Here is a 42896-nt window from a genome sequence, read left to right as displayed (position 1 = left end):
GTGCCAAACCGCGCCCCCTCCCCCACACTTTGACCGCACGCCCCCGCCCCGGCCCGCCCGGGCACTTAATGCCCCCGCCCCCCCCGGCCGGGGGGGGGGGGGGGGGGGGGGGGCCCGGCCCCCCCCCCCGCCGCTCGATCAGGAAACGCGCAGCCAGGCGGAGGTGTCGGCCGGCAGCAGGCCGCCGTCGAGGGGGCCGCTGGCGAGCAGCACCACACCGGCGGGCAGGTCCACCGGGCCACCGGACAGGTTGACGACACATGCGAAGCCACCCTCGCGGGTGAACGCCAGGACGTCGGCCGGCGCGTCGAGCCATGCCATCGGGCCGTCGCCGAGGCCGGGTTCGGTGCGGCGCAGCGCCAGAGCCCGCCGGTACAGGCTGAGCATCGACGACGGGTCGCCCGCCTCCGCCTCGACCGTCCACTGTGCCCAGCCGTCCGGCTGCGGGAGCCAGCCGGGGGCGGCGGCGCCGTAGGGTGGCGCCGTCCCGGACCAGGGCAGCGGCACGCGGCAGCCGTCGCGGCCGGGGTCGGCACCGCCGGTCCGGGCGAAGATCGGGTCCTGTCGCGCCGCCGCCGGCAGGTCCTCGACCTCGGGCAGGCCGAGCTCTTCGCCCTGGTACAGGTAGACGGCGCCGGGCAGTGCCATGGTGAGCAGGGCGGCGGCGCGGGCCCGGCGGGTGCCGAGCGCCAGGTCCGTCGGGGCGAGGTGGCGGGTCTGGCGCAGGTGGTGGTCGAAGCCGGTCTCCGTGCGGCCGTAGCGGGTGACGTGCCGGGTCACGTCGTGGTTGGACAGCACCCAGGTGGCGGGTGCGCCGACGGTGGCGTGCGCGTCGAGGGTCTCGTCGACGCACCGGCGCAGCGCCTTGGCGTCCCACGGGCAGCCGAGGAAGTCGAAGTTGAACGCCGCGTGCAGCTCGTCGGGGCGCAGGTACATGGCGAAGCGGTGCGGGTCGGCGAGCCAGACCTCGCCGATGAGGGCGCGGCCCGGCTGGTAGCCGTCGGCGACCCGGCGCCAGCCGCGGTACACGTCGTGCAGCTCGTCGCGGTCGTTCCACGGGTGCGGGTCCGGCGGCGACGCGGGGTCGAAGTCGGGCAGTGCCGGGTCCTTGACCACCATGGCCGCCGAGTCGATCCGGATGCCGTCGACGCCCCGGTCGAACCAGAACCGCAGGACGTCCTCGAACTCCTCGCGGACGACGGGGTTGTCCCAGTTGAAGTCGGGCTGGCCGGCGTCGAACAGGTGCAGGTACCACTGCCCGTCGGCGACCCGGGTCCAGGCGGGCCCGCCGAAGATGGACCCCCAGTCGTTCGGGGGGAGGTCGCCCCTGCCGTCCCGGAACCAGAACCGGTCCCGATAGGAGGGATCCACCAGGGCCCGCTGGAACCAGGCGTGCGCGGTCGAGGTGTGGTTCGGCACGATGTCGATGATGATCCGGATGCCGAGGTCGTGTGCCTCGGCGATCAGCGCCGCGGCCTCGTCGAGGGTGCCGAAGGACGGGTCGATGTCGCGGTAGTCGGCGACGTCGTAGCCGGCGTCGGCCATCGGCGACGGGAACCACGGGCTGAACCAGATCGCGTCGACCCCCAGGTCCCGCAGATACCCGAGGCGGGCCCGGACCCCGGCCAGGTCGCCCACGCCGTCGCCGTTGTCGTCGGCGAAGCTGCGCGGATAGATCTGGTAGATGGCCGCGTCGCGCCACCATCGGGTGTCTGCTGTGGACACTGGAGGTCCCCGCTTTCTCGTTGTTGGTAAGGGTTTAGAAGCCGCTGTTGCCGGGGCCACGCACGAGCGTGTAGCCGGTGTTGTTCAACAGGCCGCCCGACGACGCGCCGCTGACGGTGACGTAGTTGAAGGTGGACGAACCCGCGGCCGAGATCTCGATGCCATACGTGCCGGCGCCGGCGATCCGCACGTGATCGAAGGTGACCCCGGAGATGGTGCGCTGCCACGTCATCAGCAGCCCCTGGTAGGTGCTGTCGAGGATGTCGACGTCCTTCACCAGGACCGGCGCGGTGATGTCGCGGGCCTCGGCGTACAGCCACAGCCCACCCATCGAGCTGCCCCAGTTGCGTTCGTAGCCGCCGGTGCGGGTCAGCGTGTTGCGCTGCACGCTGGTCGTGCCGGCGAACGGCTGCGCACCGTGCCAGGTACTGATGGCGATGCCGGCGGAGGCGTACACCGTGTCGGAGAACAGGTTGTCCTCGATCCGGTTGCCGTTGCCGCCGTAGATGGCCGCCGTGTTGGCGAGCATCGGCAGAGCGGCGGTGTTGAACGTGAACGCGGTGTTGGTCACCGGAGCCGAGTTCGACCACATGGCGAGGGCGTCGTCGCCGGTGTTGCGCAGGACGCTCTGCTCGACGCGGGTGTTGCGCAGGTCGCCGTTGAGGTTGACGCCGTCGGCGAACGTGTCCCGGATGCGGACCCCGGCGACGTACAGGCCGTCGGTGCCGCTGGACGCCCACAGCCCGACCTTGGTGTGCTCGATCCACAGGTTGTGCAGCAGCGAACCCGTGCCGAAGTTGCCTTCCAGGGCCGCGTCGAAGTTCGTGTCGTCGCGGTACCGGACGTCGCCGGCGATCGTGAAGTCGGCGAGCTGCACGCCCGCGCCGGTGGCGAAGAAGCCGCCCTTGCCGTTCGCGCCGCGGATCGTGGTGTGCCACTGCCCGGCGCCGCGGACGGTGACGTGGTCGACGTTGATGCGGGACGTGATGTCCCAGGTGCCGGCCGGCAGCCACAGGGTGCGGCCCTGCGACCTCGCGGCCGCGACCGCGGTGTTGAAGGCGCCGGTGTCGTCGCCGCCGCCAGAGACCGCGCCGTAGTCGGTGATGGACAGCGCGTTCGCGGGTGCGGTCAGCGCCGGCGCGACGACCTCGGTGTCGACGAGGTCGACGGTGATCGGGGTGCCGCCGTCGTTCTGCAGCTTCAGCACCGTGCCGGCCGGGTAGCTGGGCAGCGTGGTGCGGAACTCGTCGAAGAACCGGTGCGGCTCCCCACCGGCGGGGTTGTTGTTGTACGGGTAGGCGCCGTACACCCAGCTGTAGGTGGAGCTGACCGGCAGGTCCTTGACCTTGGCGCCACCGGCGTAGACGGCGAGGTTCGCGCTGGTGCCGGTGCCGGCCGCGTTGTCGGGCACGGACGCCCGCACGACCAGGGAGCTGGCCGGTTTGGTGAGGGTGAACTGCACGTACTTGCCGGCGTTGTCGAGGCGGACCGCCCGGCGCCCGGACGCCTCCGCGGCCACGGTCAGGTAGGCCCGGTCCGGGCCGATCGTGACCCCGTTGGTGCTGCCGCTCTCCGCCTCGTACTCGGTGTAGGGGACGGTCGCGCCGCGCGCGGCGAGGGCGGTGGACCCGGCGACGGCGACGTTGTCGAGGGCGACGTTGCCGGTGTCGCCGCTGTCGTACTGGTAGCCGATCAGGTTGAGCCCGGCCCGCAACGGCAGGGTCTGCGTGGCGGTGAGCCAGCCGCCGCCGGCGGCCAGGGTCAGCTGCCCGGCCTTCACGCCGTTGGCGTATACCGAAAGGGTCTTCGCGCTGCCGGTGCTGTTGGTGTACCGCAGGCTGGTGGCCGCGGTGCCGGCGGCGCTGACGTTGACGGTCCGGATGACCCGGGCGCCGGCGGCGGTGAAACCGGTGGCGTAGCCGGTGCCGGTGTAGCCGCCGATCGCGGTGGCGACGGTGGCGCCGCCGGACAGGAACGCGGTCTCCAGCTCCGCCCCGCCGGACGGCGGCGGCGTGGACGGTGACGTCGACGGGGTCGGCGACGTGGTCACGGCGGCGACGACGAGGTTGTCGAGGTTCACGTTGCCGGAGTCGGCGGTGTCGAAGCGGTACGCGACGCTGTTGCCGCCGTTGTTCAACGACACGGTGTCGACGCGGGTGGCCCAGCTGTCCCAGTTGGCGGTCGCCGGCAGCGACACCTGGGTGAGCCGGGAACCGTTGACGTACAACGAGAGCGTCATCGCCGACCCTGTGCCGTTGGCGTAGCGCAGGGTCAGCGACGACGAGCCCGCACCGGAGCGGCTGACGGTGAACGTCGTGGCCGCGTTGCCCCGGTTGCCGTCGGTGTAGCCGCCGACGAAACCGGACCCGGAGTATCCACTGTGGTCGGTGGCGACGACCGTGCCGCCGGACAGCGCGGCGGACTCGGCCTCGTACGTGCCGGCCGGCGGCGCCGGGACGTCGGCGACGACGAGACTGTCGAGGTTCACGTTGCCGGAGTCGGCGGCGTCGAAGCGGTACGCGACGCTGTTGCCGCCGTTGTTCAACGGCACGGTGTCGACGCGGGTGGCCCAGCTGTCCCAGTTGGCGGTCGCGTTCAGGGTGACCTGGGTGATGCGGGAACCGTTGACGTACAACGACAGGGTCTTGGCGGAGCCCGTGCCGTTGGCGTAGCGCAGCGTCAGCGTGCGTTGCGCGGTACCGACGACGCTGACGCTGAACGTGGTGGCGGCGTTGCCCTTGTTGCCGTCGACGTAGCCGCCGACGAAACCGGAGCCGGTGTATCCACTGTGGTCGGTGGCCGTGGCGGCGCCACCGCTCAGTGCGGCCGACTCGGCCTGGTAGGTGGTGGTGGCCGCTTCCGCGTTCAGGGTCGCGACCAGGATGGTGGAGGCCGCCGCGACCAGGGTGGCGGCCCCGATCGCGAGCAGGCGGGATCGTCGGAGCATCGAACCGATCTCCTTCAGGGGTGAAAATGGGGTGTTATCAGCCTTTGAGCGCGCCCGCGGACAGGCCGCTCAAGATGCTGCGTTGGAAGACGGCGAACACGACCACCATCGGGATGCTGGCGATGGCGAGCCCCGCGAACATCTCGTTGGGAGTCACGTAGCCGTTGAACGCCAGGCGGCTCAGCGCGACGCTGATCGTCTGGGCGCCCGGGTCGGGCAGCACGAGCAGCGGCCACAGGAAGTCCTTCCAGGCGCCGATGATCGCGAAGATCGAGACCACGGCGAGGACCGGGCGGGACAGTGGCAGCACCACGTGCCAGAGCATGCGCAGCCGGCCGGCGCCGTCGATGCCGGCGGAGTCGAGCAGCTCGTCGGGGATCTGGTCGAAGAAGCGTTTCAGGACGTAGATGTTGAAGGCGTTGGCGGCGCCCGGCAGCCACAGCGCCCATGGGGTGTTGAGCAGGTTCAGGTGCAGCAGCGGCACGTCGGCGACGGTGAGGTAGCTGGGCACCAGTAGCGCCGCGGCGGGCAGCATCAGGCTGGCGAGCATGCCGCCGAGGATCAGCTTGCCGAGGCGCGGCCGCAGCTTCGACAGGGCATAGGCGGCGGCGACGTCAACGGTGAGCTGGAACAGCCAGCCGCCGACCGCGTAGAACGCGGTGTTGAGCAGGTAGCGGCCGATCTCGAGCTTCCGCCACGCGTCGAGGTACGTCTCCGGGTGCCAGCTGTGCGGCACCAGCGTCGGCGTCGGCTGGGCGAGCTCGACGGGTGTCTTCACCGCGCCGGTGACCATCCAGTAGAGCGGGAACACGAACAGCGCGACGAAGAGCACCGCGAGCGACCACAGCACGATCCGGTACAGCACCGGGTGGCGGCGCAGTTCGCTGCCGGAGATCAGGGAACGCTCGCTCACGACGCCCTCCGGGTGAGTCGCAGGTACACGGCGGAGAACGCGCCCAGCACGACGAACAGCAGCACGCTCATCGCGGCGGCCATCCCGAAGTCGTTGTTGACGGTGAACGCGTAGCGGTAGATGAGCACCATGACGGTGATCGAGTCCGGGTTGGTGGTGCCGGTCAGCTGGTAGGGCTCGATGAAGACCTGCATCGTGGCGACGATCTGCAGCAGGAGCAGCACCAGGAGCAGGAACCGCATCTGCGGCAGCGTCACGTGCCGGATGCGGCGCCACACGCTCGCGCCGTCCAGCTCCGCGGCCTCGTACAGCTCGCCGGGGATGCTGGCCAGGCCCGCCAGGTACATGATGGTGGCGCCGCCCATGTTGGCCCAGGTGCTGACCAGGACGAGGGACACCATCACCATCCGCGGTGACTGGGTCCAACCGGACTCCGGCAGGTGCAGCGTTGACAGGATCGCGTTGAACAGGCCGTTGCCGGGGTCGTAGAAGTACTGCCACAGGATGACGGTGACGATCGGCGGGAGCATCACCGGCAGGTAGACGGCGAACCGGAAGAACCCCTTCAGGTGCCGCAGCTCGTGGATGACGATCGCGACCCCGAACGGCACCAGGTAACCGAAGACGAGGGCGAGGGCGGTGAACATCGCCGTGTTCTTCCACGCCGTCCAGAACAGCGGGTCGTCCAGCACGGCCCGGAAGTTGTCCAGGCCGACCCATTCCGGCTCGGTGACGAAGTTGTCCTGCTGGAACGCCAGGATGATGCCCTTGATGAGCGGCCACCAGCTGAACAGCCCGAAGCAGAGCAGGCCCGCCGCCAGGAACGCATAGGCGGTGGCGTTGTCGGCGATCCGGCGCTTCGTCCTTCCGCTCCGCGCGGCCCCCTGGTGCAGGGGCCGCGCGGGACGGGTGGGGGTGATCGTCACCATCGTTACTTGACTGTCGACAGGATCTGGTTGACCTGGGTCTCGGCGTCCTTGAGCAGCTGGTCGATGTTCGCGTTCGGGTCGGTGAGGACCTTCAGCATCGCGGTGTCCAGCGCGGCGTAGCACTGCTGCGCGGCCGGCGGCTCGACCTTCAGCGGGATGCCGGCGCCGGCCTTGTTGAACGGCGCGTAGTTGGCGGCGGGCACGTTGGCGTACTTGGTGTTGGCCGCGATGAGCTTCTGCTCCGACGCGCCGGTCCAGATGTTGGGCTCCGGGATGCCGACCGGCTGGTTCTTCTGCTTGTCGAGGGCCTTGTCGGCATCGACGCGGTCCGGGTCGAGCTTGCGGAACGCGAGCCACTGCAGGCCCGCCTTGATCTTCGCCGGGGACAGGCCGGCCTTGAACATGTACCCGTCGCCGCCGCCGAGGGTGGCCTTGCCGTCGGGGATGACGCCGAGGCCGTAGTCCTCGTACTTGCCCTTGTACTGGTTGACGATGTTGGGCAGGTCGCCGGTGCCGCCGATGAACATGCCGAGCTTGCCGGCGGCCATCTGGGTCAGCAGGTCGGCGTATTCGAGGGCCTGCTTCTCCGCCATCGACCGGTCGGTGAAGCGCATGTCCTTGAGCTGCTGCAGGACCTGCCTGCCCTGCGCGTTGTTGAAGGCGGCCTTGTACGTGTCGCCGTCCTTGACCGCGACCTCGCCACCGATGGAGTAGAGCTCGGCGGTGAAGTGCCAGCCGCCGGTGTTGTTCTTGCTGTAGTCGCCGTAACCGGTGATGCCGTTGCCGAGCGCGGTGATCTTCTTCGCGGCCTCGCGGACGTCGGCCCACGTCGTCGGCGGCTTGTCGGGGTCCAGACCCGCCTGCTGGAACAGGTTGCGGTTGTAGATCAGGCCGAGGGAGTAGTTGGCCGACGGCAGGCCGTAGACCTTGCCCTTGCTGTCGCTGAAGACCTGCATGAGGACGGGGCGGACGTCCTTGATCGCCGGCACCTCACCGAGATACGGCGTGATGTCGGAGACCTGCTTCTTCGCGATCAGGTTCTGCGGGTCGGTGAAGTAGACGTAGAAGACGTCCTCGAGCTGGCCGCCGGCCAGTTTCGCGCTGAACGTCTTCGGGTCCATCTGACCCTCTTTGGCGTCGATCTTGACGTTCGGGTGCTTCGCCTCGAAGTCCTTGATGTCCTTCTCGAAGTTGGCGCGGTTGTACTCGTCGGTGGCGGCGGGCATGCCGTTGACGGTGATCGTGACGGGACCGCCGGCCGCGTCCGAAGGTTCGTTCGCATCGCCACATGCGGCCAAGAGCAGTGACGCGCACAGCGTCACGCTCAGGGCGCCGCGCAGGTGCTTCATGGTGCCTCTCTCTCCACGAGCCAAAAGATCGGGTAGCGGACCCGAGGGGTGTGGCTTCTTGCTCACGACGTGTGAGGGCCGCGCCGCTGTGAACGGCGCGTGGAGACGAGAGTAGGACCATCGACATCAGAAAGTCCATAGCTTCTTGCAATCCAGTGCAAGAAGTAGCTGCTTCGCTTGCGTAGCCTTGCAAATGCAGTTGTATGCGCAGGTCAGAGGCTCTTTTTCACCGGTCCCGTGGAGTCGCGGACGATGAGCTCCGGGTCGTAGAGCTGCTCGTCGAGGGCAACCTTGCGCCCGTCGATCTGGGCGACGAGGGACGCGACCGCGGCCGCGCCGATGGTCTCGATCGGCTGCCGCAGCGTGGTCAGCGGCGGGTCGGTGTAGGCCATGTAGGTCGAGTCGTCGAACCCGATGACGGACAGGTCGCGGGGCACGTCCAGGCCCTGCTTGCGGGCTGCCCGGATGGCGCCGAGCGCCAGGGCGTCGCTGGCGCACACGACCGCCGTCGCACCCTGCGCGAGCAGCCCGTTCGTGGCCGCCTGGCCGCCCTCCATCGAGAACAGGGTGTGCGCGACGAGCTTGCGTGCCGGGCCCTTCACGCGGGCCAGGAACTCGGCGACCTTGCGGTCCGAGGGCACGTGCCCGGCGGGCCCGACGACGACGCCTATGCGCTGGTGGCCGAGGCTCTGCAGGTGCGCCAGGGCCAGGTCGACGGCCATCGCGTCGTCGACGCCGACCCGGGGCACGTCCCGGTTCTCGTCCGCCGGGTTGATCAGGATGATCGGCAGCTTGCGCTGCCGCAGCGCGGCGGCCTGCTCCGGGCCGGCGTCGGCGTAGCTGGCCGCGACGAACACGATGCCCGCGACCTGCCGGGCCAGGAGCATCTCGATGTAGTGCGCCTCGGAGACGCCGTCGGACGTGCGCGTGCACAGCACCGGCACGAGACCCTGCCGAAACAGCGCGCCCGCCATCGCCTCCGCGTACGCGGGGAAGATCGGGTTGTGCAAGTCGGGCAGCACCATGCCGACCAGCCGGGCCATCTCGCTGCGGTGCCGGAACGGCCGCTGATAGCCCATCACGTCCAGCGCGGTGAGCACGGAATCCCTGGTCGCGGCGGCGATGCCGGGCCTGTCGTGCAGCACCCGGCTGACCGTCGCCTCGCTCACGCCGGCGTATTTCGCGACCTTCGACAGTCTCGTGACCACGCCCGCAGTCTAACCAGTGGTCGTGCAAAAACGCCATCCGTCCGTGCAACGACTTGCATAACTCACGGTAGTCACGAAAGTTGTTACATTGGCCTGTGACCCGCATCGAGTTCCCCGGTCCCGTCCTCGCGGCGCCGATGGCCGGCGGCGCCGGCACGCCCGCGCTCCTCGCCGCGTGCGGCGGCGGCTTCCTCGCCGCCGGCTACCTGGCGCCCGACGACCTCGCCGCCCGCGTCGCCGAGGTCCGCGCCGGCGGCGGCTGGTTCGGCGTCAACCTCTTCGCCCCGTCACCCACCCCGGCCGACGCCGGCGCGCTGCACCGGTACCTGGAGGAGCTGCGGCCCGAGTTCGCCGTGTACGGCCTGTCCCCCGCCCTCCCGCCGGCCCCCGACGACGACCACTGGGCGGCGAAACTGGACCTGCTGCTCGCCGACCCGGTCCCGGCGGTCAGCTTCACGTTCGGCGTCCCGCCCGCCGCGACCGTCGCCGCGCTGCGCCGGGCGGGGACGCTCGTCCTGCAGACCGTCACCAACCCCGCCGAGGCCCTCGCGGCAGCCGAGGCCGGCGTCGACGCCCTCGTCGTACAGGCGTCCGCCGCCGGCGGGCACTCCGCGACGCTGACCCCCTCGCAGCCGCTCGGTGCGGCGTCGCTGCCGGAGCTCGTCGCGGCGGTCCTGGCCGTGACGCCGCTGCCGGTCGTCGCCGCCGGCGGCCTCGCGAGCTGCGCGGACGTGGCCGCCGCGTTGCACGCCGGGGCGGCCGCCACGATGGTCGGCACCGCGCTGCTGCGCACCGACGAGGCCGGCACCTCCGCCCCGCACCGCGCCGCCCTGACCGCCGCACTGTCCGCCGCGCTGTCGGCCGCCGCCTCCGGCGGGGGTCCCGCCGGCGGGCACGACACGGTGGTGACGCGGGCGTTCACCGGGCGGCCGGCGCGGGCGTTGCGCAACGGGTTCATCGACCGGCACGACGCGACCGCGCCGCTGGGCTACCCGCAGATCCACCACCTCACCGGCCCGCTGCGCCGGGCCGCGGCCGCCGCCGGCGACACCGACCGCGTCCACCTGTGGGCCGGCACCGGCCACCGGCACGCGGCGACCGGGCCCGCCGCCGCCGTGATCGCCACCCTGACCGCAGCCCTGTGACCCCTGGCTAGGCGGCGCGGACGAGCGTCGCGGGCAGCTCGGACGCGGCGACCGTGGCGCGCAGCACCTCGGGGTCGCCGCCGTCGACGCCGAGGGCGGCGGCTCGTGGGTACGGCCGGACCCGTGCCCCCACGTCCTCCAGCGCGAGGATCAGGCCCAGCACCCGGCCCTCCACGTCGCCGGCGAGCAGCACGCGGTGCTCGTGGGACCGGGAGCCGCCGCCCTCGAAGGCCTCCTGCAGCACGGCCGCGGTCGACCGGGTCATCGAGCGGGTCGTGTTGATGCCGGGCGGGGTCGGGGAGTACACGGGCCAGTAGGCGTGCCGTTCGCCGCGGCGCGGGCGCCGGGGGTGCCCGGCGCAGTGCCGCAGGAACCCGGCCAGGTCGGTGACGTAGTGCGCGCGGGCCTCCGCGACCAGGACCGCCCAGCTGAACCCGCCGACGAGCCCCCAGGCGGCGCCGTCGAGCTGCCGGTCCCGGGACCAGGCCCGGACCTCGCCGAGCAGCGCCCGGAACCCGGCGTCGGCGGCCGGCAACGCGTCGGCGTCCCGGACGGCGAGGACGGCCCGCAGGTCGGCGTCGTCGAGGGCGCCGAGGTCCAGGGCTGGGTCGCCGGGGTCGGCGCGCACGCGCTGCACGTCGACGCCGACCCCGCCGACGGTGGCCCGCACGACGGGGACGACGCTGCCGGCGAGGCGCGCGCCGTCGAGCAGCCCGGCGAGCCCGGCGAGGGCGTCCGGGGCGGCGGTGGCCCACACCAGGTCCAGGTCCGTCGCCGGGCCGGCGATCCCGAGCCGCACCGAGCCGACGACGTGCAGCCGCGTGCCGGGGTCGACGGCCGCGCAGGCGTCCGCGACGGCGTGCAGCGCGGCCCCGTGCGCCGGCGACGGCAGCCTGCTCCACGCCGGCAGCGCCACCACCGCCGGATGCGCGTCGGCCACGCCGCCGAGGGCGACGCTGTCCCGGACGGCGAACGGCTCGCCGTCACGGCGGCTGATGAGCTCCACGGACGAGACGGTGAACTCCAGGGGCACCCATTCGGCCTGCCATTGGCGTACCCGCGCGGCGACGTCGGACCCGGTGAGCTTCGCGACCGTCAGGTGCGGGGTGAACCCGCCGCGGCTGTCCTGCTCCACGCAGCCGGGAAACCGTTGCGCCAGCAGGGCCTGCAGCTCCCGCAGCGGGCCGGTGGGGGCCGGCTCCAGCCACACGGTGGTGCTGCCGCGGTGCTCGAAGGTGCGGAACGTCTCGAGCCGGATCCGCAGCGGCCCGAGCCCGGCGACGGCCTCGCGGACCGCCGCCGCCGCGGCCGGGAAGCCGGCTTCGGGGACGAACCCGTACACCAGGTTCACGTGCGGCATCCAGCGCTGGAAGGACGGGTCGTGCGCGGCGCGGATCGCCTGCAACGGCGCCCACACGGCCGGCGGCGGCCGGAGCACCAGCGCGGACGTGTGCACCGGCGCGGTGGTGACCACTGTGGACGGTGCCGCGTCCTGCAGCAGCGCGGTGACCCCGAAATGGTCGGACACGAAGCGGTCGCCGTCGAACGGGTGCTCCGCGAAGCGTTCGACGGCGAGCGGGACGAGCCCGCCGGGGGTGCCGGCGCGGACCAGGATCCGGTCCAGCCGCCGGGGGCGGCCGGTCACCGAGGCGAGGGCCGCGAGCGGGTTCACCGCCGGGTCGAATGTGAACCCGGCGTCGTGCGGGCGCAGCACCCGCCACGGGTCGGTGTACCCGTCCACGTCGGGCCGGGCGTCGTCGCCGAAGTTGAGGTCGGCCAGGACGACGGCGCCGTCGAGGTCGCCACGGCCGAGCCGCTCGTCGATGATGCGCAGCTGGTGTTCCCGGCGCTGCTCGGCGCCGGCGGTGTGGTCGCTGGTGAGGTGCGCGGCGACGAACCCGACCCGCCGCCCGTTCAGGTCCAGCAGGCCGAGGACCGTCCGCTTGTATGCGCTGAGCCGGTGCACCTCGATGGCCAGGGGCCAGCGGGCGAGCAGGACGGTGCCGTAGCCCGCCGCCGGGTCCGGCCCCACGGACACGTGGTATCCGGCCCGCACCCACGCCGCCGCCAGCAGCGTGTCCCACAGCGCCGGCGTCACCTCGTGCAGCGCGACGACGTCGGCGCCGAGCCCTTGCAGGACCTCGACGCAGGCGGGGACCCGCTGGTCCGGGTAGGTGAGGTCGCGGTCATACGCGTCGGACAGCACGTTGAACGTCGCCACCTGCACCGCGTCGACCCGCACGTCCCCGGGCGGGCCGGCCGGCACCCACGCGCCGGCCGCGGGGTCGAACCGCAGGCACGCCGCCGGGTCGAAGGCGATCTGCCGTCCCGTGCGTTGCGCGGCCTTCGCCGCGGGCCGCGGCCCGGGGTCCGCGGCCCCGATCGCGGTCAGGTCGGCGGCCGGTGTGTCGCCGGTGCCGAAGACCAGGTCGACCCGAGCATGGCGGTCCCAGACGGTGAGGTCGCCGGCCTTGACGTATCGGACCCGGTGCCACGGCACGTCCCCGCCGGCGACGAACAGCGGCAGCGGTGACTCCCGGATCCCGGCGCCCCGCTCCTCGTAGCCGACGACGAACCGGGTGGCGTCCAGCGCGGCGTCGAACCGGATCCTGGACACGACGTCCTGGACGGGACGCAGACTGCCGGTGCCGCGCCCCTTCGCCATGCCCGGGATCGTAGGCGCCCGGCGCAGGCGCGATCCACTCGTTATCGGCCCCGGTCATCGGCCCGGAGAAACACGACCGCGCCCGGTCCCCGCCGGAGAAACCGGCGGGGCGGGCGCGGGGTGCGCGGGATCAGAGGTGGGTGTTGACGGCCGGCAGCAGGTCGCGGAACGTGCGTCCGGAGGCCTGGGTGCCGATCGCGGTCATCGTCCAGCCCTGCTGGTCGCGGGTCAGCTTGCACATGACCTGCGCCGTGTGCGGGCCGGAGCCGCTGAGGTCGAAGCGGGCCAGCTCGGCGCCGTTCGTCTCGTCGATGAGGCGGCAATACGCGTTCTCGATCTGGGCGAAGCTCTGGCCGGTGAACGAGTTGACCACGAACACCAGCGTGCTGACGTTCAGCGACAGCGCGACCAGGTCGACGATGATGCTCTCGTCGTCGCCCTCGCCCGCGCCGGTGGTGTTGTCGCCGGTGTGCTGGACGGCACCGTCGGTGCTGCGCAGCTGCCGGAACCACACCTGGTCGACGAGCGCCTTGGCGCTGTCGAACAGCAGGCAGGACGCGTCCAGGTCGATCGACTGGGTCTTCAGCCCGCCGAACAGGCCCTTCTTCTTCATCGCGTCCCAGCCGAGGCCCATGCGGACCTTGGTGAGCGTGCCGCCGCCGCCCTTGACGAGCGAGACGGACTGGCCCTTGCTCAGACTCACACCCATACGTGCGCCTTCCAGAAAGTCGACAACGCTGTCATTTTCGGCCGGCCGCCCAGTTCATGCCCCAGCCGTAGGTCTCGTCGAGCAGACGCTGGCCACCGCGGACGTAGCGGACCTCGCGGCGGACGGACACGTCGGCGCCGTTGCCCTCGATCATCGCGATCGCGCACATCATGGCCGACGGGTCCGGCTCGTCGAGGTGGATCTCCAGCTGGGGGCCGGCGACCGGGAAGAGGGTCACCACGGCCTGGGCCGCGGCCCAGTTCGGGGTGCCCTCGTAGATGAACGCGAACACCAGGATCCGGCGGATGTTCGCCGCGTACCGCAGGTCGACGAACAGGTTCTCGCCGCCGGTGTTGGTGCCGCTGCGGTCGTCGCCGTCCAGGCGGCAGATCGGGTCACGGCCCAGGGTGTGCACGTCGCGCAGCGAGTTGCCGAGCGCCTGCACGACCCCCTTGGAGCCGTCGCTGTACTCGTAGAGGCAGCCGAGGTCCAGGTCGATGCCCTGCGGCTTGCGCTTGAACAGTCCACCCTTGGCGGCGGGCTGTGCCCAGTTGAGGTTGACCCGGAGGATGCCCGCGGTCCCGCCCTGCTTGGCGAGCGAGACCGCCGGTGCTGCCTTGGTCAGCGTGACCTTGGACAGCGAGACCGGGTTGTTCGGATTCGTCACGGCGTTGCCTGCCTTCCCGGACGGGGGACGCGGGTTGGGTTACGGGCGGCCGGCGAGGCTCTCGGCGCGTTCCTCCGCGGCCTCAGCGGCGCTGTTGCGCCGGTTGAGGATCACCGAGGACAGGAACGCGGCGAGGATGAAGCCGACACCGATCAGGCCGGTGACGACCTCGGGCACCTCGTACTTGATGCCGACCAGAAGGATTGCGGCGAGGGCGCCGATCGCCCAGTGCGCACCGTGCTCGAGGAACACGTATTCGCTCAGGGTGCCCTTGCGGACCAGATACACCGTCAGCGACCGGATGTACATCGCACCGACGCCGAGGCCGGCGGCGATGACGAAGATGTTCTGGCTGATGGCGAACGCGCCGATGACGCCGTCGAAGGAGAACGACGCGTCGAGGACCTCGAGGTAGAGGAACAGGAAGAACGCGGCCTTGCCGGCCACCTGGATGACGGCGTTCGGCCCGCCGGTGCGGCTGACGGAAGCCTCGACGTCGCCCGCGTCGCCGTGTATCCCGGCGGCCTTCTCGTCCTCGTCCTCGTCGTCTTCATCGCCGAGGCCACCAGCATTCTCGAAGAGTTCACCGAGGCTGTTGACCAGGATGTAGACGGCGATGCCGAGCACGCCGGACACCATGACCGTGCCGACGTCCTTGGCCAGGGTCTCCGCCGCGACGACGAGGATCGCCAGGGAGATCACGACCGACAGCTGGTCGAGCTTGCCGATCTTGGCAAGGGGCTTCTCCAGCCAGGTCAGCCAGGTGTGCTCGCGGGTCTCGAAGATGAAGTCGAGGAAGAGCACGAGCAGGAACATGCCACCGAACGCGGCGATACTCGGGTGCGCCTCGTGCAGCAGCGCGGCATAGGTGCCGGGCTCGTCGACCGACCCGCCCTCGAGGGCGAGCCGGACGACGTCGACCGGGTTGAGCTGGGCGGTGACGCCGACCAGCAGCAGCGGGAAGATCAGACGCATGCCGAATACGGCGATCAGGACGCCCACGGTGAGGAACAACCGCTGCCACCAGGGATTCATCCGTCCCAGCACGGTCGCGTTGACCACGGCGTTGTCGAACGACACCGAGATCTCCAGGACGCACAGAATGGCGACGATCAGGAACGCGGACGGCCCACCTAGGAAGAAGGCGGCAGCGAGTGTCACCGCGGTGACCCCCAGCGACCAGCCGAATGTCTTCAGGAACATCTGTCACACCGTTTCGGACTCATCTGGATGTTGCGGGTGCGCCGACCTTACTATCCGACGTTGACGCCGAAGTCCCCGGCGATGCCCCGCAGCCCGGATGCGTAGCCCTGACCGACCGCGCGGAACTTCCATTCGGCACCATTGCGGTACAATTCGCCGAACACCATCGCGGTCTCGGTGGAGGCGTCCTCGCTCAGATCGTACCGCGCGAGTTCGACGTCGTCGGCGCTGTTGAACACGCGGATGAAGGCGTTGCGGACCTGCCCGAAGGACTGCGAGCGGGTGTCTGCGTCGTAGATGGACACCGGGAAGACGATCTTGTCGATCTCGGCGGGCAGCGCGGCCAGGTTGACCTTGATCTGCTCGTCGTCGCCGCCGCCCTCACCGGTGAGGCTGTCGCCGGTGTGCTGGATCGCGCCGTCCGGGGTCGCCAGGTTGCCGTAGAAGATGAAGTGCTTGTCGGAGAAGACCTTGCCCTCGGCGTTCGTCGCAATCGCCGACGCATCGAGGTCGAACTCGGTGCCTGTCGTCGTGCGGACATCCCAACCGAGGCCGACGGTCACTGCCGTCAGACCGGCGGGACCCGCCTGCTTGGTCAGTGAGACGTTGCCACCTTTGGTCAGGCTGATGCCCATACCGATCTCCAGTCATTCGATGTTTTGCCGATGATCCCCCGGCGTCAGGCGGCGCCGGCGGCTGATCATGATGGTGCCCGCCCGAGAGTAGCGTCCGGCCGCCAGGAGAAGCCGACGTTCGCTCGTTCGTGCGGGCGCGTCTGCTTGAAGCGTTGCGGTAGGCTCCGCCTTGTTCGATCAATGTTCGACACTAGCCGGACGCGCGCTAGCTTTGAAGGCGGCTCCGGTGTCGTCGATCAGCCGGATGAATATATCCGACAGGCCGATCGGACATGGTTGACGACCACAACGAGAGCGCGAGGAGAGTTCCCATGTCCGTCACCCTCACCAAGGGCGGCAATGTCTCGCTCACCAAGCAGGCGCCGAACCTTCGCGCGGTGATGATCGGCCTCGGCTGGGATGAGCGGTCCACCAGCGGCGCCGAGTTCGACCTCGACGCGAGCGCCCTCATGCTCGGCGAGAACGGCAAGATCCTTTCCGACCTGCACTTCGTCTTCTTCAACAACCTGAAGAGCCCGGAGGGGTCGGTCGAGCACACCGGCGACAACCTCACCGGCGGCGGCGACGGTGACGACGAGAAGATCCTGGTGCAGCTCGGCCAGGTGCCGGCGGAGTGCCACCGGATCGTGTTCCCGGTGTCGATCTATGAGGCGCCCCAGCGCGGCCAGAACTTCGGGCAGGTCCGCAACGCCTTCATCCGGGTGGTCAACCAGGACGGTGGCGCCGAGCTCACCCGCTATGACCTCACCGAGGACGCCTCCTCGGAGACCGCGATGATCTTCGGCGAGCTCTACCGGCACAACGGCGAGTGGAAGTTCCGCGCCGTCGGCCAGGGGTATGCCTCCGGGCTGGCCGGGATCGCCCGCGACTTCGGCGTCAACGTCGGCTGACCTGCACCAGAACGAGAGGGTCCCTGGAATGTCCGAACTCGATCTCGGCGGCCCCCCGCAACAGGGCGCGCTGGTGCTGACTCCTCCCGCTCCGGTCGTGGTCGTGGAGCCGGCTCAGGCGGCAGGTGCGGTGCCCGTGCAGTCCGAGAAGCAGGTGGAGCTGCGCAAGAAGGCCGCCGCCTTCGTCGAGGAGCTGGCCGCGATCGACACCAACTCGCCGGCCTTCCAGAAGAAGGTCACCTCGATCACGTCGATGGGCGAGCAGGACATGCGCGCGGCGGCCGGGATGTCCAACCGCATGTTGGAGCGTCCCGCCGCCGCCCTGGGCCGCGGCCGGGGCCGCACCCCCGACGACGCCCAGACCAGGGTCGCCAACACCCTCATCGACCTGCGCACCACGATCACCGACCTGGACCCCAACCGGGCCGACCTGACCGGGGTGCAGAAGGTCCTGAAGTGGCTGCCCGGCGGTGACAAGATCGACCGGTATTTCGCCAAGTACAAGTCGGCGCAGTCACACCTCAACGCGATCATCGTCTCGCTGGACTCCGGCCAGAACGACCTGCGCAAGGACAACGCGGCCATCGAGACCGAAAAGGTCAACATGTGGACCACGATGGGCCGCCTCGCCGAGTACAACGAGCTCGCCGCGGCCCTCGACAGCGCGATCGAGGCGAAGGTCAACGCCCTGGAGGCGGCCGGCCAGACCGAGGCCGCCGCGACCCTGCGCTCCGACGCGCTGTTCCCGGTCCGGCAGCGCCGGCAGGACATCATGACCCAGATGGCGGTCAACGTGCAGGGCTACATGGCCCTTGACCTGGTCCGCCGCAACAACCTGGAGCTCATCCGCGGCGTCGACCGGGCGCAGACGACCACCATCGCCGCGCTGCGCATCGCGGTGATCGTGTCGCAGGCCCTGGCCCGGCAGAAGCTGGTGCTGGACCAGATCACCCAGCTCAACACGGTCACCTCGAACCTCATCGAGGCCACGTCCCAGCAGCTCAAGACGCAGGGCGCGGCGATCAACCAGCAGGCCGCGTCGGCCACCATCGACATCAACAAGCTGCAGGCCGCGTTCGACAACGTGTTCGCCACCATGGACGCGCTCGACACGTTCCGCGCGCAGGCGGTCGACTCGATGGCGCAGACCGTCCAAGCCCTGGAGGGCCAGATCCAGCGGGCCGCGCCGTATCTCGAGCGCACGCGGCGCGGCGAGCAGACCGGCTGACCCACCCGTGCGCTGGCTGCGATGGTGGGGGGACGCCGACGACGACGCGGCTCCCGCCGCCGAACCCACTGGCGACCAGGTCAACGACCCGGAGCAGATCCGCCGGCGGATCGTGGACGCCGAGCACTTCGTCAACCAGCACGCGTCCCGGCTGCCGGCGTCCGCCGTCGTCAAGGCGCGCTGGCTCACCGACACGCTCCGGGAGATCCTGGACACCTCGGCGACCCGGCCCCTCGACATCCACGCCGTCCTGCTGGTCCGCAACACCGTCGAGGACTTCCTGCCGACCACCCTGCGCAGCTACCTGACTCTGGAGGCGTCGATGCGCGACCGGCCCGCCGCGGTCCCTGAGCTCCTCGAGCAGCTCGACCTGCTGCAGGAGGCCGCGTCCAACATCCTGGTCGCCGTGCGCGGCCAGGACCGTGACGCCCTCGCCACCCAGGGCAACTTCCTGCGGACCAAGTTCTCCGGCTCCGACCTGGACCTCCCGTGAGCGCGGCCGTCAAGGAGATGAAGCGGGGGGCGAACGTCACGCTCACCCGGGAGATCCCCGACCTTCGCGGGGTCGTGCTCGGGGTGCAGTTCAGCGCCGGTCTCGAGCAGGTCCTGGTCGACAACATCGTGGTCGCCGCGATCCTCTGCCGCGGCGACGGTGACGCAGTGTCCGACCGGCACTTCGTGTACTTCAACCAGCTCGCCTCGCCCGACCTGTCGGTGCAGCAGCTGCGAGAGGTCATCGGCGAGGACCGCGACCAGATCGAGGTCGACCTGCGCGCCGCGCCGGCCGAGGTCACGCGCATCGTCGTCGTCATGTACGTCAACGAGGGCACCGCGGTGCGCCGCACCCTCGGCCGGTTGAAGTCGTGCGTCATCAGGGTGCTGAACCTCGACGGCAACGCGGAGCTGATCCGTTCGGAGAACCTGGCGCCCGCCCTGGACGCCGAGACCGGCCTGGCGCTCGGCGAGCTGTACCGGCACAGCGGCGGCTGGAAGTTCAAGGTCCTCGGCGACGGATATGCGGGCGGCGTCACCGCCCTCGCCGCCGACTACGGGATCCGGTTGTGAGCGGCACGGAAGACCTGTCCTGGCTGCGGCACCGCGGCCCCGTCCACGCCACCACCACCGCCGACGACCTGTCGTGGATCCGGCACCGGCGGGTCCCGGCCGGGGCGACCGCGACGGCGACCCGCACCGCCCCGGCGGTCCCCACAACCCCCACGCCCGCGGTGGTTCCGGCGGTTCCCGTGGCACCGCCGGACACGTCCCTCGACCTCTCCGGTGCCGACACCTCCCTGGATCTGTCCAGCGGCAGCGGTACGCCACCGCCCGCGGGAGACACGTCCCTGGACCTGGACCTGCCGGACCGCGGGACACCCCCGGACCTGTCCGTCGGGGGCACGTCCCTGGACCTGTCCGGCGAGACGACCCAGGACCCGGTGCCCTTCTCCGCGCCACCGTTCACCACGCCACCGGCCGCCGCGGCCGCGGTTGCCGCACCCGCGGCGGGCCCGCCGGCGTTCACCCCGCCGCGCACCAGTGCCTCCGCGCCGACGGTGCTGTCGCCGCGCCGCCCGTCGGTGCAGCTGAACCGGCTGCAGTCCGGCATCGGCGCGCTGACCTTCGAGGCGGCCTGGACGCCGGACGAGGGGTTCGTGCTCGGCTGCGCCTACCAGATGGACTCCGGCTGGTCGTCGGTGCTGCGCCCGGGCGAGACGTTCGGCCCGCTCGTCATGGACCGGCGCGCCGGGCACCAGCGGCTGCGCCTGGACCTGCTGCACGGCCGGCACCTGCAGCGGCTCATCGTGTTCGGGGTGCCCGCGGCCGACCCCGGGCCGCACTGGGCCGGCACGCTGCTCATCAGCACCCACGGCCACGCCCGCATCGAGATCCCCATCGAGCCCCCGCCGCCGGGTCCGACGGTGCTGCTGTCGCTGTACAACGTCGACGGCGAACTCGTCCTGCGCGCGGAGGCACAGACGGTGCCCGGCCGGATCCGCGACGCGTGCCTGGCCTTCGGCTACGACCGTATCGCCTGGCGCGACGCCGACACCGCGATCCCACCCGCTGCCTGACCGGCGCCGCGCCGAACCGCGCTGTCCTGAACCGCGCTGCCCTGACCGGCGCCGCGGCGGGCCCGGTAGGCGGCGGCCTTGACGCGGTTGCCGCACTCCTCCATGCCGCACCAGGCGCGGTTGCCGGCCCTGGAGCGGTCGACGAACAACCGGGTGCACTCCGGCAACGCGCATTCCCGGACCAGGGCCAGGTCCGGCCCGCCGAGCAGCTCGACCGCCGCGACGGCCACGGCCGCCCCGACCTGCGCCGCCCCACCCACCCGGCGGATCCCGCCGGTGGTGAGGCTCACCCCGGGCCGTGTGACGGCGGCGGCCGCGTTCAGCGCGCGCAGGTCCCTCGCCGGCCACGACCGCCGCTCCAGCGTCGCGGTGACGAGCCGGTAGACCTGCTCCCGCAGGGCGACCAGCGCCTCTAGGTCCACTGTGGACAGTTGCGGGGCGGACGTCAGCACGCCCGCCGCCACCGCCCAGCGGGCCGCGTCCGCGGGGGTGGCGAGGAGCTCCTCCGGGGCGCTGCGGCGCCACTTGAGCGTGCCGGCGAAGTCGAGGGCGAGGTCACCGCTGACGAACACGAACGTCACGTCACCACCTTGACAGGTGACGCGGTCCCGGCGCAAGGTGAGCGTCACCGGTCAGACAGGTGACGCGAAGGGGACGGGCATGATCAGCGCCGAGGAGTACCTCTACTACACCGACCGCGCACTGGACGGCATGGTCGGCATCGTCACCGAGCTCGGCGACGAGCGGGCGGGCCGCCGGCCGATGCCCGGGGCGAACTCACCGTTCGCGCTGCTCACGCACTGCCTCGGCGTGGTCGAGTTCTGGGCCGGGACCCTCGTCGCGGGCCGGCCGACCGAGCGCGACCGGGACGCCGAGTTCACCGCCGAGGGCCGCGTCGAGGACCTGGTGGCCCGGGTCGCCCAGGTGCGGGCGCGGTTCGCCGCCGACGTGCGCGGCGCGTCGCCGCACGACCCGCCCCGCGGCACGCCGCCGCCCGGGTTCCAGGGCCCGGACCGGGTCGGGACCCAGGGCGCCGCGCTGCAGCACGTCTTCGAGGAGCTCGCCCAGCACCACGGCCAGATGGAAATCCTGCGCGACTGCATCTGCCCCGCCCGCGGCGACGACACGGCGCGGCTGCGGGCCGGGCACGGCGTCAAGTGGGGCTCGACGGCGCCGGACACCATCGGCGCCTGGGTCGCCGACATGGACCTCGGGGTCTCCCCCGCGATCCGGGACGGCCTGCTGGATCTGGTGCACCGCGAGGACTTCGGCTACCCGTTCTGGCGCGGCGAGGACCCGGTCGTCGCCGCGTTCGAGGACTGGATGCGCCAGCGGCACGGCTGGGATCCGCGACCCGGGCGGACCAGGATCTTCACCGACCTGCTGCAGATCCTGCAGGTGATGATCGAGCACACGACCGCGCCCGGCGACGGGGTCGCGATCCACGTGCCGGCGTACCCGCCGTTCCTGGCCAGCATCGCCCGCGCCGGGCGGCGGATCGTGCCGCTGCCGATGCTCGAGGACGGCCCGCGCTGGACGTTCGACACCGAACGGCTCGCGGAGCGGCTCGCGGGCTGCCGGCTGCTGGTCGTGGTCAACCCGCACAACCCGACCGGCCGGGTCTTCGACCGGGCCGAGCTCGAGTCCCTGGCGACCGTCGCGGAGCAACTCGACCTGGTGGTGCTGGCCGACGAGGTGCACGCCGACCTCGCGTACGGGCCGCACCGGCACGTCCCGTTCGCCTCCCTCGACCCGTCGGCCGCCGCCCGGACCGTCACCGCGACGTCGGCGACCAAGGCGTTCAACCTGGCCGCGCTGCGCCTCGCCGTCGCGCACGTCGGACCGGAGACGGTGCGGGCGTCACTGGACGCGCAGCCCCTCGACCTGTACGGCACGCCGAGCATCGTGGGCCGGGTCGCGACGGTCGCCGCGTGGCGGGAGTCGACCGGCTGGCTGGAGCGGACCCGGGCGCTGCTGCGGGCCAACCGGGACGCGGTCGCCGCGCGGCTGCCGCACCGGCCGCCGGAGGCCACCTACCTGAGCTGGATCCCTTGGGGTGGCACGGATCCGGCCGGGGAGCTGGAGCGGACCGCGAAGGTCAGGCTCAGCGCGGGCGCCGAGTTCTCCGCGGGGACCACAGTGGACACCGCGGGCTTCGTCCGCCTCAACTTCGCGACCGGCCCCGCCGTCCTCACCGAGATGCTGGACCGGCTCACCGGCGGCGGTGCTCCCCGATGACCTCCTGCGGCACCTGCAGCACATCGGCCAGCCAGGTGGAGGTGGCGACGGCATCGCTGCCGACCACCACCGACCAGCGGTCGTAGTCGATCCGGTAGCCGAAGTTCACGCCGCCCGGGCGCTGGGTCAGGTTGGCGAAGTCGGCGGCGTCGAGGGCGGCGCGCAGCCGCCGGTGCTGCCTCTGGGTCAGCCAGGACCAGACCGGGTCCTGCTCGCCGGCCAGCACCTTGCCGGACTCCCAGATCACCACCGTGTCATAGCGGCCGGCGACCCCGCCGCCGCTGCGCACCCGGATCAGCACCTCGTCGCCACCGAACCACAGCGCCGCACCGGCCAGGAGGACGGCCACCACCAGGAGCGCCGACCGGCGCCGCGCTGATTTCACCATGAGCCACCGGATCCGTAGACTGCTCAGCCATGCGGGGGATCAGAAGGGGTCGATATGACAATCTGCGACGCATCGAGGCGAGCGACGCGGGCGTCGACTACCTGCTGATCCACCAGCTGACGCTGCGCGAGGAGTTCCCCTGGGACATGCGTATGGCGTTCAATCTAGCGTTCAACCGGTCGTTCGCACTGCCCCGCGTCGCCGAGCGCCTCGTCGAGACCGGCCGGGTGCTGACCGAGCCGCGCCGGCGCGCCGACGACACCGGCATCATCATGTACGAGATCCTCCTGCACGGCTTCGAACACCCCCGTGGACGGCTGGCGCTGCGCCTGCTGAACGAGGCGCACCGGCACGTGACCGCCGACAACGGTGACAGCGTCTACGTCCTGGCCGCCCTGGTGGTCGTGCCGATGCGGTGGTTGCAGCGGTACGGGTGGCGCGTCCCCGCCGAGCAGGAGCGTGAGGCGGCCGCCCGCTACTACCGCGAGATCGGGCTGCGGATGGGGGTCCGTGACATCCCGGCCGGCTACCGGGCGTTCGAGGACTGGTTCGACGCCTACGAGGCGGCGCACCTGCGGCACACCCCGCAGGCGGAGCGGATCGAGCGGGTCACCCGGGAACTGCTGCGCGGCCGCATCCCGAAACCGTTGCGGGGCGCGGCCGACGCGCTCATCGCCGCCCTCTACGACCCGGCGCTGCGCCGCGCCTACGCGGTCCCGGACCCGCCCGCCTGGGCGCGGGCGGGGCTGCACGGGGCGTTACGGGCGCGGGCGTTGCTGCTGCGGCTGGCCCGGCCGCGCACCACACCGCTGTTCGCCGACGGGATCGTCACGAAGTCCTACCCCGACGGCTACGACCTGGCGAAGCTCGGCCGGCCCCCGTCGTGAGCCACCGGCCCTAGGGACCGGCATCGGCGGGCTCTGGTCGTACCGACGCGGAAAACGCCGACCACGGCGCTCTGGATGTCAGCAGCAGCACCAGCCCGGCGGCGCACAGCGTCGCGCCGGCGGCGTAGGCGTAGCGGTAGCCGAAGTGCTGGGCGAGGCCGAACAGGGGCCCGGCGAGGATCGCGGCGACCGGGTAGGCGTTGCCGGCGAGGGTCGCCGCGCGCCCGGGCTCGCCGGGCAGCATCTCCTGCACGTAGGAGATGCCGAGGCCCTGCACGGCGGCGATGAAGCTCGCGTTCACCAGCTGCGCGGCCGCGACCTGCCAGGTGTGCGTGGACGCGGCGACGAGCACGTAGTAGACGACGCCGAGACCGGCGCCGATCATGATCAGCCGGTGCAGCGGCCACCGGGTGGACAGCGCGCCGAAGCCGAGCATCAACGGGATCTCCAGAGCGGCGCACAACCCCAGCACCAGGCCGGCGTCGCGCACCGACCCGCGCAGGTCGTGGCTGAGGTACAGCGCCATCGCCTGCACGCCGAGCGTCCCGGCCGCCTGCAGCAGGGTGAGCGCGGCGACGACCGCCAGCACGCGTCCGCGCGCCGATCCGGCCTCGGCGCGCGACGGTTTCGGCGCCGACACGACGTCGTCGAGCACGAACACGGCGACGAGCACGGCCACCGCGTACATCACGGCGGCGGTCAGGTACAGCGCGCGGAACCCGCCGGCGTCCAGGAGCAGCGCAGCGAGCGGCGGCCCCGCCACCCAGGCGATCGAGAACAGCATCCGCAGCGTGCTGATGGTCATCGCGGTCCGGGTCGAACCGCGCCGCTCCAGGATCTCCCGGGCGTAGGCGAACGCCTGCGGGAACAGCGACCCGCTGATCGCGGTCACCGTCACGGTCAGCGCCAGCAGCACCCAGTAGTCGCGGACGAACGCGGTCGCGGTCGCGCCGATCCCACCGGCGGCGGCCGACGCGGCGAGGATCTGCCGGCGGATCGGCCGCCGGTCCGACAGCCGGCCGATGAGGGTCGAGGACACGACCATCGACACCGGACCGGCGACGAGGAACGCGGCGACGTGCAGCGGGTCGGCCTTGACCGCGGTGCTGAGGAACAGCGACACGAACGGTCCGACGACGGCGGCCGACAGCCCCACGAACAGGAACATCGCGCCGAGCGGCACGAGGAGCCGCCCCACCCCGGGCGCCCGGCCGGTTGCCTCATTGACAGGGGTGCTGGCCGGTGCGCTCATTACCACGAGTCGTTACGTTACCGCTAAAGACGATGCCGTTGCGCCGAATTACGGTCCGGGCGGCGTGAACCGGATCACCCGCCGCCGGGCTCCAGTTCCGCGGCCACGGCCTCGAACTCCCGCAGCGCCGCGGTCAGGTCCGCGACGATCGCGCGGGCGAGGCGCTGCGGCTCCTGCCCGCCATCTCCGCTGCTCTCGCCGCTTTCGCCGTTCTCGCCGCTTTCGCCGGGTTCGCCGGTCCAGGTCAGGTCGAGGTCGGTCCGTTCGCGGGCGAGCAGCGCGGCGTGCCCGAACGGGCGGAACCTCGCGCCGGGCACCCGGGACGTGCGCGGCTCGCCCGGCCGGTACGCGGCGACGAACCCGTCGAGGTGCTCGCGGCGCAGCGGGTCCTGTTTCAGCGTGAAGTGCACGCCGGCGCGCAGGTCGTACACCCACAACACCCCCGACGGCGGGGTCCGGTCGAAGAACAGGACGTTGGCCTTCACGCCCTGTGCGTAGAAGATGCCGGTCGGCAACCGCAGCAAGGTGTGCAGGTCGAAGTCGCACAGCAGCCGGCGGCGGACCGTCTCGCCGGCGCCGCCCTCGAACAGGACGTTGTCCGGCACCACGACGGCGGCCCGCCCGCCGGTGTCGAGGATCGTGGCGATGTGCTGCACGAAGTTGAGCTGCTTGTTGGCGGTGGCGGCGGTGAAGTCGGCGCGGGCCGGCGCGCGCTCGCCGGCGCGGCGGCCGAACGGCGGGTTGGACAGCACCACGCTGTAGCGGCGGCCCGGGTCGGCGGCCAGGGCGTCGCCGACCTCGACCGGCGACGGGCCGTCCGGGGTGCCGATGCCGTGCAGGAGCAGGTTCATCGCGGCGAGGCGGGCGGTGCCGTCGACGAGCTCCACGCCGGCGACGCTCGTCGCGGTCCTCGCCGCCTCGAGCAGGAAGCCGCCCGTGCCGGCGGCCGGGTCGACGACCGTGTCGGCGGGAGTGGGGCGCACGCAGGCGACCATGGCCTGGACGACGGGGCGCGGGGTGAAGTACTGGCCGGCGCCGGACTTCACGTCCTCGGCGCCGCGGGACAGCAGCTCCTCGTAGGCGGCGCCGGCGACGTCGGCACCGGACCCGGTCCAGTGCTCCCGGTCGATGAGCACGATCAGCCGGCGCAGCTTCGCCGGGTCCTGGATCCGGTTGCGGGCGCGGGAATACACCGTGCCGAGGGCGCCGGGGCGGCCGGCCAGCTCGTCGAGCAGGTCCTGGTAGACGGCGGGCGTGCTGCGCAGCCGCCGCCAGCCGACGTCCGCGCCGCGCTCCTCGGCCATCTTCAGGAACAGCAGGTAGGTCAGCTGCTCCACGTATTCGACGGCGCCGACCCCGTCGTCGCGCAGCACGTGGCAGAACGACCAGAGCCGGTCGACCAGCCGACGGGCGTCAGTCACCCGTCACAGGGTAGGGGACGCGGCCGCGAACGGGACGGTGTCCACGCCCAGCGCGAGCGCCACCCCGCCGAGGGCCGCGGCCCGCAGCGACAGGGCGCTCTGCACGACCTCGACCGATGCCGCCGCGGCGGTGAACGCCGTCTCGGCGAGCCCCCGCTGCAACGGCTCGCGGAGGATGTCGGTTGCCGCGCCGAGCTCGTCGCCGAGCAGGACCCGCTGCGGGTTGATCAGGTTGACGAGGTTGCCGAGCGCGTAGCCGAGCTGGGTGCCGGCGTCGGCGAGGAGCCTGCGGCAGCCGGGGTCGCCGGCCTGCGCGAGCGTGATGAGTCCGGCGAGGTCGGTGAGCTCGGGATGCGACAGCCGCGCGTGGCTGAGCAGGGCCCGCCCGCCGACGGACAGCTCGACGCAGCCGCGGTTGCCGCACCGGCACACGGGGCCCCTCGCGTCGAGGGTCACGTGGCCGAGCTCGCCCGCGGTCCCGGCGGCGCCCCGGTAGAGCCTGCCGTCCAGCACGATCCCGGCGCCGATGCCGGTGGCGAGCTTGACGTAGACCAGGTCGGCGCAGCCGCGGCCGGCGCCCCACACGTATTCGCCGAGGGCGGCCAGGTTGGCGTCGTTGTCGACCCGGACGGGCAGCGACAGCCGGGCCGTGAGCTCGTCGGCCGGCAGCACGTCCGCCCAGCCGGGCAGCATCCCGGGTGACCCTATGCGCCAGTCCCGGGTGATCGGCGCCGGGACCCCGAGCCCGACACCGACGACGTCGGCGCGGGTGGCGCCGATGCCGCGCAGCGCGGCGTCGACGAGGGTCGTGCCGAGGTCCAGGGCCTCGCGGGGCCGGTCGTCGATGTCGAAGTCGGTGCGGGACTGCCGCTCGGTCAGCACCGCGTGGCCGAGGTCGGCGAGCGCGACCCGCACGTGCCGGCGGCCGACGTCGACGCCGACCGCGATCCCGGCCCGCCGGGTCAGCCGCACGACGGACGCGGGGCGGCCGCCGACCGGCTTGGCGGCGGCACCCACCTGCTCGCTCACCAGGTCGGCGCCGCCGAGGTCGGCGAGGGCCGAGGACACGGTCGGGCGGGACAATCCGCTGAGGTGCACCAGCTCGGCGCGGGTGCGGGGACCATACAGGCGCAGCGTCTCGGCCACCCGCCGGCCGGCGCCGCCCGTCTCGGGATGCCAGAGGGTGTGAGGGTCGATGCGCTGGGCCACCACGGCGCGATCCTCATCGGGCAGGCGTGTTCTGTCAAGGACTTACCGAAAGTAACGCCCCAAACCGGTATGCGGCGATGGCATATGTCAGGTATTGACAGAACTCTGCTGAGGTGCTGTTCCGCGCCCGTGGTCGTCGGTCGCGGCCGCGGCTCGCGCGGCACTCCAATCGTGCCACGGTCACTGCGCCTTTGCTGTCCACAGTGGACCTCGGTGTCGTCCTCACCTCATCGCCGGGCGGGTCGGCGGCGGTAACGGGTGATGGATGTTTCCCCCATCTATCCGGACGTCCCGGTCATCCCGACCTGCCGGCGCCGGGACGGCTTCGAAAAATGTCGCACCCTGTGACTAACCTGCCGGGGGTCAAGGAAGTCCGAGACCCGATGAGGCAGGGATCGCATGACGTGGCTGACCGCCGGCGGTGGCTATGAGGTCACCCTGGATGCCGGGCGCATAGCGTGCCGCAACGCCAAGGGCAAGCTGCTCAAGTCCGTGCCACCGGCGTTGAAGGACGACGCCGTCGTGTTCGGGCTCAAGCAGCTGCAGGAGTGGCTGGGCCGGCACGAGGCGCAGGTGCGCGAGCAGGTCGACCGGTGGATGGTCCGGTCACTGCCTGTGCCCGCCGAGGTCCTCGCCCGGGTCTGGGCCGACGAGGTGTGGCGGGCCGCGCTGACCGACCTGGTCGTCGCCGTCCTCGACGCCGACGGCGCGTGGGACCCCGACGAGGTCGGGTTCCTGCGGGACGCGTCCGGCGACGGCGGCGGCACGGTCGGCATCGTCAACCTCGACGGTGAGACGGTCCGGCTGCCCGCGGCGCGCGTCGCGATCCCCCACCCGGTGCAGCTCGCCGACCTTGACGACCTGCGCGAGTTCGCCGCCGACCTCGGCGTTAAGCAGTCCGTCGACCAGCTGTTCCGCCAGACGTGGAGCCGCGGCGCCGACGTCGAGCCGACCGCGACCCGGGTCGGTGACTATGCCGGCGGGAAGTTCGCCGAGCTGCGGCACCTGACGGCGCGGTCGTCGTCGCTGGGCTATCCGGTGAAGGGCGGCTCCGCGATCTGCCGCGTGTTCGAGGGCGGTCGCACCGTCGAGGCCCGCAGCTGGGTCGGCTCCGACGATCCCTATTACGAGACCGAGACCGGCGACCTGGTGTTCGTCCGGGACGACGGCACGTCGGTGCCGCTCGGTGAGGTCGGGCCGGTCGCCTGGTCCGAAGGCATGCGCATGGCCGCCGCGCTCTACGCGGGCCGGGTCGTCGAGGAGAGCAAGGAGGAGCAGGCATGAGCGTTCCTGAGGCGCTGCTCGACGCCGGCGCGGTGCGGCCGAGCGGTGCGGGGCTGGCGCAGGACACGATCGACACGCTGACCACCCGGGCCTACCGGCATCCGGTGCTCGGCGAGCGCACCGTGGTCCGCCTCGTCCCCGGCACGCTCGGCCCGGCCGAGGACCTGACCATGGAGTTCCTCGGGTTCGCCGCCCCCGAGACCGTCACCGAGGTCGGCGTGGTGCGCCAGCAGGCGCTCGGGTTCCCCGCGTGGGCGCTCGTGCACGACCCCGCCAACGGTCACCACGCCCTGGCCCTCGTCAAGGACATCGAGCGGCTCGTGCGGATCGCGAAGTCGCGGATCGGCCCGGCGCGCGACGGGTTCGTCGAGCTCGGCGACCGGCTGGCGCGGTCCGTGCCGCACTTCCTGCCGACGTTCTACGAGGAGGCCGCACGGGCGTTCCTCGCCGCGGACAGCCCGACCTACGCGGCGTCGATGTTCGGCAAGGCCCGCGACGCCGAGCGGGCGTTCGCGTTGAAGATCGACGAGGACCGGCAGCACACCGTCTTCCTGGAGTTCGCCCTCGCCGGCGCGCTGACCGCGAAGGCGCTGTCGGCGTATGCCCGTGACCTCGCCGCCCGCGCCGACGCGGCGACCGCATATGAGCGGTTCCGGCGGCTGTGCGTGGAGCGGACCCTCGGCGGGATGCCCCCGTATGCGTCGATGCACACCGACTTGCGCCGGCTGGCGAAGACGGCGAAGCTCGGCCAGGACGAGGAGGAGGCACTGCTGCGGGTGCTGCTCACCGCCCCGTCGATCGTCCGGGCGCCCGGCGGCTTCTGGATCGCCTACCGGGCCGTGCTGGTCTCCGTCGCCCGGCAGGACCCCGCGGTCCGCGGCCAGCTGCTGGCGATGTTCCCCGGCAACTGCCCCGACGAGACCTGGCTGGAGATCCTCGAGGAGTGCGGCGCGACCGCCGCGCTGACCGAGCCCGCCGGCACCGTGCCGGCCGAGGCCGAGTCGCCCGACGGGCCCGCCGGCTGGCTGACCCGCCTCGACCGGCACCGTGGCGGGTGGCGGCGGGTGCGGCTGGCGGCACAGTCCGCACTGGTGATGCGGATGGCGGAGCGGCTCAAGGCCGACGACGCACCGGTGGAGCTGTGCCCGTCCGGCGGCTATGTGGATCTCGACGTCGTCGACCTGTGCCTCGAGCTCGGGGTGCCGCTCGGCGAGGTGTCGGCCATCGCCGGCTGCGCCGTCGAGCAGTGGCTCAAGGACGACAAGCCCGGCCGCCGCGACCTCGTCCACGTCGTCGCGCACCCGCGGCTGCTGCCGCGGGTCGCGAACAGCATCGAGGACCACCTGCGTCCCGGCTGGCGCAGCACCAAGGTGTCGCCCGAGGACGTGGCCGCGGTCGTCGCCGTGCCGGGCCTGCGCACGGCGCTGCACTGGTGGATCGACCGGCTCGCCGACAGCGTGATCGAGCAGGGCCTGCCCGGCATCGACGACCAGCTCAAGCGGCTCGCGCTCATCGCTTGCCCGGAGGGTCTCGCGGTCAACCCGGAGGCGGTGCGCCGCATCACCGACCATGACCTCGGCCCGGTCCTCGCCGCCACGCTGCGCGCCGGCGTCTTCGACGAATACGGCTGGCCGGCCCTGGAGGCCGCGCTCGACACCCTCATCGGCGACGCCGACATCGAGTCCGACGACGACAGCTATGACGCGAAGGTGCGGGTGCAGCGGCAGTGGCCGCAGTTGGTGGTGCGCGCCGGTGACCAGGTCACGGTCGTCGGCGGCGACGGGGTCGAGCTGGAGCACACCCTGCGCATCCCCGCCGACCAGCGCCGCTATGACTGGAGCACGGTGCTGCGCTACGTCGACGGCCAGCTGCTGGTCAGCTGGGACATCGGCGAGGAGCGCGCCGGCTACTGGAGCGGCACCGCCGACGACGTGTTCACCACCCCCGACGAGTCGTTCACCACGAACGACTACGGCTCCCTCGCCCTGCCGGGCGGCGGCCGCACCGCCGGCGGCCGGCCGTTGCACGTCGGCGACCGGTCCGCGCAGGAGCGCTCGGCGGTCTGCAGCGACGGCCAGCACCACTGGTGCATCGCACAGACCGCCGACGAGGACTGGCGCTGGCACGAGTATGACGTGGCCACCGGCGCCCTCGGCCGGCCGTCGCTGCCGGCGTTCTTCGAGGCCGGCGCCGTCGACGGCCAGTCCCTGGCGCACAACCGGTCCCGGCTGATGCCGGCGCCGCCGCAGGCGGCCGGCAGCCCGCTCGGGCACCGCGACGGCCTCGTGGGCTGGCGGGTCCGCACCACCGAATCCGGCGCGGAGATCGGCACCGGCGTCGACGGTCGCACGTTCACGCTGCCGGGGAAGTTCGAGCAGGCCGGCCGCCGGCACGGACAGCTGGTCGGCGCGATCCGGTTCCCGGGCTCCGACACCGTCTACGGCATGGTGTATCAGGAGGCGTGGCGGGACAACCGGATCGTCCTGTGCGCCGAGGACGGCGCGGAGATCGCCACGCTCAAGACCAACCTGAAGAAGGATCCGTTCCGGGAGGGCACCCGCATGATGCCCCCGGCGACCTACTGGCACTACCTGCAGGTCCGCGACGAGGCCGGCTCGGCGGCGCTGCGGGCCGTCACCGACGACCAGGCCGCGCGGCTCCTCGCCGCCGTCGTCGACCTCGTCGGCCCCGACGCGAAGATCGACGCCGACACCGCCCGCAAGCTGGTCGCTGAGGCGTTCCCCGAGGTGGGTGCCGCGCCGCTCCTCGCCGGGATCGCGGGCGTCGTCAAGCAGGCGGCCCGCTCCACGGCGCGGCTGGTCGAGCTGACCACGGCGACCGCGGCGATCACGGCCGGCGCCGTGCAGGCAGACCCCGACGACCACCTGCCGGCCGACCGCATCCTCAACGCCGCGCTGTCCGGGCTCATCCCGAGCTGCTATGACTACAGCCACCTCGGCGCCAACCTCTACATCCACGTCGGTGCGGCGCTGCTCGGCCGGGAGCCGCAGCGCCCGATCGCGCCGATCGCCGGCGACGCCGACCCCGACTGGTTCGACGTTGTCGGTGCGCTGCCCGCCGTGCTGTATCGGGCCGTGTCGCCGCTGATCTCCGCGGAGCAGCACACCCATCTGCTCGGCCTGCTCGAGGTCATGGCCGGGTCGGGGCTGCTCGCGCCCGGCGGCCGGCTGCGGCGGCTCTGGCTGCAGGCCGACGACCTCACCGCGCTGGCCAAGCCCGGCGACGTCATCAGCACCGGCGAGCGGCGGCTCGTCGTGCTGCGCACCGACCCGTCCGACGGCGAGGTCAAGGCGGTCGAATACTCGCCCGACGGCACGTTCGGCGCGGTGGCCGGCCACGCCATCACCCAGCATCACGTCCTGGACCCGGGCGGCTGGGACGGTGAGCGGCTCACCGCGTTCGTCGCGGCGGCCCGGGAGCGGGGCCCGCTGCCGTGGCGCCCCGAGCTCGTCCCGGCGGTGTCCGCGGCGGCCGGCATCACCCTCGCCGACGCCGCGGTGCTGCTCGCCGACCCGATCTCGCTGAAGGACTGGCAGGAGCGCCGCCCGGCCGGCTGGCAGGTCGACCCGCTCCTCACCGACGCGGCGATCGAGGGCGCCCTCGGCGACCGCGACTCGCTGCCCCGCTCGCAGCGGCACTCCCTCGCCGCGGCGCTGCTGCCCGGCGACCCGGCGGGCCTGTGGACCACCGGGCCGTCCGTCGAGCAGGCCGGCGCCTGGCACGTGGAGCGGCACGGGCCGAGGATCCCGCTGCCCGACGAGCTCGTCGTCGACGTGCGCAAGGCCGGCATCACCGCCGGCATCCGGGCCTCGGCGTTCGTGCACGGCCTCGCCAGCCCGGAGACGTGCCGCTGGCTGCACGGCCCGGTCGACGGCGTCAGCGTCCCCGACCTGCTGCGGGCCGTCACCCGCACCATCCCCTGGCTGGTGCGGCGGCTGCCCGCCGGGCACCCCCTGCGGGTCAGCCTGCCGCGGGTGCTGGAGCTGGTCCGGCAGCTGCTGGCCGACCCGCAGCTCGAGGTGCAGATCGGGACGCTCTATGAGGAGAACCTGACGGAGTTCATCGCCAAGCTCGGCCTCCCCGTCACCACCGACGGCACGACCCAGGACGCCGGCCTCTACAAGATCGTGCACGACCGGCACTGGCCCAACATCCTGCTGCGCCCCGCTCGGCTGGCCGGCCCCGACGACCCGCGGCTGGCCGCGCTGCTCACCGAGCTGGACAGCTCGCCGCGTTTCATCGTCGCGATGCGCGCGATCCTCGGCGGCCAGCTCGACGCGTGGGTCGAGGCGGCGGCCTCCACGGACGGCGCCGACGAGGACCACGACCCGTCCCGCTCCGCACCGGACCTGGTCGCCGACGTCGCCGCGAAGCACGGCCTCGGCGCCGACGCGGCCACGCTCTATCTGCAGCTGCTCGCCCTGCCCGACCCGACCGACCGCAACGTCGCGGCGTGGACGGGCTGGAAACCGGCCCGGCTGAAGAAGGCCCGCGCCGAGCTCGCCGCCACTGACCTGGTCGTGGAGGCGAAGCGGCCGCGGGCCGGGCGCAGCCTGTTCCTGCCCGGCGGCTGGGTCGCGCTGTCCAGCCCCAACCTGCCGTTCGAGCTGTGGAAGGTGCCGTTGTTCATCCGCGACGGCGACAACGTGATCGGCCTCGGCGCGGTCATCCCCGTCGCGCCCGCGCCGGCCCTGTTCACCGTCGCCTGGGCCCGGGTCACCGGCGGCGACCATCCCCGCTTCGAAGAACTCACCACGAGAGGGCGTCGATGAGCACCACGTTGGAGACCACCCCCGGGCTCGACTCCGGTCACGCCCGGCAGGTCGACCCGGCCGAGCACGCCCACGCGGGCGAGCTGGCGTTCCTGGCCGCTTATGACGACGGCGCCCGGCCGCCCGGCTGGCGGTTGACGCCGCGGGCCGTGGTGACGTTCATCGTCGGCAGCGACGACAAGGAGCTCACCCTGCCCAAGGGCGCCCGCGCCGCCGGGCTGCCCGCGAAGCTGGCGATCGCCCGGAAGTTCGTCGGCGACCGGGCGCTCGTCGAGCGCTGCGTCGTCACCCTCGCCGGCGAGCGCGGGCTGCTGCTCGTCGGCGAGCCCGGCACCGCCAAGTCGATGCTGTCGGAGCTGCTGTCGGCGGCGGTCTGCGGGACCAGCGAACTGGTCGTGCAGGGCACCGCCGGCACCACCGAGGACCAACTGCGGTATGGCTGGAACTACGCCCTGCTGCTCGCCGGCGGCCCCAGCCCCGAAGCGCTCGTGCCGTCGCCGGTGCTGACCGCGATGCGGGCCGGTGCCGTCGCCCGCGTCGAGGAGATCACCCGCTGCCTGCCCGAGGTCCAGGACGCGATGGTGTCGATCCTGTCCGACCGGCGCATCGCGGTGCCGGAGCTGTCCGGCACCGCCGGCGCCACCATCCACGCCGCGCCCGGCTTCACGCTCATCGCCACCGCCAACCTCCGCGACCGCGGCGTGTCGGAGATGTCCGCCGCGCTCAAGCGCCGGTTCAACTTCGAGACCGTCGGGCCGATCCCCGACCTGGCCGCGGAGACCGCGCTCGTCGGCCGGCAGGCGAAGGCCGCCCTCGACCGGGTGCGCACGCCGTTCGGCGTCGACGAGGCGGTCCTCGAGGCTCTCGTCACCGCGTTCCGGGACCTGCGGGCCGGCCGGTCCGTCGAGGGCTGGGAGGTGGAGCGGCCGTCCACGGTGATGAGCACCGCCGAGGCCGTCGCCGTCGCCACGTCCCTGGGCCTCGCCGCGGCGTATTTCCCCGGCGACCGCGACGTGCTGTCGCTGCTGCCGGCCCACCTGCAGGGCGTCGTGTGCAAGGACGACCCGGCCGACGGGGCGAAGCTCCTCGGCTACTGGGACGGCGCCGTGCGTCGCCGCGCCGAGGAGGGGTCCCGGCTGTGGACCCAGCTGTGGGAGCTCCGCGATGTCCTCAAGTCCTGAGCTTCCCGGCGCTCGCGTTTCGGGTGAGCTTCCCGGCGGGCCGTCCGGTGGTGGCTCTTCCGGTGGTGGCCTTTCCGGTGGTGGCCTTTCCGGTGAGGTGCCTGACGGGGCGTTGCGGGCGCTCGCCGAGTCGACGGCGCCGTATCTCATCGGGGTGCGGCACCACTCGCCGGCGCTGTCCGCGGTGATGGACGAGCTCCTCGACGCGGCCCGGCCGGAGGTGCTCCTGCTGGAGCTTCCGGCGGAGTTCGCGGACTGGCTGCCGTGGCTGGCCGACCCAGCCACCACGGCGCCGGTCGCCCTGGCCGGGGTGGCCGGCCCGCGCGGCACCGCGGCGTTCTACCCGTTCGCGGACTTCTCGCCGGAGCTGGTCGCGGTGCGGTGGGCGGCCCGCAACGGTGTCGAGGTGATCCCGTGCGACCTGCCCCTGGCCGATCGCGCATGGCACGAGGACCTTCAGCACGACGGCCCTGCCGCCGCACCTGCCCTGGACGGACCAGCTTCGGACGGCACCACGCCGAACGGGAAGTCTTCGGACGGGACTGCGCAGGACGGGCTGGCTTCGGACAGAACCGCTGGGGCCTTGCCTGCGGCGGGCGGAGTGGCTGCGGGCGGACCCGCATCGGACGGCCGTCCCTTGGCGCGGCCGGGCGCGGCGGGGCGCCCCGTGAACGGGCCCGCACCGGACGGGACCAGCGGCCCTGCGACGGTCGCGGCCACGCCGGTTGCGCCGGAGGGGCTGCGGCTGCTGGGTGACGCCCTGCGGCGGTCCGCGACTGGCCGGCCCGACGAGGACATGTGGGACCGGGTCGTCGAGGCCCGGTCCCCCGGCGCCACGCCGGACGCGGTCCGCCGGGCGGCGCTGCTGGTCGGCTGGGCGATGCGGCACGACACCGGCGACGACGTCACCGCGCTCGACCTGCGCCGCGAGGCGTGGATGCGCCGGCACCTCGCGGCGCTCGAGGGCCGGCGGGTCGCCGCGGTCGTCGGTTCGTTTCACGCGTGGGCGCTGCTCGACGTCGACAAACCCGCCACCGACCCGGCACCGCAGCGGGCCGGGAAGGCGCCCGAGGTCGTCACGTCGCTGGTGCCGTACGCGTTCTCGCTGCTCGACGCCAGGTCCGGCTACCCGGCCGGCATCCGTGACCCCCGCTGGCAGCAGGCCGTCGTCACCGCCGGTGGACGCCCCGCCGACGTCGAACGGGCCGCGCTCACCGCGATCGTCGACGTGTGCGCCCGGGTTCGTGCCGCCGGCCACCCGACGGGGCCCGCCGAGGCGCGGGAGGCGTTCCGGCTCGCCACGGACCTGGCTCGGCTGCGGGCACTGCCCGCCCCTGGCCGGGGCGAGATCGTCGAGGCGTTGCAGAGCGTCGTCGCGCACGGCGAGGTCCTCGGGCGGGGGCGGGTTGTCGCGTCCGCGATGGAGCAGGTCCTCGTCGGTGAGGAGCGCGGCGTCCTCGCGCCCGGCACACCCCGGTCCGGGCTGCGGCCCGCGGTCGAGGCGCTCGTCGGCGAGCTCCGCCTGCCGGTGGCCGGCGAGAAGCCCCGCGACATGCGGCTCGACTCGCTGCGCTCCGACCTCGACCGGCGGCGGGAGGTGACGCTGCGGCAGCTCGAGGTGTGCCGCGTGCCGTACGGCGAACGCGTCGCCGTCGAAGGCGCCGGCGGCACCGACGCCCTCACCACCCGCTGGACCGTGCAGTGGGTGCCGGGCACCGAGGCGATGCTGGAGCTCGCCGGCATCCGCGGTGTCACCCTGGCCCAGGCGGCCGAGGGAACGCTGCGGCACCGCCGTCGCGTCGAGCAGGACGACAACGGTCCGACGTCGGCGCAGCTGATCGACGGTCTCGCGGTCGCCGCCGGTTGCGGGCTCGTCGCGCTGACCCGCGAACGGGTCGCGGAGGTCGCCGCCGAGGTGCCGGCCGCCGCGAGCCTGGACGAGCTGATGGCCGCCCTTGCTCTCGTCGACCGGCTCGACCGTGGGCACGTCCCCGGCCTGCCCTCCGGCCTGCTCGGTGACCTGGCCCCGGTGATCGAGCAGCTCGAGTCCGCCGCCGTCCGCCAGGTCGACGGCCTGACCGGATCCGAGTCCGTCGACGACGTCCGGGCCCTCGTCGCCCTCGCCCAGCGCGCCGACGCGGCCGGCGTCGGGCTCCGGCTCGCCGGCGCCGTCGACCGTCTCTCCCGCGACGGCACCCCGGTCATGTCCGCGGCCGCCGGCGCCGTACAGGTGATCCTCGGCCTCGCCGAACCCGCGTCGCTCGGAACCCGGCTGGCGTCCTGGGTCGACGGCGCCCGCACCGACGACGGCCGGCGCCGGCTGCTCGGCCATCTCCGCGGGCTGCTCACCGCCGCGGAGCCGCTCCTGCAGGCCGGCGACGACATCCTCGACGGCCTTCTCGACCGGGTCGAGACCCTGCCCGACGCCGACTTCCTGTCCCGGTTGCCGGCGCTGCGCGGTGGCTTCCAGGCGGTGAGCCCCGCCGGCCGGGACCGGCTCCTCGCCGTCGTCGAGCAGCGCCTCGGCGACACGGCCTCGGCGCGCGACATCGCCGACGTGTCACCGGACGAGCTCCTCGTCAGGCTGCTCGCCGACCGGGCGGGCACGGCGGCACTCGCCGCGTACGGCCTGACCCCACCGGCGGCCGACACCACCGTCACCCCACCCGGGCCGCTGCCGTCTGGGGAGCCCGAACCCCTGTCCGCGCCGGGCGGGCCGGCACCGTCCAGCGCACCTGCGGCATCCGGTGACCCCGCGGCGCCCGGAAACCCCGCGGAGCCCGGTGAGCTTGCGCCGTCCGGCGGACCCGTCACGGCCGGCGCCAGTCGCACGCTGTCCACAGTGGATCGTTGGCGGTTGCTACTGGGGCGACGGTCCGACGACCTTGGCCCGGGGGCGACACGGTACGCCACCGCCCTCGACGAGCTCTACGGCGCCGGCACCGGCGAGGGCTCGCGAGCCGACGCCGCTGGGCGGGCGGGTCGGGAAGCCCCGTTCCCCGGTGTGCGGGAGTGGGCGGAGGAGCTGTCCGCGTTGTTCGGGCCGGGCATCCGCGAGGAGGTCCTGGCCCGAGCCGCGGAGTCCGGGCGGCGGGAGGCGGCGCTGCTGCTGGACCCCGACGCGGTCAACCCGTCGGTGGAGCTGCTGCAGACCGTGCTGTCCCTCGCCGGCGCCATGCCCGAGTCGGTCGTCGCGCGGCTGCGACCGCTGGTCGCGAGGATCGTCGAGGAACTCACCCGGCAGCTGGCGGCGCGGCTGCGGCCGGCCCTCGCCGGGATCACGACGCCGCGGCCGACCCGACGGCCGGGCGGGCCGCTCGACCTGCCGCGCACCCTGCGGGCCAACCTGGCGACGACCCGCCGCGACGAGCAAGGCCGGGTACGGATCATCCCGGAACGGCCGGTGTTCCGCACCAAGGCCAGGCGGGGCGTCGATTGGCGGCTCGTCCTCGTCGTCGACGTGTCAGGGTCGATGGAGGCGTCGGTCATCTGGTCGGCGCTGACGGGGGCGATCCTCGCCGGGGTGCCGGCGTTGACGACGCATTTCGTGGCGTTCTCGACCGAGGTCGTCGACCTCACCGACCGGGTCAGCGACCCGCTGGCGCTGCTGCTCGAGGTCAAGGTCGGTGGCGGCACCCACATCGCGGCCGGCTTGCGGCACGCGCGGTCGCTGGTGACCGTGCCGTCGCGGACGCTGGTTGTCGTCGTGAGTGACTTCGAGGAGGGGTACCCCCTCGGCGGCCTCCTCGCGGAGACCCGTTCCCTGGTCGAGTCGGGTGCGACCGTCCTGGGCTGTGCGAGCCTCGACGACGGGGGCCGCCCGCGGTATTCGGTGTCGGTGGCCTCACAGCTCGTCGCGTGCGGCATGCCGGTCGCCGCGTTGAGTCCCCTGGAGCTGGCCCGCTGGGTCGGGGAGAAGGTGCGCGCATGAGCGGTCCGGAGCGCAGCGGAGGAGCCGCTCATCGGGTTGGTGGTGCCGGCTCAGGCCGGCGCCGGAGCGCGGCGGAGGTGACGGCATGAGTGGGGTTGCCCTTCCGCCGGTGGCGGACACGGTTCTGGTGGCGGCTGTCGACGCGTTGCCGGCCCGGCTGCGCAAGAAGGTCGACGAGGCGGTGACGCGCTTCTCGGCGCTGCCGGTCACGGCCGAGGACGGGCGGTTCACGGTCGCGATTGACGACACAACCACCGTCACCCTGGTCACGGACGGCGGGGTCGTCCGGTCAGCGGACGCGGCGACGTGCACCTGCCTGCTCGCGCCGAACTGCCTGCACCGCGCCGCGGTGCTGGCGCTCGCCCCGGCGTACGCGGAGGGTTCCGCGGCGGAGACGTCCACGGCCTCACAGGACGCCGTCGGCGTTGCGCTGCCGGCGGGGGCGGGGGACGTGGCCGCGCCCGCCGCAAGCCAGGTCGTCGGCGCCACGGACCCGGGCACCGACGACACCGCCGTGCCGGCTGCGGACGGCAACGCCGTGCCGGTGGAGGCGACGGCGGAGCCGTTGACGGTGCAGCAGCGGGCCGCGGTCGAGCACCTGTGGCGGGCCGCCGTCGACGTGCTGGCCGCAGGGGTCACCGGGTCGGGGACGGTCGCGCGGACCGCGCTGCTGCGAGCGGCGCATGAGGGGCAGGCGTGCAAGGTGTACCGTCCAGCGGCCGCCGCCCGGATCGTCGCCGCGATGCTGCGGGCCGCTCGTACCGGCGATCCCGATTTCCGGCTCTGGGACCTGACCGCCGCGTTGCAGGAGCTCATCGGGGTCCTGCAGCGGCTGCGGTCGACCGGTGGCGGCCCGGCGGAGGGGCTGCTGGGCACGGCCCGGCGGGCGTACGAGCTGCAGGGCAGCCTCCGGCTGCACGGGCTGTGCACGACGGCGGTGCTCGCCGACTCCGGCTACGCGGGCGTGGTCACCTACGTCGTGGACCGGGACGGTGGTCTGTGGATGATCGCGGACCTGATGCCCGGTGACGCGCGGCGAGCCGCGAAGGCCGGCAACGCGACCGTCGCGCTCGGTGAGACCGCGCTCAGCCACCGGGCGCTGACCCGGGCGGGTCTCGTCGTGTCTGGTGCGACGGCGTCCGCGACCCGGCAGCTCGGGGCGGGCAAGTCGGTGCGTGCGGTCACCGCGGGCGGCTGCGGGTGGCACGAGGAGCCCCTGGCCAGGCTGTGGGCGGTGCCGCTCGGCGAGCAGGTGCACCGGGCGTTCGAGGCTCTTGCCCTGCCGGTGACGGACCGGCGGGCCGGTGACGACCTGGTCTTCCTGTCGGTCCGGATCGAGGGTACCGGCAGCGACGACGCCGTCCACGCAACCGCCTCCGGCGGCACCCCGCTGACGCTGCGGGTCGCTGACGACTCGCCGGCGCTGGCGTACCGGGAGAATCTGCGGCTCCTCGGCCACACCGCCGGCCTGGAGCTGCTGATGGTCGCCCGGCCCGATCCGGCGCGACCGGGCACCGTGTTCCCGCTGTCGGTCGCGCCGTTGGACGGCACCGGCTGGAACCTGCCGGCGGCGCAGGGCGGGCACGCGGACCTCGCGTTCGATCGGCTGCACCGTAGCCACCTGCCGCAGACCGGCACGCTCGCGGCGCTGGACACCACCGGCACGTCCGGCACCCCGGACGGCGATCACGCCGCACAGGCCAAGCCCGCGCAGGCCACACCCTCGCAGGCAACGCCGCAGCTCACGGCGGTCGCCGGCAGGGCCGCCGCCACGACCGGCGATCCGGTGCTGCGATTGCTGGCGGCGCAGGTCGAGCGGACGGTGTCCGGCGGGCGGACCGTGCACACGTTCGCGGCGGGCCGGGGTCCTTCGGACGCCACCCGCCTGCGGCGGGCCCGCCTCGACACCGGCGCGGTCCTGCTCGACCGGTTGACGGAGGCGGCGTGCACCCGTCCCCGGGACACGTTCGGGCGGCTCGCCGGGGACGACGGCAGCGCGTTCGCCCAGGCATGGCTGGCCACGGCCGTCTACACGGACGCCGCGACCCGCGCCGTGGCCGAGGCGACCTGGCTACCAGTCGCCCCACCCTGACCACCGGCAAAGCCGCCTGGCTACCGGCCGAGGCCACTTGACCATGTCTGAGGAGCAGCCGGCGACAAGCCCTTCAGCGGACGACCTCGGTGACGGCGGCGATCCACGCCAGCGCGTCCTGCTCGGTGGCGAACGAGCGGCGCGTCGCGTAGACCGCCGCCGTGTCGCCGACGGTGACCACGAACGTGACGGCCCACGTCTCCTGGTCCCTGCGTAGCACGCGCGCCTTGGTGTCCAGGTGCACCGGCGCGATCAGGGTCGCGTGATCCAGGTTGAGATAGGTGGGCTGTGACGTGGCCATCTCCACGACCGGGACGAGCCTCATATCCGCACTGTAGGCGAACGCAACCTTCCCGAAGGGTTGGCCGTGTTCTCTGGCATGAGCAGGGACGCCCGCGAGGCGTACGACGAGTTCTACCGGGGGACGTCGCGCCGCACGATGCGCTACGCCTTCGGGCTGACGGGTGACCTCGGCGACGCCCAGGACCTCACCCAGGAGGCGTACGTGCGGGCCTGGCAGCGATGGTCAGGGCTGCGCGACTACGAGTCGGCGGAGTCGTGGCTGCGTACCGTGATCTACCGGCTGGCGACCGACCGGTGGCGGCGCCTCGCGGTGCGGCGGCTGTTCGCGGCGAAGGCCCCGCCCGGCGGGGTGACGCCGGCGCCGAGCGAGGACACGCTGCTCGTCGTCGCGATGCTGCGGACGCTGCCACCGGCGCAGCGGCGCGCCCTCGTCCTGCACTACCTGCTCGACAGGCCGGTGGAGGAGATCGCGGTGGAGACCGGGGTCGCGGTCGGCACGGTGAAGTCGTGGCTGTCCCGAGGCCGCGCGGCCCTGGCCCTCGCCATGAAGGAAGTCACGAGCAACGTCACGAGCAACGTCACGAGCAACGTCACGAGCAACGTCACGAGCAACGCCAACAGCGACGTCACCTGCGACGTCGTGAGCGGCGGCGGCAGGGAAGGCGGTGAGCGCGATGCGTGACCCGATCAGTGACCAGCTGGCGGTCCTCGGCACGGACGCCGACAGAGTGGTCCTCGCCGACCCGGCCGACCTGCGCCGCGCCGGTACCCACCGCAACCGGATCCGCCTCGCGGTGACTGCGCTGGCAGTCCTCGCCGTCATCGGCGGCACCGCGCTCGCGTTCCAGCCGTCCGCCCAGACACCTCCGGTGCCGACGACCTCCCCGTCACCAAAGCCGTCACCGGAGCCGTCGTCAGAGCAGCCGCCGGAGCCCCCGGTCGGCTCAGCGCCCGAGGATCAGTGCTACGCCCGACTGACCGCCTGCTTCCCACCGGAGGTGAACTACCTCGACGAGCTGCTTCCGGCGCCGTGCACGACGATGGACCACCCGAGCGAGGCGAAGCTGGTGACCCGGACCCCCAGTCGCGGGGTCTCCACGCTGTACGTCCCGTCGCCGCCGAGCAACTCGGAGACGAGCCGGACCGACGCGACCTACAGCTCGGGCGGCGCGAGCATGTACCTCGCCGAGGTCCGGTCGGCGGTGGCCCGCTGCCCGTCGGTGCAGCGCGCCGCCTCGAGGACGGACCCGACGCCGGTCACGCTGCGGTACCGGCAGGTGTCCACGGCCGACAGCCCCGGCGCTGACGAGACGGTGCTGTTGAGCCGGACGTACCCGACCGCACGGGGCGAGCAGACGTTCCTCATCTCCGTGCAGCGGCGCGGCGACAAGGTCCGTGTCGTGATCGACTACGGCTGGCAGGGCCTGCCGTCCACGCGGAACGAGTTCGACCTGGCCCGGAGCCCTGTCCTGCACCCGTGGGACTGACCACGCAACGAGGGGTGGGGGGGGGGGGGGCGGCCGGGGGCGCCCGTGCCCCGCCGGGGGGCGCGGGGGGGGCCCCCGCCCCCCGCGGCGCGGTCAGGCGTAAACGGCGGCGAGCCACTCGGACCAGGTCCGCTGGGCGGCCTCC

General features: G+C 72.8%; 32 protein-coding genes. 15 read left to right on the top strand and 17 right to left on the bottom strand.

Annotated features, from left to right (window positions below):
• Positions 1 to 138 precede the first annotated feature (138 nt).
• The 6 genes from AB0K00_RS16030 to AB0K00_RS16005 all read right to left on the bottom strand — a co-directional run bounded on the left by AB0K00_RS16030 (position 139) and on the right by AB0K00_RS16005 (position 9071).
• Positions 139 to 1725, bottom strand: coding sequence for a glycoside hydrolase family 13 protein (locus tag AB0K00_RS16030; protein WP_363521138.1), 1587 nt, complete (start codon positions 1723 to 1725; stop codon positions 139 to 141).
• Positions 1726 to 1759: 34 nt separating this feature from the next.
• Positions 1760 to 4672 (bottom strand): CBM35 domain-containing protein, encoded by a 2913-nt coding sequence (locus tag AB0K00_RS16025; RefSeq protein ID WP_363521135.1) that lies wholly within the window; start codon positions 4670 to 4672, stop codon positions 1760 to 1762.
• Positions 4673 to 4709: 37 nt separating this feature from the next.
• A complete protein-coding gene (locus tag AB0K00_RS16020; protein WP_363521133.1) occupies positions 4710 to 5585 on the bottom strand; it encodes a carbohydrate ABC transporter permease in 876 nt (291 codons plus the stop codon).
• Positions 5582 to 6514, bottom strand: coding sequence for a sugar ABC transporter permease (locus tag AB0K00_RS16015; protein WP_363521130.1), 933 nt, complete (start codon positions 6512 to 6514; stop codon positions 5582 to 5584). Before AB0K00_RS16015 ends, AB0K00_RS16020 begins: the two co-directional genes overlap by 4 nt.
• Positions 6515 to 6516: 2 nt before the next feature.
• Positions 6517 to 7863, bottom strand: a complete 1347-nt coding sequence (locus AB0K00_RS16010) for an extracellular solute-binding protein (protein ID WP_363521127.1) — start codon at positions 7861 to 7863, stop codon at positions 6517 to 6519.
• Positions 7864 to 8075: 212 nt separating this feature from the next.
• A complete protein-coding gene (locus tag AB0K00_RS16005) occupies positions 8076 to 9071 on the bottom strand; it encodes a LacI family DNA-binding transcriptional regulator (protein ID WP_363521124.1) in 996 nt (331 codons plus the stop codon).
• A 95-nt stretch (positions 9072 to 9166) separates the two neighbouring features.
• Here AB0K00_RS16005 and AB0K00_RS16000 point away from each other — a divergent pair, with 95 nt between their 5' ends.
• On the top strand, positions 9167 to 10216 hold the full coding sequence (locus tag AB0K00_RS16000) for a nitronate monooxygenase (protein WP_363521122.1): 1050 nt from the start codon (positions 9167 to 9169) through the stop codon (positions 10214 to 10216).
• Positions 10217 to 10223: 7 nt separating this feature from the next.
• On the opposite strand, the gene AB0K00_RS15995 is transcribed toward AB0K00_RS16000, so the two are convergent.
• The 5 genes from AB0K00_RS15995 to AB0K00_RS15975 all read right to left on the bottom strand — a co-directional run bounded on the left by AB0K00_RS15995 (position 10224) and on the right by AB0K00_RS15975 (position 16095).
• Positions 10224 to 12881: an RNA repair domain-containing protein gene (locus tag AB0K00_RS15995; protein WP_363521120.1), complete on the bottom strand. Its 2658-nt coding sequence runs from the start codon at positions 12879 to 12881 to the stop codon at positions 10224 to 10226.
• A 130-nt stretch (positions 12882 to 13011) separates the two neighbouring features.
• Positions 13012 to 13590 (bottom strand): TerD family protein, encoded by a 579-nt coding sequence (locus AB0K00_RS15990; RefSeq protein WP_363521117.1) that lies wholly within the window; start codon positions 13588 to 13590, stop codon positions 13012 to 13014.
• Positions 13591 to 13621: 31 nt separating this feature from the next.
• Positions 13622 to 14257 carry a hypothetical protein gene (locus AB0K00_RS15985; RefSeq protein WP_363521114.1) on the bottom strand — a complete coding sequence of 212 codons (636 nt, stop codon included), beginning with the start codon at positions 14255 to 14257 and terminating at the stop codon, positions 13622 to 13624.
• A gap of 39 nt (positions 14258 to 14296) precedes the next feature.
• Positions 14297 to 15460, bottom strand: coding sequence for a DUF475 domain-containing protein (locus AB0K00_RS15980; protein ID WP_363521111.1), 1164 nt, complete (start codon positions 15458 to 15460; stop codon positions 14297 to 14299).
• 50 nt (positions 15461 to 15510) lie between these two features.
• Complete coding sequence (locus AB0K00_RS15975; RefSeq protein ID WP_363521108.1) at positions 15511 to 16095, bottom strand: TerD family protein; 585 nt, start codon at positions 16093 to 16095, stop codon at positions 15511 to 15513.
• Between the two features lie 311 nt (positions 16096 to 16406).
• Here AB0K00_RS15975 and AB0K00_RS15970 point away from each other — a divergent pair, with 311 nt between their 5' ends.
• The 5 genes from AB0K00_RS15970 to AB0K00_RS15950 are packed head-to-tail and all read left to right on the top strand — an operon-like array spanning position 16407 to position 20285.
• Complete coding sequence (locus tag AB0K00_RS15970; protein ID WP_363521105.1) at positions 16407 to 16985, top strand: TerD family protein; 579 nt, start codon at positions 16407 to 16409, stop codon at positions 16983 to 16985.
• A 28-nt stretch (positions 16986 to 17013) separates the two neighbouring features.
• Positions 17014 to 18213, top strand: a complete 1200-nt coding sequence (locus AB0K00_RS15965) for a toxic anion resistance protein (RefSeq protein WP_363521102.1) — start codon at positions 17014 to 17016, stop codon at positions 18211 to 18213.
• A gap of 7 nt (positions 18214 to 18220) precedes the next feature.
• Positions 18221 to 18706 (top strand): hypothetical protein, encoded by a 486-nt coding sequence (locus tag AB0K00_RS15960; protein WP_363521099.1) that lies wholly within the window; start codon positions 18221 to 18223, stop codon positions 18704 to 18706.
• Complete coding sequence (locus AB0K00_RS15955; RefSeq protein WP_363521097.1) at positions 18703 to 19278, top strand: TerD family protein; 576 nt, start codon at positions 18703 to 18705, stop codon at positions 19276 to 19278. Before AB0K00_RS15960 ends, AB0K00_RS15955 begins: the two co-directional genes overlap by 4 nt.
• Entirely contained in the window at positions 19275 to 20285 is a 1011-nt protein-coding gene (locus AB0K00_RS15950; RefSeq protein ID WP_363521094.1) for a hypothetical protein, read from the top strand. The genes AB0K00_RS15955 and AB0K00_RS15950 overlap by 4 nt, the downstream gene beginning before the upstream one ends.
• Here AB0K00_RS15950 and AB0K00_RS15945 read toward each other — a convergent pair.
• Positions 20231 to 20866 carry an ABATE domain-containing protein gene (locus AB0K00_RS15945; protein WP_363521092.1) on the bottom strand — a complete coding sequence of 212 codons (636 nt, stop codon included), beginning with the start codon at positions 20864 to 20866 and terminating at the stop codon, positions 20231 to 20233. The two genes, AB0K00_RS15950 and AB0K00_RS15945, sit on opposite strands and share 55 nt — an antisense overlap.
• A 79-nt stretch (positions 20867 to 20945) precedes the next feature.
• Here AB0K00_RS15945 and AB0K00_RS15940 point away from each other — a divergent pair, with 79 nt between their 5' ends.
• Positions 20946 to 22523: an aminotransferase class I/II-fold pyridoxal phosphate-dependent enzyme gene (locus tag AB0K00_RS15940; RefSeq protein WP_363521090.1), complete on the top strand. Its 1578-nt coding sequence runs from the start codon at positions 20946 to 20948 to the stop codon at positions 22521 to 22523.
• On the opposite strand, the gene AB0K00_RS15935 is transcribed toward AB0K00_RS15940, so the two are convergent.
• The gene (locus AB0K00_RS15935; RefSeq protein WP_363521088.1) at positions 22498 to 22911 is read right to left on the bottom strand and encodes a hypothetical protein; all 414 of its coding nucleotides are present in this window, start codon (positions 22909 to 22911) and stop codon (positions 22498 to 22500) included. The two genes, AB0K00_RS15940 and AB0K00_RS15935, sit on opposite strands and share 26 nt — an antisense overlap.
• Before the next feature lie 29 nt (positions 22912 to 22940).
• Here AB0K00_RS15935 and AB0K00_RS15930 point away from each other — a divergent pair, with 29 nt between their 5' ends.
• Positions 22941 to 23798: an oxygenase MpaB family protein gene (locus AB0K00_RS15930; protein WP_363521086.1), complete on the top strand. Its 858-nt coding sequence runs from the start codon at positions 22941 to 22943 to the stop codon at positions 23796 to 23798.
• Positions 23799 to 23808: 10 nt separating this feature from the next.
• On the opposite strand, the gene AB0K00_RS15925 is transcribed toward AB0K00_RS15930, so the two are convergent.
• From AB0K00_RS15925 to AB0K00_RS15915, 3 genes are all read right to left on the bottom strand, one after another.
• Positions 23809 to 25050 (bottom strand): sugar efflux transporter, encoded by a 1242-nt coding sequence (locus AB0K00_RS15925; RefSeq protein ID WP_363521083.1) that lies wholly within the window; start codon positions 25048 to 25050, stop codon positions 23809 to 23811.
• A gap of 74 nt (positions 25051 to 25124) precedes the next feature.
• Positions 25125 to 26471 carry a class I SAM-dependent DNA methyltransferase gene (locus AB0K00_RS15920; RefSeq protein ID WP_363521081.1) on the bottom strand — a complete coding sequence of 449 codons (1347 nt, stop codon included), beginning with the start codon at positions 26469 to 26471 and terminating at the stop codon, positions 25125 to 25127.
• Between the two features lie 3 nt (positions 26472 to 26474).
• Positions 26475 to 27683 (bottom strand): ROK family protein, encoded by a 1209-nt coding sequence (locus AB0K00_RS15915; protein ID WP_363521078.1) that lies wholly within the window; start codon positions 27681 to 27683, stop codon positions 26475 to 26477.
• A gap of 396 nt (positions 27684 to 28079) precedes the next feature.
• On the opposite strand from AB0K00_RS15915, the gene AB0K00_RS15910 reads away from it, so the two are divergent.
• The 5 genes from AB0K00_RS15910 to AB0K00_RS15890 all read left to right on the top strand — a co-directional run bounded on the left by AB0K00_RS15910 (position 28080) and on the right by AB0K00_RS15890 (position 40961).
• Positions 28080 to 28964, top strand: a complete 885-nt coding sequence (locus AB0K00_RS15910; protein ID WP_363521075.1) for a DUF4132 domain-containing protein — start codon at positions 28080 to 28082, stop codon at positions 28962 to 28964.
• On the top strand, positions 28961 to 33757 hold the full coding sequence (locus AB0K00_RS15905) for a hypothetical protein (protein WP_363521073.1): 4797 nt from the start codon (positions 28961 to 28963) through the stop codon (positions 33755 to 33757). The genes AB0K00_RS15910 and AB0K00_RS15905 overlap by 4 nt, the downstream gene beginning before the upstream one ends.
• Complete coding sequence (locus AB0K00_RS15900; protein ID WP_363521070.1) at positions 33754 to 34938, top strand: AAA family ATPase; 1185 nt, start codon at positions 33754 to 33756, stop codon at positions 34936 to 34938. The genes AB0K00_RS15905 and AB0K00_RS15900 overlap by 4 nt, the downstream gene beginning before the upstream one ends.
• Positions 34939 to 35035: 97 nt before the next feature.
• Entirely contained in the window at positions 35036 to 38869 is a 3834-nt protein-coding gene (locus AB0K00_RS15895) for a DUF5682 family protein (protein ID WP_363521068.1), read from the top strand.
• 85 nt (positions 38870 to 38954) lie between these two features.
• Entirely contained in the window at positions 38955 to 40961 is a 2007-nt protein-coding gene (locus AB0K00_RS15890) for a hypothetical protein (RefSeq protein ID WP_363521066.1), read from the top strand.
• Between the two features lie 73 nt (positions 40962 to 41034).
• Here the strand turns inward: AB0K00_RS15890 and AB0K00_RS15885 are convergent, their stop codons facing one another.
• Positions 41035 to 41286, bottom strand: a complete 252-nt coding sequence (locus AB0K00_RS15885) for a hypothetical protein (RefSeq protein WP_363521064.1) — start codon at positions 41284 to 41286, stop codon at positions 41035 to 41037.
• 54 nt (positions 41287 to 41340) lie between these two features.
• Here AB0K00_RS15885 and AB0K00_RS15880 point away from each other — a divergent pair, with 54 nt between their 5' ends.
• Positions 41341 to 41946: a SigE family RNA polymerase sigma factor gene (locus AB0K00_RS15880; protein ID WP_363521061.1), complete on the top strand. Its 606-nt coding sequence runs from the start codon at positions 41341 to 41343 to the stop codon at positions 41944 to 41946.
• Entirely contained in the window at positions 41939 to 42751 is an 813-nt protein-coding gene (locus tag AB0K00_RS15875; protein WP_363521059.1) for a hypothetical protein, read from the top strand. Before AB0K00_RS15880 ends, AB0K00_RS15875 begins: the two co-directional genes overlap by 8 nt.
• Positions 42752 to 42896 lie beyond the last annotated feature (145 nt).

Source organism: Dactylosporangium sp. NPDC049525 (genome assembly GCF_040676755.1).
In the GTDB taxonomy this organism is placed as follows: Bacteria; Actinomycetota; Actinomycetes; order Mycobacteriales; family Micromonosporaceae; genus Dactylosporangium.
This window is presented reverse-complemented; position numbering and strand designations above follow the sequence as displayed.

Bases quoted from the DNA above. Each gene is read 5' to 3' on its own strand.
- AB0K00_RS16025 (WP_363521135.1), bottom strand. From the start codon at position 4,672: ATGCTCCGACGATCCCGCCTGCTCGCGATCGGGGCCGCCACCCTGGTC.
- AB0K00_RS16015 (WP_363521130.1), bottom strand. From the start codon at position 6,514: ATGGTGACGATCACCCCCACCCGTCCCGCGCGGCCCCTGCACCAGGGG.
- AB0K00_RS16010 (WP_363521127.1), bottom strand. From the start codon at position 7,863: ATGAAGCACCTGCGCGGCGCCCTGAGCGTGACGCTGTGCGCGTCACTG.
- AB0K00_RS15995 (WP_363521120.1), bottom strand. From the start codon at position 12,881: ATGGCGAAGGGGCGCGGCACCGGCAGTCTGCGTCCCGTCCAGGACGTC.
- AB0K00_RS15990 (WP_363521117.1), bottom strand. From the start codon at position 13,590: ATGGGTGTGAGTCTGAGCAAGGGCCAGTCCGTCTCGCTCGTCAAGGGC.
- AB0K00_RS15980 (WP_363521111.1), bottom strand. From the start codon at position 15,460: ATGTTCCTGAAGACATTCGGCTGGTCGCTGGGGGTCACCGCGGTGACA.
- AB0K00_RS15975 (WP_363521108.1), bottom strand. From the start codon at position 16,095: ATGGGCATCAGCCTGACCAAAGGTGGCAACGTCTCACTGACCAAGCAG.
- AB0K00_RS15970 (WP_363521105.1), top strand. From the start codon at position 16,407: ATGTCCGTCACCCTCACCAAGGGCGGCAATGTCTCGCTCACCAAGCAG.
- AB0K00_RS15965 (WP_363521102.1), top strand. From the start codon at position 17,014: ATGTCCGAACTCGATCTCGGCGGCCCCCCGCAACAGGGCGCGCTGGTG.
- AB0K00_RS15940 (WP_363521090.1), top strand. From the start codon at position 20,946: ATGATCAGCGCCGAGGAGTACCTCTACTACACCGACCGCGCACTGGAC.
- AB0K00_RS15935 (WP_363521088.1), bottom strand. From the start codon at position 22,911: ATGGTGAAATCAGCGCGGCGCCGGTCGGCGCTCCTGGTGGTGGCCGTC.
- AB0K00_RS15930 (WP_363521086.1), top strand. From the start codon at position 22,941: ATGCGGGGGATCAGAAGGGGTCGATATGACAATCTGCGACGCATCGAG.
- AB0K00_RS15925 (WP_363521083.1), bottom strand. From the start codon at position 25,050: ATGAGCGCACCGGCCAGCACCCCTGTCAATGAGGCAACCGGCCGGGCG.
- AB0K00_RS15910 (WP_363521075.1), top strand. From the start codon at position 28,080: ATGACGTGGCTGACCGCCGGCGGTGGCTATGAGGTCACCCTGGATGCC.
- AB0K00_RS15905 (WP_363521073.1), top strand. From the start codon at position 28,961: ATGAGCGTTCCTGAGGCGCTGCTCGACGCCGGCGCGGTGCGGCCGAGC.
- AB0K00_RS15900 (WP_363521070.1), top strand. From the start codon at position 33,754: ATGAGCACCACGTTGGAGACCACCCCCGGGCTCGACTCCGGTCACGCC.
- AB0K00_RS15890 (WP_363521066.1), top strand. From the start codon at position 38,955: ATGAGTGGGGTTGCCCTTCCGCCGGTGGCGGACACGGTTCTGGTGGCG.
- AB0K00_RS15885 (WP_363521064.1), bottom strand. From the start codon at position 41,286: ATGAGGCTCGTCCCGGTCGTGGAGATGGCCACGTCACAGCCCACCTAT.
- AB0K00_RS15880 (WP_363521061.1), top strand. From the start codon at position 41,341: ATGAGCAGGGACGCCCGCGAGGCGTACGACGAGTTCTACCGGGGGACG.
- AB0K00_RS15875 (WP_363521059.1), top strand. From the start codon at position 41,939: ATGCGTGACCCGATCAGTGACCAGCTGGCGGTCCTCGGCACGGACGCC.